The organism is Acinetobacter sp. GG2 (assembly GCF_000292385.1).
GTDB lineage: Bacteria > Pseudomonadota > Gammaproteobacteria > Pseudomonadales > Moraxellaceae > Acinetobacter > Acinetobacter seifertii.
On sequence record NZ_ALOW01000036.1, the window covers coordinates 115343 to 173013 of the forward strand.

The following is a 57671-nucleotide window of genomic DNA, read 5'->3' on the forward strand; positions in this document are numbered from 1 at the left end:
TACCAATAATCTTTGCTTTTAAAATTAACTTCATCACCATCTCTTGTATAATGTCTATCATGAATAGGATTTAATATATCTATAGAATAATTATTAGTTTTACAAAAATTATAATAATTATCGTATGAATCAACAAAATCCCATTTTCTACTTAATAGTTTGTTTTTAACATCATTATAATCATTAATCGAAAAATTTTCTTTATTTATTTTTATCACAATTAATTGAGTAGATCTTTTATTTCTATCAGTATCAACTTCATATGGATATTCACTGAACAACTCCTTAGAAAGCACTTGTAAGCTAGTTGCGTTAGTACTACATGCTATTAGGGAGCAATAGAGACCTAAAATTAATAAAGAAAATATGAATTTTCTCACAATCATAATAAATTATCCAAATCAACTATTCATATTACATACATAACGTTTATGCCTAGAATGGATAAAACTTATATTCCAATAATCTACTAACTGATTCAATGACTGTCCATCTCCAGATTGCATAACTGTACCTATCTTTATAGGAGGAACTAGCTCAAGTTGATTCATATCTCTATCACAATAAATGTAAGCTTCTTTGTATTTTTCTTTATAGTTCCAACCCCTCTTATTCAACAGACCATCTATTTTATCTATAAAATTATCACTATTTTTCTCTAGATCTTTCACTTGAAATATTAATCGTTCTGCATTATAGGAAGAAAATATTTTTTTACCTAAAATTTGATTACCAAAAATATATTCAGCATCACTTTCAAATTTTTTAATTATTATATTCTTATTTTCAACAATAGTTACTTCGCTTTTCTTTATGTGATCACATGAAACACAGAAAGCTCCAATTAAAATAATAGTCATAAATTTTAAAAAGATTTTATTCAATATTTCCATTACTTAAACTCTCTAATCTATTATTTTTAATAGCTTTCTCAGCATCTAGAATTTTAAAAAATCTAGTAGTACCTTTCAGATCATATATTTCTATAATTAACTAAGAATCTCACCTATTTTTTACAGCATTGCTTTCACGTATTAGCAGCAAGTATTTCACTTCGCATTTATTCACACAAATCATCTCCCCACTTATAGTATCGATACAAAACCGTATTAACATCATAATTAGTTATTTTCAACTCTCCGCCTTTATAATCTTGAATCTTGCCAAAGGTTGGGTTGACTATATTAATTTTATTATTTGGACCTAAACAATATGTATCAACTCCATGCCCTTGTCCTTTTAACACCCATCCATCTTTGTCTAAATACCTGACTATTTTCTCTAATTTCCTAGAGTCTTTAGTAAATTCAAAATAAGAAACTTGTGCTTCATATTTATTTATAGAATCTATAATTTCAATATTATCGCCTAATAATGCTTTCATCTTCACTTCAAATGGATATTTATACGCAGGCTGTTCATAAACTCCATTAAAATAACCCACCTGTAAAAACAAGAAAAATAATACTATATATCTGAATAAATTACTCACACAAATCCTCACCCCATTTATTATAGCTATAAGATATCGCATCAAAATTGTAATCTGTAATATTTAGTTTTCCGCCTTGATAGTCATAAACACCAATTGCAGTGGGGCTAACAATATTAATACTATTATTAGTCCCTAAACAATATGTGTCTACCCCTTGTCCATGTCCCTTTAATATCCAACCATCTTTTTTTAATTGATTAATTACTTTTTTCAATTTATTGTGATCTTTTTCAAATCTAAAAGAAGAAATTTGAACTTCTGCTTTATGCAATGAGTTTACAATTTTAAGATTATCGCCTAAGAGTGCTTTCATTTTTTCTTCAAATGGATATTTATTAGAAGCTTGCTCATGTACTCCATTAGAACAACCTATTTGTATTAACAAAGAAAATGAAAATATTAATTTTAATAAATTTCTCATATAAATCATTTACATATATCCAAACCCGATTTATTATAACTATAAGAGACTATATCTTTATTATAATCAGTCACATATAAATCGCCACCCTTAAACGTAGTAACAGTTTTATAAGTAGGTCTAACAATATTGATACTATTATTTACGCCTAGACAATAGGATTCAGAACCTATTCCAGCTCCTTTATAAGTCCAACCATCTTTTTTCAATAATTCAACAATTTTAGATGTCTTATCTGAATTTAATGGCAATTCCAAATAAGCTAATTGAGCCTCCGCACGGTTTAACGAATTAACAATTTTTACATCATTACCTACTACTTGTTTCATTTTAATAAAGAACATATATTTGTCAGCATCTTCTTTATGAGTTCGTTTATAACCACCAACTTGCAATATTAAAAAAAGCAGAACTAGCACTGAAAATATTTTTTTCATTAGGAATTTATTCACACATATCTATTCCCCATTTATCATACATGTAAGACACACCATTCATACTATGGTCCGTTATATTTAATTCTCTTCTTTTATAGTCATAAACATTATTTGATATAGGAACAACAATATTTATTTTATTATGTAAACCTAAACAGTAAGTATCTACTCCTTGACCATGTCCTTTTAATACCCAGTCATCCTTTTTTAACTGACTAACTACTTCATCTATCTGATTAGTATTTGTTGGTAAATCAAAAGAAGAAATCTGAACTTCTGCTTTACTCAATGAGTTCACAATTTTAAGATTATCCCCTAATAAAGCTTTCATTTTTACTTCAAATGGATACTTATCTGAAGGTTGTTCATATATTTGATTAGAACAACCCATTTGTATTAATGAAAAAAATATAAATATAAATTTCCACAAATCATTCACACATATCATCTCCCCATTTATCATAGGAATATAAAACAGCATTCACAGAGTAATCTGTTCGTTTTAATTTCCCACCTTTAAAATCATAAAGTCCACCAGAAGTTGGTATAACAACATTAATTCTATTATTTCTCCCTAAGCAATAAGTATAAACGCCCTGCCTTTTTCCTTTCAATACCCATCCATCTTTTTCTAATAAACTTACTATACTTTCAATTTTATTATTATTCTTAGGTAATTCAAAATATGAAATTTGTACCTCAGCCTTTTTCAATGAATTTATAATTTCTATTTGATTACCGAGTAATTCTTTCATTTTATTTTCAAATGCATACTTATCTGAAGGTGGTTCATAAACATTACTACTACATCCGACTAGTAGTAAGATAGTAACAATTCCAAAACTCAATTTATTTAATTTCATATTTACACTAATTTTAAAATACTCTCAGCAGCTTTATTTTTAAATTAAAAACATAAAGCTTAAAACCAAAAAAAAATACCAAAATATAATTATTACCTTCTATAAATATAAAAGGAAAACTTACATATCCTCTTAAAAATTATCTTCAATAATTTAGTTTTTTAAAACAAAAAAACACCTCTTAAATACTTATTTTTCACCTGAAAGCCTACTATAATTCTCATATGCTCCAGAAAATCCGTTATCATAAGCTTTTCTATACCAATACAATGCTTTTTCTTTATTTACCTTAACTCCCCCTTCCCCATTTTCATACATCCAGCCTACATTATTTTGAGCTAAAGGATCATTTCTTAAGGCCGCTTTTTCAAAATATTTAAATGCTTTTGTTAAGTCTTTATTTATAATTTTACCATCATAATACTGTACTCCCAACTCTGTTATAGCAGGAGTAAAATCTGTTTTTTCAGCAAAATCTAAACTCTCTAACATCTTCTCAGGGTTATGTTCTTTTATATAAATCAAACCTAACTGATATGCTGCTAAACTATCACCGAGTTTCTTTGCTGAAAGAAGCCATTTCTTAGAATCTTCTAATTTATTTTCTAAATAGTATAAATATCCTAGAGAATAATGTGCTGGTGAGAAACAATACTTAGCAGAATTTATCAAATGTTTTTCAGCTTCTTTTAAATCAACCAACTTTGTTTTCCCATCTAAAAAACTCACACCTAAAATATACTCTTTATAAAATCCATCAGGTAAGCCATTTATTACCTTATCAATCTTTTTTAGATTTCCTTGTAAACTTAAAATATTGAGATCAAAATTAGAGTTTTTAATTTGATTAGAATATTCAATTTTTTCACAAGCAAAAGTAGATTTAATCAAAGATAAAAAAAATAAAAAACTACATAAAATTAGCTTCATAATAACCGACACTCCATATACTTAAACAAAGAAACAAACCTACCAGCCAATATGTTAATCTTATTAGCTTAGTAATTTTTTGATAATTATTTTTTTTCTTAAAAACAATATCGCTCATTACTTTGTTAAAACTATTATTCTTTGAAAAAAAATTCCAGATATCAGTTGCCATTTTATTACTAATATAATACCTATATAAGAAATATATCATTAGAATAAAATTAGATACGAATAAAAAAACCGCAATCCATCTTAAATAAAATAGTATTTCCATATAATTAGAACCTTGGAAAATTAAATGGTTGAGCCGGAATTACTGGCATCTTTTCCGGTGGAATACTGTAGACTGGTTGTTCAGGTATATAATCTGATGTATTTTGCCATCCATCAGTAATCCCTAAACCAGCTCCTGCTCCACTTCCACCTTTTATGACCGCATAAAATGATTTTCCAGACCAAGAGTACCCACCACAAATTTGTCCAAACCAATTAGCACCGACACCTCCGCAAGCTTCTATATATCTACCATCGGGTTTATTACCTATATTAAGTATATCTCGCGTAGTACTAGCCGAAACACCAAAACCTAACGTTCGTCCAGTAGAATGCACAGCCCGCCCACCTCCTGCATAAGTAGTGCTATGAGTTATACCCAATCCTAGTGCACCACTAATATTAGCACTTGTTCCATTCAATGCTCTATCGGTTGCCTGAACTAATGTTGATCTATCTTTCAATCTTGGATCTCCTTTCATACCAGGAATTGAAATATCAGGAGATAGTCCATACGGATCAACCCACTGAGTTGGATTACTTACATAACTAGAGCTATTCATACCTCCCTCTAGCCCAATCGGATCTTTACTCATATATCTTGCACTATGAGGTTCATAATAACGATAACGGTTATAGTGCAGCTCTGTTTCATGGTCGTAATATTGCCCTTGAAAGCGTAAATTATTTTGTTCAAATGGATTATCTTGATTTACTGCTTTAATTTCTAATGCCGTTCCCCATGTGTCTTGGATAATTTCCCATACACATTCACCGCGGGTATTGGTCATGGTTTGAGGTGTTCCGACCTGATCACAATGGTAAAATGTAATCTGCTCTACATCAGTACGCTTTTTGCGAGTATTACTATTCCATACTGGGTCTTTATAAATAGAATAAGGTTTTGTTTGATATTCCTGATAATCAGGAGTTTCTATCAGTTGAATGAAATCCTTATAACCTGTTTGTAATAGTGGAACAAAGCTATCAGGTTCATAAATATAGTGCTTTGTATAACTAGTCTGTGCCGATTGGACAGACTCCCATATCATTAAATCGCCATCCCAACCAAATAAGGTTAATTCATTAGATGTTTTTTTGTAGAGTCGACGACCAAAGACATCATAACCATATTCTGTAACTAGACCATTATTAATACTACGAATAAGTCTGTTTTGGTTGTCCCAAGTCAGCTTAAGGTTTTTACCAGCCTGAATAATCTCTGTCACATTACCTTGTGCATCGTATTGGTAGTGTTTACCTTTATAACTTTTAATAAGGTTATTTTTAATTTGTGCTGGACTTAATACCGAGTCAGAATCAATTAAGTTACCAGCTGGGTCAAAATTAAAACTTTCTGTTTTATGTAAACTTTGAGCTGTGATTAAGCGCCCAATTGGGTCATATTGATAATTGAGCTTACCCAAACGGCTATCTTCAACTTGACCAAGCAAATAGTTTTGATCGTATTGATAGCGTCTATGTGCTTGATATTGTAAATAGTCTTGAGTTTCTTGCTCAGGTTGAATGAACTGTGAACTCAGTAATCCCACATCATTATATTGTTTAGTTTGAATAAGCCCATTTGCTAGTAATCGTGTTGTTTCTCTATGCAAATCATCACGCTGAAATGAAGCAACTTCTTTGTTATTTAAACCAATTGCATAAATATGCCCTGAACCATAAACAAGATGATTCAGTGTATGTCCATCAGGTCGAATTGTTTTAATTAAATTTCCAAGCTCATCATATTCATAATGTAATACTGCTGTGAGCGGTTTCAGTTCTGGAATTTTATAATGCTGGTGCTCTCTAACCAACTGCCCAAGTGCATTGCGATAGAAATCAATTTGGCTAACCTCATTACTAGCTCGGCTCAGCTGGTTATTCAGGTTATAGTCAAATTGCTCTGTTTGTTTCTGGCCTGTATGTAAATGGGTAAAGCTTTTCGAAGCAATTTGTCCATCTGCATAATAGTCAAATTGAGTCAGTATATTTGGTTGACGGATTTGAAATAACCTTCCGTTCTCATTGTAAATATAGTGCTTTTCCTCTCCATCAAAGGCCTGCTCACGTATCAAATATCCATACGGATTGTATCCAAACAAATATTCAGCTTGATTCTGGTTAATCAGCTTTTGAATGCGACCTTGTTTGTCCCATTGATAAGTTACGCTATGTCGATTGGCATCAATACGCTGCTCTAATAAGCCAACTTGATTGTACTTATATTCCGTTACTAAACCTTTAGTGTCTATATGCTTAAGTAAGCGTCCTTCTTCATCATATTCAAAGTATTCTTTTAACCCATCAGGATAAATAATACTTTGCAGCTGTCCTTTATCTCGGCCTTTGGTACTGTAAAAATACTGTACAACTTTATTATTTGCAGTTTGTTGAACTGTCAGTGCACCATCTTCATCATATTCCCATGTACTGCTCTTACCTGAGCAATCGGTATATGAAATCATCTGCCCCAATTCATTATATTGAATGGTTTTGACACCACCTTTTGCATCAATGACTTCAACCAGTTGATTATCATTGTTATATTTGTACTGTGTGATATGCCCTAATGGATTGATTTCTTTACTAACATTTCTATTTTCATCGTATTCTCGTTTCCAAATACTACCTTCTGGGTCTTTAATTTCAACTAAGTTACCCTGCTCATTATATGCAAAACGAATTATCCCACCGTTTGGCTGAACAATTTTAACAAGTTGATCTTGATCATTATATTCTTGTTGAGTCTCTCGTCCTTCAAAATCAATTTGACGAGTAATCCGCTTTTTCCCATCACGGCTATACCATGACTCACGCCCATCCGCTAAACGAGTTCGATAAGTAAACCCATTGAGGTCAAAGTAATAATAAGTTGGCACATCATAAGCATCATAAACCGCCACTTGACGTAAGTGCGGATGCCATTTTAGTTTGGTATGGAAACTACCATCATCAGCCCATTCTTCTATCGCTTTAGCTTTGGCTTCAGTTGATTCATAGCGAATATTTTGTCCACGCCCTGTACGGTCTGTATAGCGCGTTAGTTGATGAAAGTGGTTATATTCATAAGTTCTTGTATAGCCATTCTGATCAATAGCTTTAATTAAGTTCCCTTGGGTATCGTATTCATAACGTGCTAATGGTTCGGCTTTATCATCTAAAAACACCGCCATAATTTTAACTTGCTCATTAAAAGCAAATTTTAATTGGTGTTTGGCATGCTCTAATTGAAAATCAACATATTGAAGATAAGCAACCTTTTCAAAAATGAGATAACTTAAGTCAATCTTTTCTTGTGTTTTTTCATTGAATTGTTGAATCAATTGATAAGGCTGGCCAACTGAAAACTGATGGAATTGAAAAGACCAATTTCCACCGAAGTTTAGAACCAAATCTCCATTTTTAAGAGGTTGTACTATTATTCCCTCATAAGGTACTTCATAAGTTTCAAATGTAATAGATGCTGGCAGTTGATGCTTTCGCCCTTTACTATCAATAAATAGATAGCCTTGGGCATTTTGTTGAATCATATTGGAAAATGGCATCATCCAACGTGCACCGACCATGCTTTGATCAAACTCATCCATTTGTGAGTTATATTGCCGTATAAAAGAAAAACCTATTTTTGGTAAATAGAAGTCTGCATGTTGAACCCGTTCAGCACCAATTGAATAGCTAATGCTTTTTCCAGATTGGGAATCAGGGCCTTCACATGGAGGAGCATTTAAAGCATCTGCCTGTAAACTTACAAACTCTAAAGTGTCTCCTTTCGTATGGCGTTCATATTCCCCCGTCTGGTTGATTGGCACACTTGCACTGCCTTTGTTTTCTAAAGCTTGTATAGCTTTCAGTGTTTCTTGTAATAGCCATGCCAAAGTATATTTTTGGCCAGCATTTGCTTGTTGTTGCAAAGTTTGACTTAAAGCTGCAATAGCGTGAGTTGCTTCTTGTTGCAAACGACTTGTTATATTTGGTTGTATTTTAGGGGTTAAGTCTGCTTGGCTCGGCTTCCCTAATAAATCAATGAGTGGAACAGCCCAGTTGCTAAATTTGAGTTTCGGATCTCGTTTTTCTGCACTCGCACCTGCCACAGTGGTTATTCCTGCATTTATACCTGTTGCAGGGGTCGCCATGCTTTGTAGGATGGTTACACCCAATGTTGTAGCACTAGTAAGTAAACTGCCTAACTTCGCTTGAGTCTCTTTTAAAAACTTCTCTAAATCTCCAGCGATCATCGCATTGAGATGCAAACCTAAACGCTTAATATCTGTTTCTTTAATTTTTCCATTTTCTTGATATAAGCACTCTGCCATTAAACCAAACATCGGACGTAAAGCCATGCGCGCATGAGCTTCGTTATTCGGTTCTGAAAATAAACCAATTAAATTTGCAGCAAGTAATGCTCCACGTTGTGCAGCAGCTTCACCAGTTTTCTTATCTGTAGCATAGAGCATTAGGTCTAGTACACTACCTGTCAATGCAAAGATATTAGCAACCGTGGTTATGTTGGCCTTACTTTTTATTTGTTCTAATGAGGTATTTCCGCACACTTGTAAATACAACTGAATCTGACTTGCGATCATTTGCAAGTCTGCTACATCCGTCACGCTATTTAAGTTAAAAACAGCAAGTTCAACAGTAGGTTGTTTTTTAATTTCTTTATGTTGTGTATTCTCATTAGCCATTAATATAAAACCTTTAATTCATTAAATTACAACAATATTTTTCTATGTTGGATCGCTCTATTCATCCAATCTACTTTTTTGACCGAATAAAATTATCTAAAGCCCCTTGCTGAATAGGTGAATCTTGATTTATGGACTTAGATAATTTTGCGGTCATTTGATCACTCAAAAAACCTTGGCTTTGCTCTTTTAGCATTTCAAGAGACTGGTTTGGGTTTATCGCCATTTGACCAAGACTTTTCATTTGATCGGCAGATAAATTGAGATTAAGTTGTTTAGAAACAGTATTGAGCGCGGTATTGGTTACTTGATTTTTAATCTGGCCTAGTGCTTGCCCAGCTAAATTATCTAAAGTATTTTTACCCAAGTTTTTGAAACTATTTTTATCAGTTGAAAGAAGATTATTTTGCAACTGAGACATCGTATTTTGCCCAACTGCTTCTAGGGCATCTTTCATCAATCCTTGAACACTTTTGACTGGCTCAGCCCAAGTGTATTTACGATTAAAATCACTGCTTTGTAGCCATGCACTAGTATTGTCCTTCTCAAAAACTACTTTAGCTGGTCCAGGCGCAATCCCTGTTACTTGTGCAAAACCATTCCCATCAAGTTTGCCTGTAATTTGCTTACCTAATGAATCAATGACCTTATAGCTATTTTGCTTAAAGAAGTTATCTCCACCATAACTCCGTAGTAGCTCCAACGCTCCCTGCATAGGTTTAGCTTTAGGTAACTCAGGAGCACTGGCGTTTGCACTCGCTCCTCCCATAAACAAATGCTGTCCTGCATTGACTTGGAATTTCCCGCCAGTTTTCGGAAAAATTCCTGAGCCATTCAGAGTAATTTGAGATGAGCCCCCCGTGATTTTGACTTCTTTCGGGCTACTAATGATGACCTTGTCATCAGTTGATGAAATAGTAATTCCAAGTTTGCTCAACACATCCAGCGCATCTGCCTGAGCTTGTATTTCTACCTTGCCTTGCGCAGCGACTGCTTTTAGTCCACTTTGCGCTGCAAAGAGGCTGATCTTATTTTGAGCATGGGTAATGACATTCTTTTGAGTACTTATGTTGATGCTGTCTCCAGCAACCTGATTGATTTGTGCATCAGCCGAGATATGAATATCTTCAGACGTACTCAAGGCTATGCCATCTGGTGAACTTAAAAGCAGTAAAGCTTTTTCAAATTTAGCGATTTGTTGCTGAATTTGTGAGGCAAAATCTTTTAACTGCTCAATCGATTCTATTTCATCGGTTTTCTGGTTTTTAGCGATGTCACTCAGTGCTTTACTGTTGGTTTGACTACCCTCAAGTTGCTTTTTCGCAACTTCGGCATCAAGGTGTTCACCTTTGGCATTATCCTGTTTATGGGTGGATACCAACAAACCTTGCCCCGCACGCAATGCTCCCCATTGGTCCGTACGCAGTTCAAAACCTTCTCCGCGGTCTTCACTTTCCGCTTTATCTTTAGGATGGCTCAATTTCCCCAGATTTAACTGGCTTGCACCATGACTGCTTTGAAGTTGGGTACTAATTTGTCCCGGTGTATCATCAAATCTGAGTTGTCCAAAACCACCACCCGACACTTCTTTGGAACGGATACCACTTAGCTTTTTAGTATCAGGAAGTTTACCTTTGTTATCAAATTTGGTTGGATGACGCTGAGCCTCATGCACTCGACCCATCACAAACGGTCGATCTATATCGCCATTAAAAAAGTTAATAACAACAATTTCACCAATACGCGGTAAAAAACGTGCACCGTAACCTTCTCCAGCCCACGGTGTTAGAACGTCAATCCAAGCTGAATCGGTGTCATTATTGTTGGTTCCTGCTCCACCATCATGGTTATGGTCATCACTGCGGGTAAATAGGAAGCGGACTTTAATACGCCCCCATTCATCTACATAGATTTCTTCACCTTCAGGACCGACCACTTTCGCACGTTGTGGATGAGTGGCAGGACTATGGGTTTGTGGGTTATACGCTGGAGTAGTTGGAATATGACGACGTTGTAAAATCAACTGATTCGCTTGGCGCTCGTCAGTATTACTCGCTTGCCAATCACTTTGTTGAACTAAAGTCTGGATTTGCTGGTTTAAATCTTTGGGTAAATTATTTTGGTTATAGTAGTTCTTGCCTACAATTAAAAACTCTTTATCTGTGCTTTCATGCTGATCTATTTCAGGGTGCTCATTGAGTTCAAACCAATAGCCGACTTGGGTATCTCGTACTGTGGTTTTAGCAATAAACTGCTTAGACTGAGCATCATAATAAGCACTTAGGTTCTGGTTAAACTTTTCTAGTTGTTGATTGCTTGCGGAGGTTGCCCCATCTTCGCCATTTAAGTCTTGCATCCATGCCGGACTATAGTGCCATGCTTCTTCAAGGCTTAAGCTTTGATTGTCATAGTTTGAACTATGTTGGTGTTTACTTTGTACACTGCCCGCCCCATCAGTTTGTTGCAATACATCTGACTGCCAACGCTGCACAAAAATAGACGTCGGCTGTAAACTACGGTCAGCCATTAGGCCGGTCATGCTATCAGATTGTTCAGTTGCACTGCTGCGGTGGTAACGAATCGCTCTTCTTGTCAGCGCTTGATATTGGTTATTATCATCAATCAAACGTAATTTTTGTGGCTGAATATCATCTGTATTGCTCGCGACAGTAAGCTCAGCTTCGTCAATAAGCCAGCTTATGCCTTCACTACGCCATAAGCGAGTTAAGAAGTCATAATCACTTTCATTGAGCTGCATAACAAAAGGACGAACATCGTAAGTCTGTTTCAATCCGCTCAAATCTAGAGTCAGACTAGAAGCAAATAATGGACTTTTCCCCTGCCATTCCTGAAATAGAATTTCACTAATTTCTTTCACGCTCTTGTTCATAAACACACGACTATTTCTGCGTTTATGCCACAGATAAGTTGGATCACTTACAGCAAGCTTATATAAAGTTAAAGCACCATCACTTTGTCCCTGCGATGCTCCAGTAATAATACCAGTCGTACGGAAAAAATTTCCTCGGTCTGTTACTTGGTCAACAGCGACTTGCACTCCAATAAATGTTTTGAGTGGAATATGGGCATTTGTTGATAAACAAATCAGCTCTGCTGTCATGCCCTGATTAAGATAATGTTGCCCATCTATACGTTGTAAAAAGACCTGACTATTCAGGGATGCATCTGAAAATTGAAGATACACCGAACGATGTTGTGAGAGAAAACCAAAACTCTCTAAGATCTGAAAAGTATTATTAAACATCACTTTATTTATAAATTTGCGTTACAATCGACCATATCTTATAAAAAATAGACAGATTTGTCTATCTTATTCGTGTCAACTTTAGTTTCAGCCCCAGTCTTACAAAGATTTTATAGAAAAAAAATATAATGCTAGAACCTATGTGGATTGTGCAAACACACCATGTTATACGCTTAGAATTCAAAGCATCAACATTGAAACAAGTGCTCATAAATTACCTAAGATTATATGGTGTGTAATTAGCTATCGTTTTCCTTTCTATCCCACAGACATAAAGAACTGTTCTACCACTACATCCCTCTCTTCTAAACTATTTGAGCTTAAAACTTGTAGCAACAAACCATCTATAAGGTTTACCACCATATTGGCATCGAATTTTGGCTCGCGGATTTCTCCGCTAAAAATCAGATCAAAAATTTCATGGCTTAGCCATTTTCGATATTCAACCGCCATACGGTAAGCCTGTGGGTGAAGTAGTTTTATTTCAAAAATGGCTTTAAGTAAAAGGTTATACAGGCTGTTTAAATTGGCATGTAACACAATAATTTCTTTGATTTTATCTTTTGAAGTGTAGTAACGGTTTGAGTAAATGATAGAGAGTACTTCCTCTCGGAGCAGGCTCTTTTGAAAGGCGATGCACATTTCAATTAAGCGTTCTTTTGAGTGGAAATAGTTGTAAAGCGTACCTTTGGCGATTTTAGTTTCTTTAGCAATCAAGTCTACGCCTACATTATGGAATCCATGTGTCGTAATGAGGTGTATAGTAGTTTGAACTACATGTAATTTTTTGGAAGATGTTTCTAAATTTCGCATAGTTTTACCGTTATAAAATTCTTGTTGTTTCTAAAGGAGAAAAAAAGGCACAGCAAAGCCATAAAGACTGTGCTTGGCACATCTCAAGTTTTATAGTTGATGCAAGTTTTTTGAGCCGTAATGACTTAAAGCCTGAAAACCCTAAAGGCCATCAAGTTGTTTAAAGATGATTTAAGTGGTGTCGTTATAGCTTTTGGCAAAGGCTGCCAAGAAATAATGGATGTGCAAAGCCAACTCCTTTTTATTGGGAGTTCTGCCAAAACATTAAAATTATGGTGGCAGAACGAAAGGGGGTTGACGAACTGGTCACACGAGGCCAGCACACCCGTAGGTGTCCCCCTTCCGTCCTACCGCTACGAGAGGGAGACGAGGAGTTGCACAAAACTATCCCTCAGAAGGAATAATTCTGATACTCGTGTGATTGCGGTTCGTCAAAACCGACTGGCAATGTGGCCAGCAGGCAAAGAATAGTTCCCAACCTTCTTACAGTCAAGCACACAAAATGACATTTGTTTTAAATTAGATCATTAAAAAGTAAGGATAAATAATTGACAAGTTATTGTTAATTTGAGGTTTATAAAAATAGAAAAAATCTTAATAACGTGTGCAAGGTGAGATGTTTAGGACTTAAGGGAGAGCAAATGATGTTTTTTAATTTTTAAATAATCAATTCTATTCTGATCAAACGCTAATGATTTAACCATACAAAAAAGGAGTGACTTTACTCACTCCTTTCTTATTAAATATCCGTGAATTACCAACCCCAGCACGTTCCTGTAGCCGGTTTTCCACACAACTTGTAATTTACCGCATACCAAATACTTCCACCTGTACGCGGTGTTTTATCTTTCTTAATTTCGTCACGGGTCAAATCTGCAAGATTAGAAATTGAAGTCGCGGTAACAGAACCTTTAGCAGCATTTTTCACAAGCTGTAATGCCCCCAAATCTGCGGCAGTTGAAGTACCATAAATAATATCAGTCGGTTTGGTACTTCCCATCAATAATGAATAATCAGCAACCGCTGCCTGATAGCCTGTTGCACTACCCGATACAGTTAAATCAGCTTTTATTTCAGTAGTTGCCAATACATCTGCAGCACCATACACACTCGCATCGGTATGATAGAAACTTAAAGGATGTACCAGATTATTAGCGATTTGTTTATTAAACCAATCTTCCCATAAGAACTCAGTATAGTCCGTTGCATTTGCAACTTTGCTATAACCAATATCACGTGTGAAATAGACCAATGAACGATATGGATTATTTTGCATACCATCAGGGTTAGTTGCAGATTTTAGGCCTAAGTTTTTAGGTAATTGTTGATATGAAATCGGTTGATTTTTCCCATCTCTTAACCATGCTTGGCCATTGGCAAGCATTTTCGCCCAAAACTCATCTGCAGTTTTACTATCGCTATAATTCCCAACAACTTTTACCCATACTTTAAGTTGACCACCGCCATCAGGCAGCTCACGGAATTCGGTCATTGTATGATGACCATCGGTCAGATAAAGGCGCCCATCATAACCCACAACAACTGTTTTCAAATCAGCCGTTTCAGTGCCCGGCTGTTCTTGACAGTTAAATGTCTCCAATTGTTTTAAATTGGCCTTTTGTAGGTCTTGCAGACTTGTAAAATCATCACGACCTTTTGCACCAATCGCTTCACAATAATCGCTAAACTTCTTACCAATGGTTTTATTTAAATAAACTAATTGATTGACTGGATCTGCTTGCCAAGTTGGGCGCTGCAAATCACCTTGCCAACGCCCTAATTTATAATAAATTTGATCATAACCAATTGCACCCTGCGTTGGGATCAAATCAGCAATCGTAACTTGAATTACATCATTGGTTTTGACTGTAAGAAAACGCTGGTCACGAGTATCTGTAGGTGTTGGAGAAACTGCCGTAGATTGCTGATCATTACTATCATTGCAAGCAGTTATAGCCATCATGCTCGCAACAAGAAATACCAAACTTAGAACTTTATAAGATTTTTTCTGCATGACTGGAATTTACCCCAATAAATTGCATTATTTTTGTACAGCAGGATTTCATTTATATGACCAATCGATGTCATTTTGATGAATATAGTTATAGATCAATCCATTAGAGTAACGAAAAAATCGTCAATAATATTATAGTCCATATCAAAAATATTCTTGTAATAGGCTATTTTCAAATTATTTACCGATAAAACATCTATCTTACAAACATAGACCAATACTTCATATAGATCAGTTTCTAGACTAATACTATCTAATTTAAAAACTAGAGAGTTAACATCTTCAAATATATCTAAATCATGAGCATTATTTTCATTAAAAAGATTTCTTAAATTTTCTAATGAAATTCTTTCAATTAAAATATTATTCATTTCATATTTCTTTATAAAAATAATTTATTTACTCCAATTTCAACTATCACAATTAATTCTATAAAACATATCATCAAGAGTATTTAGTGTCTTATTTTTAACAATATCTAATAATGCATCACGCAAACAATCAATCGTCATTTCCTCTAAAATTAACATGTTAGATTGCCAAAAATAACGACCAAAATGACAATCACCAGTTGCTCTAAATTTATTCATTAAATATTCAATATTTTTAAGCGTTACTGCTGTTCCAGCATATATAATATTATCTACAGTAACATTAAAGTCTATATTTTGCTCAGCCACATTAAAGTTATCCAATTCATGCATAACCAATATTTTAAATTCAGAACACTCATAAGTAAGCATTTTATAACCCTAAGGTTGTATTATTAAAATAACAATAAAGATCAATTTTCAAGCATAAATAAAATAAATTATATTTACTCTACTATATTTAAATTTAAATCCTTGAATGTTATATCACACTCACTTAGGACAGTAACTGCAGAATTTAAATAGCTATTAATTAATGTTTTAACGTCCATATTATATCCAACACCTTCTATTTAACATTACATAAGTTTTAAAGTAGATTCTTCGTTTAAAATCTCAATCAAGTATTCAAAATCATCAGGAGTATAATAGTTATTAAAAGAATACTTTGTTTCTTCAAAATACTTCCAAGTAATGTTCAAAGGTATAGTTATACAACCAATGCCACCAGTGAGACTATCCGACAAACCACCAAAACTAGAACCAAAGTAGCCCATCAATCCATTCACTTCCTCACCTATACAGCATAAGAAATCATTAAAGGACTTAATATTTCTACCATCTATAACTATTGAACTTACTAAGTTTGTAGGCTTGTACTGTTGAATCCAATACGAAACTCTTATCCACTTCTTTTTCTGTTCTTCGTTTAAATTGCACCAATCTTGTAATTTAAGCTGATTTTTTCGATATTTCTTAATTAAATCAAATTTAAACTCATCAAAATAAGTCTCCTCTTCGCATAAATTTAATATCAATTTATTATCTTTCACTTCAAAAGATTCAATACTAGAACCTAAAACACCGAAATATTCGTTATTTTCTTTTAAGAAGAATAAATTAATGCCATAGATATCATACTTATATTTTTTACTTTTTTTATCTTTATTTATTTCACCCTCACCAAAAAAACCATGAAAAACAACTTGAGTATCAGTGATTACACAATTTTCTGAAAGATATCCGCTCCAAATAGTTACATCATCATCAAACTCACTAAATTCACTTATTTCAATATAAAAAATATACTCTTCTGTAAGTTCAGAACTCATATAATATTTTCCTCTATCTCAGCTTTATTTTCAATTTTGATTGGTTACTAATATGAAATTTCTAATGACGAGTATTTTTTTAATACTTCAATAAAATCATCTAAATGATAAAAATCTTCTTTCGACTCAAAATTATCTTTAGAGTACTGAAAATTTATCCATTTAACTTTTAAAGGCAAATTCCACAGTACATCAGCAAATGCATTAAAGTTATAACCTAAGTATCCTAATACCCCATAAACCTCCTCTCCAAAATAACAATACACATCTTCTTCACACAGTAGGTATTTACCATCAACTGTTATATTTAATGATAAAGGTTCCCCTCTTTCGTTCATTCTAATATAAGCAAAATCTAACCAGCATTTTTTTTCTAGCTTTGTAAAATTTAGCCATCTCTTTTTACCTATAGTTTCATTTGAAAGACGAATCAATAGCTCTTCTTTCTTTTTAAATTTTTCAAAATCTTCTAAGTTGTTTTTTGTTATAAGATCAAAATCTGGATCAAATTCAATAGAGAGTTCTTCACCATTAAAAGTAAAGTTTTCAGAAAGAATTAAACGATTTGCCATATTATTTTCTTTTAATTCTGTAGTGAGCTTATGCCGAGATTCAATCATTATATAACAATAGCAATAATTATTTTTTCCAAGATAACTATTAAAAATCTCCAAAGACTTTTCAACCTGTTGCAAATTATTAAAATTACTTACTACAACTTTATTATTATCAACGCATATTTTTTCAAAATAAATTTCATCAATAATTTCTTTTTTTTCTTCTTCATAAATGTACTTACATAAGTTTAGTTCAAACAATTTTCGATTGTCCCAATTCTCAGATATATTTGTTAAATATCTTATCATATATACCTAATATTGAATGATTTTTATAGATACATGTATGAACTAAATCAGATAGGTATCAACTCCTGTTTTTCTTAATTCATATTGCAACCCAGAAGCCAAAGCAACAATCGTTAAGACAGCAAAAAATGGATCCGTCTTAGATTTTTTCAATGAATGATCGTAAAGCATAAGCTTAATGCCATCTGTATATCCTCTTTCATTGACTATAGCGAACATTGTTCCAATTTCTAATCCTTTTAGACTTGATAAATTATTCGAACATCGCTGTTGAATCGTCTTGTCTGGTAAGCAAGAGTAGACCTTTAATTCAATTTCATCAAAATTATGATTAACAGTAATAGCCCAAAACTTTTTATTAATTTCAAATATTATAGTTTCGACTGAGTCTTCAGAATTAGAATTTTCATATACAACTAAATAAAGATCATCTATTTTCCGAACTTCATCAATATTTTTAATCGCATCAAAAATATCGCTTTGTATCATATTCTTACCTCATGTATCTTATTATCGTTTTTTCAATTATTTTCAACAAAAAATCTATTCATAAATTCAATTAATTAATATTCTCTACTATGCTTAATCAATATTTCATACTAAAATTAAATATTCATATGACTAATAAAAACATCCATGCAAAACACATTAAATTTTTGAATTACAAATATTGATAGATAAGATCTGAAGAATAAGCAAATATTTCCCCTTCACCTACACTCTCCATACTATAATATAAGATTAAATTCCCTAATTTTGAAGAAACTGTACCTGTAGCTTTATCAACAAAACAATCACCTAATGATAAATAAACACGAACTGTGCTATACCCCAATAATACATTATACTGATATACAATTGCTTCAATTTTTAAGGTGATATCACCTAAACCACCCAAAGTATCTAACTCTTTTTCGCCAATATCATCATAAATTAATACTAAATTGTCTGAGCTTTTAACAAAAGACTGTAGGTGCTTTTTTGCATCGTTAAACACAATATCTTCAGTGAAAATTTTCTTTAATTCTTTATCTATTTGCAGCACCAATGTTTGCTCCTGTTCGTAAAATGAATCAAACTATGATCATCAATTATAACAAGAATATCGGCACTATCCTTGGCTTTTGTGCCCCAAATTTTTAATCCATATGGATATATTCTATCTTTCCAATCATAGGCTTAGTATCAACTATCCTACTAAATGTTGCATGTTGTAGAGCTTTGTAAACTCTGCAACAAGCTCACGGTCGTTAAAATTTTTTATTACATTGACACTATTCTCAACAGCCGCTACTTTGCATAGTACAACTGAATCTACATATTATTTGCTACTTGGAAAAGATATATTAAACTCAAAATATCTATTCAAATAATATTTATTCAAATAGAATATATAAATTTGAAAATAAATATTTAAGCTCATTATTATTTAAATTTTATTTTATATAACAAATTTTTTACACTTCTAACAGGAATAATAAGTCATGGAAAAGCAAGATAACTTATCAATTGCTCATAGATATCTTTCTAATACTATTTCAAAAGTAACAAGCTTGCCCACACATGAGCTGAAAAATTACAACACAGCCGAAAATGTAAATTCGTTCTTTTTTACTCATGACTTTGGTACTTATGAGTTAGAGGCTAAATTTAGTTATGGCGAGGGTTCCCCACAGAAAATAGCATTACTTATACATGGGGGTAACTCTGATCTAAGCTCTTTAACCCCTTTAGAAGAGCTTCTTAGAAGTAAAAATATTGCAACACTTTCCTTTAACTTAAGCGGTTTAAATAATACAAGCGAAACAAAGTCATCGTTATCTCAAAACATAAATGAAAGTATGACTTTTTATAGTCTTTTAAAAAAAGTAGATATTGTTATTGGATATAGTTTAGGTGGTTATATTGCAATTCATTTAGCAAAAAAATTTCAAATAGATGAATTAATTTTATTATGCCCAGCCATATATTCAGATCTGGCAATAAATAAAATGTATGGGCCAGATTTTAAAAATGAAATTTCAAAACCTTATAGTTTTTATTATTCATCAATTTGGAACTTCTTAATAAGTTATAGAAAAAATGTATTAATTATTTATGGCGAACTGGATGGAGTAAAAACTAACAATGGTAAGTCAAAAGGATTTTATGAGATTAATGAAGTTACAAAGTACTCTCCTATTCCGTATGAAATAGTTCATACTTTCAAAACAATTTCTATGCGAAAAGCAAACTTCAATTTAATAATTGAGAAAGACAAAGATCATTACTTAATAAAAAATATAATAAAATATAATATTTAAAAAAATATTGATTTTTTAAAAGAGACGCTCTAGTCTTTAGCTGAATTTTAATCACAATAAACTAGCCATGAATCAAATAGTTAAAAACTTAGACACTTATCATCTTTATCTTTCTCCCGAAATTTCTCATTTAATTAGTGAAATGTCATATGAACTGGCTTTACTAGGAGGCCCTGATTCTTTACATGTTCAAGATAAAATTCTAGCTTTTAAAGAAATACTAATTGCAAAGTTAAACTCATATGAAAAAAGTATTATTGAAAAATATATTCGTAGAGAAATACCTTATCTCGTTCTTGAAGGACTCAATATTAAAAAGTTAGATCGTAGTAAAATTGATATTACTCAATCAACACAATTACCGTCACTTGAATTACTTGAAACAGATATAGATATATTAACACTCGCTTCTTCTGAACAAATTATATTGGCACTGCTCGAGGAAGATGCTTTCGCATTTGATATAGATAATTTAGGCAAAATCGTTAGAGTTGTTGCAAACTTAAAAGGTGGTGGAATCACAAAAATTGAAAATGAGAATCCTGACAAGAGTTCACATTCAGGTATAGCACTAACTGCGCACACCGAAGCTCCTTATCATACAGTGACTAAAGTTGTTAATAATCACTCACCAGCTCCCTCTTCTTTAATTTTAACAGCAAGATGGAATCCCCTGAACGAACCTACTAGTTTAATTCCAATCTCAAGAATATTAAGTCAATTAACTCTTGAAGAGACAATGGCTTTAACAACAGAAAGTTTTAACTTTACTAGAAGTGAAACTTTTAATGAGGGCCAAGGATCTGGTGGAGAAAACGTTTCTATTTTAGAAGTAGATAAGCATGGTTATATAGCCATGAAATATAATTCTTATAGATTCACTCCAAACGAAAATGCTTCTTTAAAAATTAAAAATGCTTTTTATAAATTTGAATCAATTGTTCGACAAGCTCATATTGTTGATTCAATTAATTTAAATCCTAATACAGTTTTAATTATTAATAATAGTTTATGCTTACATTGCCGAGATATTATTAAAGATAACCGAAGAACATTAGTTCGATTATTTGGTTATAGAAAAAACCTTGATTATATTGTGCTGCAAAAAAATCCACTTATTGTGAAAGGCTAATAAATTGAATTTTGAACTACTCCTTATCTTAGGCTTAGTAGCTATGGTAGCTGGATTTATTGACGCTATTGCAGGTGGAGGAGGTTTAATCACTCTACCTGCATTGCTCTTATCAGGTGTCCCTCCCGTATCTGCAATAGCAACCAATAAATTACAAGCAGCCTCTGCAACACTTTCAGCAACTATTAGTTTTGCAAGAAAAGGGCTCATCGAGTGGCGTAAAGCAATCCCTATCGCTTGTATGTCTTTTTTAGGGGGAACATTAGGGGCACTTTCAGTTACCCTGATGCCTAAAAATGTCCTTTTAACTATCGTACCAATACTTTTAATTTTAGTTGCTTTATATTTTATTTTTTCACCAAAGCTCAGTGATGTAGATAAAAAACCTCTTATTCCTTATTTTTTATTTGCACTTCTAGTGGCGCCGTTACTAGGGTTCTATGATGGCGTTTTTGGTCCCGGGGTTGGTTCATTTTTCATCGTTGCATTTGTACTGTTATTAGGATTTAAGTTAGTAAGCGCTTTATCTTATACCAAGTTAGCAAATGTGGCTTGCAACCTAGGTTCGTTATCTATATTTATCATTAAAGGATACGTCATTTTTCCAATAGCTTTTGTGATGGCTGGTGGAGCTTTTATTGGTGCCTCGATAGGCGCAAAATTTGCAGTAAGATTTGGCTCAAGAGTGATCAAGCCCTTACTCATAATCATCAGCTTATGTATGGCTTTAAAGTTACTTTTAGACCCTAAAAACCCAATTTTTATATATTTAAGCCATTTCTTTTAGTCTATTTATTAATTTGTCTGCATCTCAATAGTTTGTTTTCTAACAGCTCTTATATTTGTTAAAAGCTTACCACTCTCAAAAATACATATTATAAAAAAAGCTAAGCCCCGATTAGCGGGGCTTAGCTTTTATAAAGTAGTTCTAATTAAAAAATTACTTATTTGATGTCTGCAAATTCAGAAACAGGTTTGTTCACTTCAACTTTTGTGCCACCGAATTTTTCACTTACGAATTTTTGCACTTTCGGTAAGTGGTAAAGTTCACCAAGTTTGGTATAGATCGGGTCATTTTTGTTTGCTTCAGCTACGCCCAATAAATTGACATAAAGCTTAGTAGACTGGTCAACAGGCTCACGGAAGATAGCGTCTTTCATTACATTAAGACCACCCTCAAGTGCCAATGTATTACCAAGTACAATTGCATCTACATCGTTTTTAACACGAACTGCTGTAGTCATTTGAATTGGTTTTAATTGTAAATTTTTAGGGTTTTCAGCAATGTCGTTCGTAGTCCCTTTTATAGGATCAAAGTTTGGTTTAAGTTTAATCAGTTTAGCAGATTGTAATAATGTTAATGCACGAGCTTCGTTAGCAGTATCGTTTGGAATTGCAATCGTCGCGCCTTGTGGGAACTCTTCAACAGTTTTAATTTTATCTGCATAAATACCCATTGGTTCCAAGTAAGTTGTCGCAATAGCTGCAACTTTCGCTGTATTTGAAGCATTGTAAGCTGCCAAATAGTTAAATGACTGGAATGCATTTACATCTTGCTCACCATTTGCGACAGATGTATTGAGCACAACATAGTCAGTCAAATTGGTAACTTGAAGTTTAATACCCGCTTCTTTAGTCTCAGGAAGCGTTGCAACATATTTCCATACATCCGTATCTGAACCTGTTGAAACCAGTTTAATTGTTCGAACAGACTCAGTTTTGTCTTTGGTTGTTGCAGTATTTTCAGTTTGTGCAGGTTGTTTATTACATGCAGTCAGTGTTAGCACAGATGCGCTGAACAATACACTAAATAATTTTTTCATAGGTACATCCTAAAATAGGAAACGCCTACCCTACAAAAGAGTGAGACATTTCCAACCATTGGGTCGAAATGCAATATTTGGCCGGAAATAATTTCCAGATATAGGGTTTAGAAGCCTGAATTCAGCACTATTCATTCCTTGAACTTGCTCGCTAAACAATAGAATTATGTTTTGAAACAGCCTCTAAATATGGGATCATCATATATCAACAAGTGAATATTCTACAAATAACTTGTTCAATTCTGATATATAGTCATGCTCACAGCAACATATTGAAAACATAAACATTTTTTAAATACCACATACATATTTGATTTATATGAAATTTTCAGGATTTGTTATCAATATTTAAGCTAAATATAGATTTAATTTGTACTTTAATCATGTGCTTAAGATAGACAACGCATCTCATAAACTTTCATTTGAGCAATATGCGATTTTAATTAATGCAAAACAGATAAGTTTTCATTTCTTACATTTATCACCAGATGTAAAGCCACATCTGAGGTATCAGCAATATTTTTATATATTACAAATATTTTAATCATATTTATCGAATAATTTTTGATCATACCACTTTTCAAATTCAAAACTGGTTACAGGCAATTTTTTGATCATGTCCTCACTTTCCTTAAACATTTTTTCGACTTCATCTTTAAAATCAATATTAAATCCTTCTAAATCTTCTAGCTCAGTCCCTCTATGAATTATATTAATTAAGTCCATAGAACAATTATTTTCTTTCAAAAGTCTAAGCATATATGGTGTATACAAAAAATGTTCAGCTTCATTTATATCTATATAATTATTTTTTAAAGAATGCAAAAGCCCGAGATTAACTAGTAAAATTAACTTTTCCAAATCAGTTTTTCCTGATTTATTCATTTTTCCCTCCAAAAATCCTATCTTAGCTTCAAAAACCTAAACAAAAGTTCTTTAGTAATAATGGATATATTCACTTCACATCCAAGCAACTATATTAAATTTTTCTTTTTTGAACTATTTAAAATTTTACAAAATAGTTAGGTACTTTTTGAGTCTGTTATATGTATTTATACAACTACGGAATAAGTATGATAGCCACTGACATCAAGGCCATATGTTGTTTCAACTGAATCAATTTATGTTATAGAAATAAAAAAGCCCCTGCTTGTAACAGAGGCTTTCAAGATTTGATGGATACGATGAAATCCAAGTTCAGTAAAATACTTCAATAGATTTTATTAAAGTTTATTCCTTTGATGAGCAATTAACTCAAACTAAGTATTGATGAAATTGCGCTGAATAACTCATCATCTGCCGATTCAATTTTGTTGCTTTGCCAAGCAATATAGCCATCTGGTCTAATCAGTAAGCATTCATTTTCATCATTAGTCCAAGAGCGTGAAAGCTCTCCATAAGAGTCTTCGACCTCTCTTTTGGGGCCTACCTGTATAACTTTAATATCCAAGTTAAGCTGTCTATTCAGGTTATCTACAGCAAGTTTCCATTTATCGCCTTGCAACCAACAGAACAGCGTAAATTTTCCATTGCCAATTAGATCTAAGGTTGAGATTTTTCTATGATTTTTGACTAACCATGTATGAGAGAGTTTATGGCCAGCATTAAATGAAGGATAGTAATAAAGATCTTCATCTCGACAAGAATCTAATTCATTTTCAATATTATATTTTGCTCCAATAATTGCAGATGAATGATATCGCACATTAGTTTCTACACCTAAAGCAGCAAACTCATAAGCTTTATATTCAATTGCAGACCTTAAATCACGGCGTTTAAGAGCACCTTTTTCATGACTCTCACTTAAAGCATTAATGCTTTTTTGCATTGTCTCTGTACTGTACTTTCCATCTAACTCTAAAGCAGAAAATATGGTAGAGAACTCTCGGACACTTTGGTTTGCACGCTTAACAATTCGCTCACCAACAGGTGCTCTTTCATCATTAAAACTGTCTAATAAACCACTACCCGCTTTGCCATTTAATACAAATGCTAATTTCCAACATAAGTTATAAGCATCTTGTATAGATGAGTTTGAACCGAGTCCATTAGAAGGTGGATGGCGATGGACAGCATCACCAATACAGAAAACTCGACCTTTCGAATATTGCTCTGCATACATTTCATTGACTGTCCACAATGATTTACTACTTATATTTATTTCAATGTCGTTATCGCCAATAAGCTGTTTGCAAATCGCAATCGCCTCATTATCGGTAAGAGATGGCTCTTCCTTTTCAATGTCGTAACCCCAAACAATCTGCCATTCATTCCAAGGTCTGACCATTCTCAGTAAGCCTAACCCAATCCCTCCAATGTTTGCTCCGGGTTGTATAATCCACCAGAGGTATCCAGGTCGATGCGAAACATATTTTGTTAAATCGGCTTTAAAAATAATGCTGATACTGCCACTTTTCCCCATTTTACCAGCCATAGGTAAATCTAAATCTTTTACGACTTGGCTGCTTGCACCATCAGCTCCGATTAAATACTTACATCGGATTAAGTATGTTTGTTTAGTTAATCTATCTAAAACAGTGACTGTTACACCATCTTCATCTTGCACATGAGATAGGTATTCCGTATCAAATCTTGGATGGCTTCCTCGTGATGCAGCATTTGAAAGCAAAATAGGTTCAAATAGTTGTTGAGGAAGATCGCACTGTTCACAAGGGCTCGCTTTAGCATACTCAGACATTCTTTCTGGATGATTCATTCCATAAGGAAAACGTCCAATTTCATCACCTGTTAAAGATGTGCAATAAACAACATCTCCCATAACTTCTTTTGGTGCAGCTTTTGCGATTACTTCATCTGAGATGCCTAAGTCTCGTACAACTTCCATTGTTCTTTGACTGATATAATGGGCACGCGGACTGTTTGCTAGCCATCTATATTTAGTTATTATGATATTTCTAATTCCATAAGTACTTAACATAAGTGCAGCCGAAGAACCAGCAGGACCACTTCCAACAATTAAAACATCAGTCTCTAACATTTTTATCCTATTACTTACATATTTTTAGCATCTAAATAGTTATTACACATATTTAAAGCAAATAACTATCTTAAACATAATATTGCTTCAAAAACTCTTTAAAACCAATTGGAGATAAAAGCTTCACTATATTAATTTTCCAATAGATCTATAAAATAGATAAAATAAATTTCCACATATTTATAGATCTATTATTTCCACAAATATAACATTTGAGGTTTATTGGTTACATTGGCAAATCCCTACACAATATATCTTTTAGATACACCTAACTCTCCGATTAAATTTATATTTTTTAAGCAGGATTTTTTATTTATTAAAACTATATGAGCCATACCTTTAAAAATAAAATTACAAAACAAATATTTTTATACCATCAATAGAAATATGAGCCATAAAAAAGAAAACAATATTGTCGATTTTAGATAGATATTTTACAATACTATTTCCAATCCAAAAGATTTCTCAATGTATAAACTAAAAAATAATAAATCTATTGAAAATTAAAATTATTTTTACACACAACCTTGGTACTTATGAAGTAAATTAGCAAAATAAAAAAACTATTTTATTTTAAAAAGACCTATCAATTATACAGTACAAAATAAAGCCTTTTAAACTTTTTAGTTTAAAAGGCTTTTAACATTTATTTAAATAAGAAATACTTTTAATTTATAGGAACTAATTCAAAATCTGGAACAATACTGCAAAAAGTAGAATATTTGCGATCACTATGGCCCAACCACCATATAGCATGTATTTCAGTTGACTTGAACGTGCTAAGCCCATTTGACCAAACATATCAGAAGATGGGAAAGGACCAAACCAGTCTACTTGGGAACTTGATAATAGAACTGCTGTAACCGCAACAGGTGGAACACCATTTGCCAGTAAAATTGGTCCAAAAATTTTATTGGTAAAGGTCATTTGTGCAACAGCTGCTCCTGGAATATGCCCCACAATATTAAATAAGAAAATACCAAAACAGAGCATCGCAGGACTTAAGTCGACCAAATACGGTGTCGCATTATCCAACAGTGTTTGGTAAGCATTGAGTTTTTCAACAAGAACTAAAATTGGATTGTATAACCAGTAAAGAATAAACATCCAGACTAATTTACCGCATCCCTCGTAGAGTGCTTCCAAAATCTGTTTAGGACTAAACCCCGCAACTAACCCAGTCAAAGTGGCAACAGTAAGCATCACAATAATTGCAAAACTAAAACCTGCTTTAAAAATAATTCCAAGAATTGCCATTACGATAATTGTTCCAATGAATACAATCGCCGCACGTTTACTTCTTTTCAATTCGGAGGCACTTTCTATTTTTTCAGAAGGTTCTAAGAAGTCTTCATTATAGGTATATTTTCCAAAAGTCCACTTTTGTATATAGCCAGACATAAACCAACCTGTAAGAAGTGTGACAACACTCATAGGAATGGCACAAGCACTTAAGTATTGCGGGTAAGTCAAGCCTCCCAACTCTAAAATAGTCACTGTACTTGGTGTAAATGGTCCTATAAAAAGACCGACCGAACCGGCTGTCATCAACAGTAATGCAACGGTGGGTGGCGTTAAACCAACAGCTGCTGCAATGGGAATAATGACAGCAACAATAATGGCATTACCACCTGCCATAGTCCCCAATGAACCACAAATAACAACTGATGAAATCATGATGCCAAGTTTCACGCGAGGAATACTTGAAAGCCCAACTTTATTGACAATAAATTTGACCAACTCTTTCGCTGCACCTGTTCGGTTGGCGACTTCACCAACCCCAGCACCCAACATAATAATAAGACCGACAGTTGCAATAAATGAACCTGTAGACTTTGCAAGTATTCCACCCAATTCAAATACACTGGTGGATGTCATTATCACACTGATAATAATCGCAATAATCACTGCAAGCACAATATCTAGACCGATAACAGTTAAGAGTGCTAAGGCAAAAATAGGCAATAACCCAATTAAACCGACCTCCTCTATGGGTAAGCCTTTTGCATAAAATGCTAAAACCAAGCTAAGAATAATAATTGCAATAAGGGCAATATTTTTAGGTGTCCTGATATTAGGTATTGTTATAGAAGATTGCTCAACTGACATATGTATCACTCCTTGATCATTGGCATTGAATTTCACACCAATTTACAAGGGTTTATTGACATTAAATAATGAATTCTAATAGATTACCTATAACTATTAGTTATGTGCTCATTTATGAATCTTCGACACCTAGAAATCTTCTATTTAGTCATGCTTTTTGGTTCACTCACAGAGGCGGCATCATCGTTATGTATTTCACAGCCTGCGGCAAGTAAACTACTCAAACATGCGGAACAACGACTTGGTTTTTCTCTATTTAAGCGAGTCAAAGGTAAATTACAGCCAACAAAAGAGGCCTATATCTTATATGATGAAATTAAGCCAATTTATGAAAAAATAAATGAATTAAATAAATTAACAGATAACTTAGCAAGAAGTACTCAAGGTCAAATCACACTCGGGTGTTTGCCCAGTTTAGGTTTGAGTCTCATCCCCAAATTAACTGCAAAATTTCTAAAAAAATACCCTGATGTTTTTGTCAATATTGGTACAGATCATACTCAAACATTAGAGCAGAAATTATTAAGACGTGAAATTGATATTGCGGTGACATTCCAACCTCATACTCAGCATGGCATTATTGCTACGCCTGTTCTTGATATTCCTTTGGTTTACATCGATTCTCAGCCTATTGATTCAAATCAAGATATTCATTCAATTGATGAAAATAGATGGATTCAACCCTACTCAGACTCCCTGATGCAAGTTGTAAAAAAGTACAGAACATTTAATAAAAGTATAGTGAATGTACAAACCTATTATATGGCGAGTGAACTTGTGCGCGAAGGTTTGGGATGTAGCATTACCGATATTTATACTGCTGCACACTCCTTACCAAATCATATGATTCATGAAATAAAACCAAGTTTATCTACCACAATTTATATTTTAAAAAATGCTAATGTGAGCACAACCAAAGCGACTGAAGATTTTATTGAATTAATTAAAAGAGAAGTGGCTTTCATGACACCATCAATTAACCAAAAGTTATGAGTAGTATCTAAAAACTCATTTGTTTAACGTTTTATCTTCTTCTTTAATGCAAATGTGTGTTGCAGATATAGCATGGAAGAATGAAAAAACATGTCGTTGTCATTGGTGGTGGAGTCATTGGTTTAAGTACAGCCTATGCACTTATTCAAGCAGGCCATAAAGTTACAATAGTCGAAGAAAAAGACCAGATTGGCTGTCAAACAAGTTTTGCAAATGGTGGACAACTCAGTTATCGCTATGTTGCACCTTTAGCGGATGCAGGTGTCCCATTTCAGGCGTTGCAATGGTTAGGAAAAGCCCACTCGCCTTTAAACTTTAAATTGAATTTTTCACCTCTTCAATGGTCTTGGTTATTCCAATTCCTCATGGCATGTAATCGCAAAGATAACATTGTGAATGGAAATCATATTTTACGGTTGTCCCTATATAGTCAAAGTATTATGTCTAAATGGCGTGATGAAATTGATAATTTTGACTGGGTAAAATCGGGAAAAATGATTATTCATCGCAATGAAAAAGCATTTAAAAAAGCAGCATTAGCGATAGATCCAACTGTACAAAAAGTGCTGTCACCAGAAGAAACCGTTCAACTTGAACCCGCATTAAGAGGTGTTGAATCTACATTAGTGGGTTCAATTTATACACCTGATGATGAAACAGCAGATTGCTACAAATTTTGTTTAGCACTGTATAAAGCACTAAAAGAGAGTAACAACTTCAGATGTTTATATGCACATGAAGTGACAGATTTTTTTGCGGAAAATAATCAAATTACTGCAATTGAAACAAATCAAGGACGTATAGAAGCAGATGAATTTGTCGTTGCAGCGGGCAATGGTAGTACTGCAATTTTTAAAATGGTGGGTATTTCAGTCCCAGTTTATCCATTAAAAGGATATAGCCTGACTTTACCATTCCCAGAAAAAGCCAACATTGTACCCAATATAAGCGTGACCGATTATGCGAATAAAATTGTATATGCAAAATTGGGGAATCAGCTTCGTATTGCCGCAATGGTCGACATTGGCTATCAAGATATCTACATTCGAAAAGAACGTATAAATGCATTGAAAGATACGGTACGAAAAACATTTCCTGATTTACTGGGTGTAAATACAGCACAAGAATGGAGTGGTTTACGTCCATCCACCCCTACAGGTTTACCCATTTTGGGTCGTACGAAATATTTAAATTTATGGGCAAATATTGGCCAAGGTAGTTTAGGTTTCACATTGGCCGCTGGTTGTGCCATGGTCATTAGTCAATTAATTAGCCAAACAACATCACCAATTACATTAGATGGTTTATCTCTGGAGAAATAAAATGAGTCATGACATTCAACGTATTGATACGAATGCACGTTTATCAGGTTGTGTGCTTCATAACGGTTTAGTGTATGTTTCAGGTCAAGTGCCAACAACTTTAGATGCTGATGCCAAGCAACAAACTTTAGAAGTTCTGGCAAAAATTGATGCTTTACTGGAACAATCTGGTAGTGATAAAAGCCGTATTTTAACTGCACAAATTTGGATTAAAAATATTGCCGAAGATTTCGCAGTATTCAATGAATGTTGGGAAGCATGGTTACCAGATGGAGCAGCACCAGCACGCGCAGCTATCCAAGCAGATTTAGCACGCCCGCAAGTATTAGTAGAAGTGATGGTTACGGCGAGTGTTAAGTAAGATTTGCCTTAAATAAAGCCAGTGAATTTACTGGTTTTATTAATTTCATGTTCAAATATAGCTACTCATAAACATCTACTATTCTTCACTAAAAATTTAGTTCACATTGACCTTCTAACAAACGTTAGTTAGATTAATTAAAATTCAATCTCCTAAGAAGCTATAAATGATTTTAGTTCAACAAAAAGATCGCATTTGGACAGAAAGTGGTATTTCTGGGGTTCAAACCTGTCAAACTTGGACCAATAAAGATGGAGTTGGGAGCTATCTGGCAAAATTTCAAGCTGGAGCAAGCTTTCCTAAACACACTCATATTGGATGGGAACAGATTGTCGTTCTAGAGGGTGTAATCCGTTTCAATGATGTCGAAATGCAAGCTGGAGATGTGTTACAAGTTCAGGGCATCGATGAACATGAAGCGTTTGCAGTAGAGAATACTCTCGTGTTCGTTACACATCATGGCGGCATTGAACTAACGGAATAATATTATGGCATCCACTAGAAAAACTCATCAACCGCTCACACGTGAAAAAATATTGGAGGCATCAATCCATCTTTTTCAACGGCATGGATTTAGTGGACTAGGTATGCGACAAATCGCTGATTGCTTACAAATTAAAGCACCTAGCCTTTATTATCATTTTGAGTCTAAAGATGATTTGGCTCGATATGCTCTTCAGCAGTACCGAGAGCAACAATTCTGCCGATTGCTTGAAATTGAAAAGCAGGATGGTCTAAGCGAAAAACTGCATGCATATTCTGAACTTTTTTCCGAGATGTTGAATGATGAAAACCGCCTATGCCTGTACTTGATAATGGTAAGGGAAGCCTCTTTTCAGCAAGAGCCGTGTTTGAATGAACTAAAGCTATTCGCCAAACAAAATATTGATTGGCTAGAAGATACTCTGCTCAAGGCTAAAAACAAAAAGGTATTATCTCAAAACATTGGATCTGAGCGAAATATGGCAGAACTTTTATTCTCTTCTTTAGAAGGCATTATGGCGACTTCGCTAGTTGATGAGAGTCCATGTAAATCTTTCCGATCAAGAGTCAAATCCCTTATCAATATTTGTATGGTCTGTAACGAATAACTCAATGAGAAATCAGACTCTAATTGTTCTCAAATCCGTGTGATGTTCGGATTTTGAGAACAAGAGCTGTAATACACATCTTATTATAACAAACTGTTATTGCCTTCTTATTTTTCAAGACTTTTACAACTCAAGCAAATTTGCAGTATGAAAATCTTATTTCTCATCTTTGCACAAAATAGATCATGATAATTGGACATGCTTTCTCAGAAAGTAGTTACCTATTAATGATGCCAATTAAAATTAAGTATTAAATACCCATATAAAAAAAGCCCCTGCTATTAACAGGGGCTTTTCGAATTTGGCGGAAGCGGTCCCAGTCAAATTAAAGCCTTAAATTTATGATTTATAATGAAATATTCATTTATATTTAATTTTTTACTGTATTAAAATTATTTCAACGACACAATTCATTTTCTGATGTTCGATTCCAATTATACAAAACTAGTTTTGAAATCTATGAACATGTACTAGCACACAAGCTACCAGTAAAGTGAGTTTAATTGGGAAAAATGAAAACCACCCGAGAGTGGTTTTTGAGCTACTAAGATTTAACTTCAGAATCACATAATACTTCTTGATCAGTATTGATCAATTGGCTTTGCATCCAAGAATCTTTTTCTCCCTCATACAATTCCAATTTATAAGTAAGCTTTTCTTTATCAAGTATCGATATTTTATAAAACCTTAATCTCCAATTTTCAATTGGGTATTTATCTACACTTAAATCTTTACATTTACTAATATTCACAAGATATTGAAATGAACAAATAATAGAGCCTTTTGAATATTCCTTACAATAATTCCAATATCCATTTTCACCTTTTGGATAAATATGGTGATTATTTATCCATGGTTGCTTTAGATCAGAAGAGATTTCTTTATTATTTAAATATATGGAACGTTCAACAGAATTTGAATATTTAAACTCCGAAATACAAATAGAACCATTTAAGAAACAGGAAGCATTTGTATTATATACTTTATAAAGAAAGTATATAATACATAATCCAATAATAACTAATACAATACGTTTCATTATTTGGCTCTTGGCGCTGGAGTACATGCGGGACAGTAAACTTTATTAAAAAATGAAAAATCAAATCCTCCTTGCATGTAAACATATTTACCTTTACTCGCAAATACTCCACCTATTCTTGTTTCCATATTTCTTAAAGCATTCTTTCCTAAACCAACTATGCCACCCAGCATACCTGTTTCATTAAAATTCCAATTGTAACCATGTCTTTCAAAATTATAATTATCATTATAAAGACCACCTTTTGCAGACATAGTTAGCTCACCATATACCCAATAACCTCTATCAGATGGTGTCGGAACTGTAAATTTATCAGAAGGCGTCCAATCACCGTAATCATTTCGATAAGCAATAACTTCTACTGGAAGTCTATAAGAATGTGTCTTACTTGAAAAATTCCATTCCCCGTTTGGTTGAACCATCAAACGACTTGCATTAACTATCATATCTTGTCCAAGTCCTCCATTCATTGGCAAATTAGCATTTGCTTGCGCGACAGATGGGAAACTTCCATAAAAATAGTCGCTTGGCAAGCTGCTAAAATTACTTGCTCTATAATTAGAGTAGTATGACCAATCACCAAAAAAACTTGTATTAAAATCATCCAACCCACTTGGGTCCACATTACTTATCGGATTGTTTCCAGCATAAACATAAGGATTAGAACCACCTTCCAAACCAATTGGATCTGGCTCCATATAACGACCAAGCTCAGGGATATAATAACGATTTAAGTTGTAGTGCAAACCGGTAAGCTCATCATAATACTGTCCTGGAAAACGCAAATTAAATTTTACAGAACCTGTTGGCTTACCCACACCAAAGGCTGTACTTTCCCATTGCCACACAGCTGCATTTGTTACGTTATCTACTAACATTCGGGGTGTAGCATTATGATCAGTTACGACTGCATAGGTTTTTCCAGCACCTGTACCATATATCGCAGCGACTGGACGACTACCCATCCACACATATTCAATTATCGGTGTGCCATCAGGAGCATATTCACCAATCAGGTTGCTATTTTCATCATAAACAAATTGGACTGCGCCAGTGTAATAGCTTCCTGAAGCACTACTTGAACGGACAGTACGCTCATTTTTATGGTTATAAGCCATATAATATTGAGCAGTTTCTCCACCAGAGTAACGCATTTGACCATTACCGTCATAACCTGGTAAGGACGAATTGTAATGTACCGCTCCATCACCGGAATAACTTGATATAAATGAGTCAGGGATCATTTCACCTGTGGTTAAATAATTTGCCGTCATCAAAACATCATAATCAAAATTATAAACTAAATGCAGTTGATTGCTGCTCTTATCAGTATAAAATGAATATTTATTCGGACCCTCTATACGATTTCCATTTTTATCATATACATACCATGCACTTTGCTCATTCGTAAAACGACTAGCTTTATCGTAAGTAATTATACGTGAATAATTATTCAATTTATTTAATGTAACTATCCTTCCATCTTGATCAAATCCATATTCTTCAGCATATAAAGCACTACCATTTTTATTGGTAAAGCGAACTGACTTGATGGCACCATTTCGAGCTGGATCATAACCAATAGTATAATTCGCTCCCGTACCTTCAATGTTCCATGATGACAGCTGTCCTAAGCCATCATATGCAATATTACTTATAAATGGATTTCCACCAATATTGATCGAAGAAAGTCGACTTTTGCCTGTCTCATAATTATAGTTAATTACACGGCCTGATGGCATTGTAATCGAAGTGACTTTACCAGCTGCACTATAGCCATAACCCACATTCAGAGAGCCTTTTGAGCCACCCCAGGTTAATATCGATTTATTGGTTTGAGTCTTACCTATTACACGATCAAGGTCATCATAAGTATATGATGTATCTACTCCAAATGAAGTATTTGTAGTAACACGATCTAATCGTCCAAAACGCGATTGATCAAAACTATATTGATAGTTATATGCATAAGCTGGGTCACCATCATTATCACTGCGACAAGAAATACCTCCAGTACGACCGAGTGAGTCAATATTTGAATAAGTACAACTACGACTACCATGTGATTTACTGGTCAATTGATCCGCGGCATTATATGTATAAGATTTGGTTGCATAGTCTTTATTGACTTCATCTTTAACAAGTGTACCATTCACATAGTTAAATGGACTAGAACCTGAACCTACTGCATCAATAGATGATGTAATATTATTGGTTTTATCATAGGTTTTAGTACTCACATTTCCTTCGCCATCAGTAAATGAAGTATTACGATTCAGTGCATCATAACTCCATTTTTCAATGATTCCTAAAGCACTTTTAGTTTGAGTAATATTTCCATTACCATCATAGCTAAATGCTTTCCAATAATAATTCGCATCTGAACCATTACGTGTTTTAGAGATACGTCCATCAGCATTTATTTCATTATATGTTAATGTTGCTCCTTCGACTGCTTGAATAACACCATTATCAAAATAACTTTGAGTGCTTGCACTTCCATCGGGAGCAGTACTACGAACTAAGCGTCCAATGATGTCATAGTCATAATATGTGGTTTCATTATCAGGATTTGTTTCTGTTTTTTTACGTTTTAAATAATCATAAGTATAGCTTGTTGTCGCTCCGGAAATACCACCTGACTCACCGCCATTTCCTGTAACTTTAGCTCTTAAAGTACCATCATTATTATAGATAAATTGGTCGACTAAACCTGATGGATACACGATACGTTCTGGTTGAGCAAAAGTATTATAATTCAAATATTTTGTAATGACCGAACGACCATTAACATACTGAGTCACCGTTGATTTATTACCAAAGTTATCATAGGTAATAGATGTATTATCATCCACATCACCACGTGGACCATCAACAGTACTGATTAAGCCATAATTTGAACTATTTGGATCTGAATAATAACCATAACCAATTGTTTTACTATCACCACCATGTGGATATGAAATAACTTGCTGAGTAATCCATCCATTAGGGCTAATTGCATTTGTTACCTTTTGGCTATCGGTAATTATTTCATTCGGCGTTGGAAAATTATTTGCAGCTCCATTAGCTAAAGTTGTGTAGTTATAAGTCGTCAATTGTGAATCAACATTATCTACAGCAATAGTTTTTGTTTTTAATCGGTTCAAAGTATCATAACTGAACTTAGAAGTATTTCCATTAAAATCTTTTATCGCAACAATTCGATGTGTAAATGGATTAAATGTAACTGATCTAACAGGTGTTGAACCGCTCACTATCGCTGGATAAGTTCCATTAATTGTTAATGTTGCAGTTGCAGCATCCATTAAACTTAAATTTGATTCAGCTTTATAATTACCTAAGCCTGCACGATCCATTGCCAGATCCATAATGACTGACTGGCCATTAACAAGGAAAGCTATTTTAAAACTACCTGTTACCTCATCAATTGCTGATGAACTTTTTAATACTTGTTTGTTATCAACTGTTGAATATGAAAAAATTGAAGTATAATAAATACTGAATCCTGCTGTAGCATCATTCCATCGTATTGTGTTGTCAAAACCCCATTCTTGTAAAATATTATTATTCTCATCAGAAATTTTATTTAAAATTGGATAAGTAGAAGCATCTATTATTTGTTGTTGTGACCTCGTTTGTTTTGCTGTATTAAAATCAAAAAATTCTCTGTATATATAGTAAAATAAAGAACCTCTCATTATATTCGTATAATTGAGAAAAATTTTTCCACAGATGATCGAATCTATAGAACTCACAACATAGCGAGTTTCTTTCATAGCAGGATTAACAATACTTTGAACTTCAGATTCTTGATAGTTAATTGTTGATCTTTGAACATTCGTTCCACTGATTAGCTCAACACCAGTAATCAATTTTCTCTCTAAAGCTGATTGATTAGTTGCTCCAGCCTTTTTATATTCCCTTAAAATATTTAGTGTATTATTACGATTATCTTTGACTTGAACTAAATTAATACCATTATCATAAGACAAAGTAAGTTGCCTGCCATCTTGATATATGATCTTTGTAAATTTCATCAGAGTATCTGACTTTGTTAAAACATTGTAAGTAGTTGAAATATTAGCAATATAGGTTACACCATCTTTTACAATAGTTACAACAGAGCCTGTTGTTAATAATTTTACATCTCGAGTATCATCAGATAAGAATGTTTGAGCAGAACTAAAGCCTCCTATACTGTAATAAATACGTTTCCATTTCCCTTGATCGTAAACAAAATAAATTTTTTCACTATTTCCAGGTAGTTGAATGATATAAACACTTCCCTGATTGCCTGCATTGCCATCAGTCATAATGTAATTGGAATATTCATTGGTCCAATTTGCAACTGCACCTTCTTGTAAGTTTTGATAATAATCTACTGCTGTATCAGAAGAATATCTTAGGGTAGTCTCATAGTTCATACTGAAAGGAATATTACCTTTGATTAAAGGAATACTTTTGATTAATTTTCCACTAAGAGCATCTTGGCCTTGAGTAGTAGACTGAATACCAGGTATTTCAGCTAAATTATTTGCTAAACCAGTAACTTCTCCAATGGTATTAGCTGCAAAAGTTGTTATTGTTAGTATCCATAAACATATCAATGTCACTGTTTTATTAAACAAATTTTTCATTTATTCTTCATTTTTAAATGTTATTGTGCTATAAAATAACGAATTATTAAGAAAAATGAAATAAGATTATGAAGAAAAATTATTTTTTAATTAGTAGTGCTGTATTGTTACTTGTATTGAGTACCATCACTTATCAACTGTATAGAACTGATGATAATCAAAGAAATATAAAATTCAGAACTGATATCCAACAAGATACTCAGGTAAAAAACAATCAAATTATGGCTGCAAATGAAATAGAAATTATTAAAGAAAAACTTAAAAATGATAAATTAAAAAAATCAAATGATAATGATGAAAAATTACTTGATTCAAAATCTATACAACCGAAATAAATAAAAAGACATATTTATTTACATTTTTAATAAATGGTAAAATTATTATTAATCCCCCTGTTTTTCGACCAAAGCTGGTGCTGCTGAAATTACAATTAATTACCCTATCATTCTCAAAAATCTATGTTAAATGAAATAACCTTACCCATATTCAGCAAGTAGCGAGAAGATCAAATGGTCACAAAAATGAAATTACCGAGTAAAAATATAGTCTTATATTCGGCACGGTATTAGCAACCCAAGATGATTTTAATAGTGAGAATCATCATGACTTTGAAAAATAACAATAAAGGCAAAAAATTAATCAGTGTATTTACAGAATAGTTTGCTCTGCAAGAGACGACTTAAACTCAATTTATCGATTATCCAACGCCATCTGAATTGTTCTTATTTTGGCTATTCTAATCCAAGTTTTAATGTGGGGTAGGATGAGGGGTAAAATAACATGAAAAAAATAAGCCCTTGTAAAAACAAGGGCTTATTCAGAATTTTGGCGGAAGCGGTGAGATTCGAACTCACGGAGGACTCACACCCTCGTCGGTTTTCAAGACCGGTGCATTAAACCGCTCTGCCACGCTTCCATGTGCGTAAGAATACAAAGCTTATTCATTTTATTCAAGAAAAATATCATCGCTTTGTGTTCAAGTGCATATTGTTTCATCAATTTTACAGTTGAGCAGCTAATTCTGCTCCTTCTTTGATCGCACGCTTCGCATCTAGCTCTGCTGCAAGCTTTGCACCACCAATAATATAGTAGTTTGCTATAGTCGACTCGCCTTCTTTTGGCATCAAGTCTTTTACCGATTCTTGACCTGCACACACCACAACAGTGTCTACGCGTAAAAGCTGGTCTTGACCATTATGCTCAATCCACAGTCCTTCATCGGTAACAGCTTTATATTGCACACCACGCAGCATGCGTACACCATGCTTTTTAAGTTGTGCACGATGCACCCAGCCCGAAGTCTTGCCAAGACCAACACCGAGCGGTGTTGTTTTACGTTGCAGTAAATAAATCTCGCGGATTGCTGGTTCAACTACTGGTGGTTGCATACCACCTTCAGAAATATAATTTGGATCTGGGTCTACTCCCCATTCACGTTGCCACTCAGCCAAAGGTTGAGGCTGTGGCTGATGTGGTGGTTTAAGTAAGAACTCTGATACATCAAAACCAATACCACCGGCCCCAATCACTGCAACTTTTTGTCCAACTTCTGCACCTTGTAAAACTTGAGCATAGGAAAGAACTTGTGGTGCATTACTTCCTTCAATTTTTAAAGCACGTGGTATTACACCCGTTGCCACAATAACTTCGTCAAAACCTTCACGCTCAAGTTGCTCACGATTTACACGAGTGTTTAAACGTACATCTACACCTGTTTTTTGAAGCTGTACTTTAAAGTAGCGAATCGTCTCGTGGAATTCCTCTTTACCTGGTACAACCTTGGCAAAGTTAAACTGACCACCTACATCTTTATTAGCTTCAAACAAAGTCACTGCATGACCACGGCTTGCGGCAACAGTTGCAGCAGACATACCTGCCACACCGCCACCAACAACTGCAATACGCTTAGGCTGTTTAGTTTTTAAATAGACCAGTTCTGTTTCATGGCCTGCACGTGGGTTGACTAAACAAGACACACGTTTATTTTTAAATGCATGATCTAAACACGCTTGGTTACAGGCAATACAAGTATTAATTTCATCTACACGGTTGGTCGCAGTTTTATTTACCCAAAAAGCATCGGCCAATAAAGGACGAGCCATTTGAATCATATCTGCCTTGCCTTTTGCCAAAATCCCTTCGGCAGTTTCAGGCATGTTAATACGGTTAGATGCAATGACTGGAATTGAAATATGTTGTTTTACATGGGCTGTATAATCGACAAACGCTGCGCGAGGCACAGAGGTTACAATAGTTGGTACACGTGCTTCATGCCAACCAATACCCGTATTTAATAAAGTTACACCCGCTTTTTCTAAAGCTTTGGCAACAGTCACTACTTCTTGCATGGTATTACCGTCATGCACAAGGTCGAGTAGCGATAAACGGAAGCAAATAATAAATTTTTCGCCCACTTTCGCACGGATTGCTTTTACAATTTCAACCGGAAAGCGCATACGGTTTTCAATTTCACCGCCCCAACGGTCAGTACGCTGGTTTACATGGCGACTTAAAAATTGGTTAATCAGATATCCTTCCGACCCCATAATTTCAACGCCGTCGTAGCCTGCTTTTTTAGCAATGTCAGCGCACTTTGCGTAGTCTTCAATGGTGCTGAGAATATTTTTTTCAGAAAGTTGACGCGGTTTAAATGGTGAAATTGGCGATTTAATTGCTGTTGAAGACACAACAAATGGCTGATAACCGTAACGTCCTGCATGCAAAATTTGCATTAAAATTTTTGAACCATGTTTATGGACAGCGTGAGTCACTAAGCGATGCTGAGGAATATCAAATAAGCTATTCATAGTACCGCCAGCTGGAGCTAACCAGCCTTGACGGTTCGGAGAAATACCACCTGTCACAATCAGGCCAACCCCACCTTTTGCACGCTCTTCAAAATAAGCTGCGAGTTTTGGATAATTATAAAAACGATCTTCAAGTCCCGTATGCATGGAACCCATCACCACACGGTTTTTAATAGTGGTAAAGCCTAAATGTAATGGTTTTAATAAATTGGCGTAACTTGTCATGCTGCGTCCCAATAGTTTTTTGCAACTTGTTGCATAGTACTTTAATACTTTTTTAATAATTTTGGATGACCAAGAATTATTTTTTATTTGAGATTATGGTCAATCTACCTATATAGATGACAATCCCATATTTTATTAAATAATAAATACCAATCATAACAAGTGAATTAATGCTTTTTTTGCCAAAAAAGCACCATGAATAGTGCTACAATAGCCGCCATTCAGAATTCTCGAGACCACCTCAACGGGGTCTTTTTCATAAATGTTAGGATTAGCAATGACTGATAATGCAACTATCTTGCAGCATGTACCAGTAGGCAAAAAAGTTGGGATTGCCTTCTCCGGTGGTCTAGACACTTCAGCTGCTTTATTGTGGATGAAACAAAAAGGCGCTGAGCCTTATGCATATACTGCAAACTTAGGCCAGCCAGATGAAGATGACTACGATGCAATTCCAAAGAAAGCAGAACAATATGGCGCTGTAAAAGCTCGCTTAATTGACTGCCGCTTACAATTGGCGCTTGAAGGTATTGCTGCAATTCAGTGTGGTGCATTCCATATCAGTACAGGTGGCGTTCCTTATTTCAATACGACTCCACTCGGTCGTGCAGTAACAGGTACTATGCTCGTTACTGCAATGAAAGAAGATGACGTAAACATCTGGGGTGACGGTTCAACTTATAAAGGTAACGATATTGAACGTTTCTATCGTTATGGTTTGTTGACTAACCCAAATCTTAAAATTTATAAGCCTTGGTTAGATCAAAACTTTATTGATGAGCTTGGTGGCCGTGCAGAAATGTCACAGTTCCTCATCGACAACGGTTTTGACTACAAAATGTCAAAAGAAAAAGCGTACTCAACTGACTCAAACATGTTGGGCGCGACTCATGAAGCAAAAGATCTTGAATACCTAAATGCTGGTATCAAAATCGTTGACCCAATTATGGGCGTTGCTTTCTGGAAAGAAGAAGTTGAAATCAAACCAGAAGAAGTCACTGTACGTTTTGAAGAAGGTGTACCAGTTGCATTAAACGGCCAGACTTTTAACAATCCGGTTGAACTTATTCTTGAAGCAAACCGTATTGGTGGTCGCCATGGTTTAGGTATGTCTGACCAAATCGAAAACCGTATTATCGAAGCGAAATCTCGTGGTATTTATGAAGCACCGGGTATGGCCCTTCTTCATATTGCTTATGAGCGTTTGGTTACAGGTATTCATAACGAAGATACGATCGAACAATACCGCATTAATGGTTTACGTTTAGGTCGTTTACTTTACCAAGGTCGTTGGTTCGACTCTCAAGCACTTATGTTGCGTGAAACTGCACAACGTTGGGTTGCTAAAGCGATTACTGGTGAAGTGACTCTTGAACTTCGTCGTGGTAATGACTACACCATCATGAACACTGAATCTCCAAACTTAACGTACGAAGCTGAACGTTTAACAATGGAAAAAGGTGATTCAATGTTTACGCCAATGGACCGTATTGGTCAGTTGACTATGCGTAACCTCGACATTACCGATACACGTGCAAAACTTGGTATCTATACAGATGCTGGTTTACTTTCAATCGGTCAAGGTTCTGCTATTCCTCAATTAGACAGTAAGAAAAAATAATTTTCTTATGACGTCAAAAAAGCCACCTCTATAGGTGGCTTTTTTATATTTAAAATTAAATCAGGCAGTTTCTACGATTTGTAAAGGTTGATAATAAATTTGGTTACGACCAAGCTGCTTTGCTCGATATAAAGCCTGATCTGCGGCATGAATTAATTCATCTTGCCCCATTTTTAGCCCACCTGTATATACAGTAAAACCTAGACTGATGGTGACATATTTCGAAACTAAGGAAGCAGCATGTGGAATAGCTTGGCGTTCTATCGCTTTATAAATATTTGCTGCCACTGAATAAGCACCCTGTGCCGGTGTTTCAGGTAAAAGTACGACAAACTCTTCACCTCCATAGCGTGCAACAAAGTCGACATGGCGAATTGAGTTTTTAATTGCAGAAGCAATAGATGAAATAACCTTATCCCCCATCTGATGCCCATAAAAATCGTTATAGTTTTTAAAAAAATCAATATCAATAAATAAGACAGCTAAAGGACGTTTTTCTTGATTCGCACGGTAATAGTAAAAATCAAACATTTCGTCAAAAGTACGACGGTTTGAAATTTGAGTCAGCGCATCTTGCTGGCTCAATTGAAGCAATTCAGATGCTTCAATACGTAAAATTTGTTCATTAATTTCAGCAAGCTGATTACTTAAAAAAAGACTGCGCTCTCTTGAAATAAGCATAGTGCTTATAGAAAAACCCAAAATACAACTACCAAACAAAGCACGCCCAAGTGCAATATAGTCACAGTTCACATTTAATAAAATGAGTAACACAAAAACCAATATTGCCGCCGATAAGCCAACATAAAGCATATGCAAAGGTTTTATGCCACTCAAAATAAATCCAAGCATATATAAAAATGAAAGAAGCAACATCGACTGATTTTTAAGAGCCATATTTCCAACACTGAGCAACAGCATGGCACTTGTAATAATTGATAAAAAAACAATGCTACAGGCAGCAAAATAAAAATGCTTAGAGAGTTTTTTAAACCTAGCAAATACCCAAAATACTAAAAGTGCAAATGCAATATTCATTGCACTTAACAAACAGTAGACGAAATCTAAAGTTATATAAGGCACCCCGATTACAAAGTAGTCTGTCGGCAACACCAGTAAAATAAAAATGATATAAGTGAGTACACCACTTGCTAAAAATTTTGAGATGTTTTGCCGAGTTCGATCGAGGTTTAAAAGCCAGAATTTTTTTTCAAGTTGTTTTGGCAAAGGCATATTGGCGTAACGATGGGTATGTAGAGTGACCAAGTACTCGATTTCTTCTTTAGATTTGAGTAATTGATGGACATTTCCCCTATTCGCCACTAGTCGATTCCTACATATTTCGCGTTAACAAAATATAACATTAATTTTTAAAGCTCCCTGCGCTTTATTTTGCCATTTGTCCGTAATTCTCGTTACCATTTTCACACTTTATCGATTATCATTTGTTTTATTTCGAAGTTTGAACTGCCTTGAACTCTATTACCCTGCTCCAGCCAGATGATTGGCATGCACATTTACGTGATGGTTTAGCATTAAAACGTACTGTTCCAGATTTGGCTAAACAATTCGCTCGCGCGATCTGTATGCCTAACCTTGTGCCGCCTGTAAAAACAGTAGAAGAAGCTTTAGCTTATCGCGAACGCATTCTTGCTCATGTTCCAGAAGGCAATAATTTTGACCCTCGTATGGTGCTTTATTTTACTGATCACACTTCACCAGATGAAGTTCGTAAAATTAAAGAATCAGAACATGTAAATGCAATTAAACTTTACCCTGCGGGTGCGACCACAAACTCTGACAATGGTGTGAGTGATATTCGCAAAGTTTATGCAGTCATTGAGCAATTAGAAGAGCATCAAGTGCCGTTATTGCTTCATGGTGAAGTGACTCACAATCATGTAGATATTTTTGATCGTGAAAAACGCTTCCTAGATGAGGTATTATCACCATTATTGAAACAGTTCCCGAAACTTAAAGTTGTGCTTGAACACATCACAACAAGTGATGCTGCGCACTTTGTTTTAGAACAAGACCGTAATGTTGCGGCAACAATCACTCCTCAGCATTTATTATTTAACCGTAATGATATGTTGGTTGGTGGTATTAAACCGCACTTCTACTGTTTGCCAATTTTAAAACGTCAAACGCACCAAACGACTTTACTTGAAGTGGCGACTAGCGGTAATCCTAAGTTTTTCTTAGGTACAGACAGCGCCCCTCATGCACAAAATGCAAAAGAGAATGCTTGTGGCTGTGCAGGCTGCTATAGTGCACCTAATGCAATTGAGCTTTATGCACAAGCATTTGACCAAGTCGGTAAATTAGAGCGCCTAGAAGGTTTTGCTAGCCACTTTGGTGCGGACTTCTACGGTCTACCACGTAATACTTCTACCATTACTTTGGTTAAAGAAGACACCCTCGTTCCCGAATCTTTTGATTATTTAGATGATCAAAAAATTATCCCGCTGCATGCCGGGAAAACGCTGCAATGGAGAAAAGTGTGACACAAGAAAATTCTGTCCCGGTCATTGGCCAACGTTTTCGTGGCTTCTTACCTGTTGTTGTCGATGTTGAAACGGCAGGTTTTAATGCCCAGACAGATGCATTGCTAGAAATCGCGTGCATTCCAATTGTGTATGATGCTCAGGGACAATTTGTCCCTGGTCCTGCATTTCATGCACATATTAACCCGTTTGAAGGGGCAAACCTCGATCGCCGTTCGCTCGACTTTATTGGTATTGATCCATTCAACCCAATGCGTATAGCAATGGCTGAAGACGAGAGAACTGCGCTACGTCGTATTTTTAAATCGGTCAATGAAGTTCGTAAACAACAACATTGTACTCATGCAGTACTTGTAGGTCACAACGCGCATTTTGACCTTGGTTTTTTACAAGCAGCAATTGCACGTACAAGCACGAAAAACCAAAACCCATTTCATAGTTTCTCAGTCATGGATACGGTTACTTTAAGTGCTGTTATGTTTGGACAAACCGTGCTTGCTAAAGCATGTATTCAAGCTGGAATTGAGTTCGATGGTAAAGAAGCACACTCTGCTTTATACGATACTCAGAAGACTGCTGAACTGTTTTGCTATATTTTGAACAAACTGTCTCCTTACCTACTTGACAGTTTAGTGGCGGCTTCTTAAGATACCGCCATCCTCAACGTCCCTATCGTCTAGAGGCCTAGGACATCGCCCTTTCACGGCGGTAACCGGGGTTCGAATCCCCGTAGGGACGCCATATTCTTTCTATAAAGAATCATCGCTTCAAATTATTTTATCTCACTTCAAATTCCATTCATGAGATAAATTTTTTATTTCCAAAATCAAGACTTCAACTTTACTTCATCAATATGTTGAGTGGGTTGTATATTTGGATCATCTCTCTCGATGATTATTGCATCAGCTACTAACTTTGTTTTTGTTAAATCTGGTTCTATTAAAACTTGAGCTAATGAACTTAATGTAATATTAAAATCACGATGTATTTGTACTAGTTCTGGTGTTCGTTTATAACGTATGACTTTAAAACCTGCTTCGTGAATTAAAGCATCTCGCTCTGCATCAAACTTTTCTTTCCCTTTGTGGCTAGAATCATCTAACTCAACAATAGCAACGATATTAAATGCTTTATCCAAGACAACAAAATCAGCAACTTTTCGATTAAATAAATTACGCGTCGCGTATCCTTGCGCTGTCATAAAAGCACTGAAAGCGACTTGCGCTAAAATAATATGTTCAGGCAAAGCTTCCTTTAATTTCATAAAAGTGGGTTGTTCATTCATAGTAATGATAGGTTTTCCCTTGATTGGGTTGCGTTTTGCATTTCTATTTTTGCTTTCCCCTTTCTTTAAAACACTTAAAATCGCTAATACCATTATGACTATTAAAAATATGCCAACTATCGAAAACATCGAATTTCCCCTAAATAAGTATAAAAACTATTTTGATTTTAAAAATACAATTAAAAACGGCTAGTTATATCATCTGCTGTGAAACGATTTTATTCTTTTAGCAGGCTAAAACATAATTGTACATATTTGAGCCAGCAGTATAACGCATGTTAGCAACTTCGGTGATCAAGATCTAATCGGTTTTAAGACCCATAACTTTACCAGCAGTAATTTCTATGCCAATCCTCTCAAAAACATTATAAATTTATGATTTATAAATATTTTATTATACTTAAACTCTTTTCTACCCTATACTAAAATTAAATCAAAACTATAATTTGAACATGACATGCAAATTCGATTATTTCATTTACAAAATTCACGCTCTCAACGCATTATTTGGTTTTTAGAAGAATTAGGACTCAACTATGAGCTCATCACTAAATATCATTCGGACGAAGACAAAAATAATAACTCGCCGCATCAGTTATCAAAATTTCCAACCCTCGAAATTATTGAACACGAGCAATCTTCAATTTTGGCCGAAACCTCAGCAATCCTAGATTATTTCTCTCATTTACACCCACAACTGGGACAAAACAATTTATTAAGTCAACAACTACGAGATTTTTATTATTGGAAAAATTATTGTGAGGCAACATTCATTCCCGATCTGGTACTCAAACAAATCTTTCAACAAATTGCTGAGCGTACGCCTTTTCCAGTGCGTTTCATTCCAAAGCTTTTAAAATATGGATTCGATCAAGGTTATCTCAATCAATCATTACAACAACACATGAACATGATCGATAAACATTTAAAGCACCACTTATGGTTCGCTGGAGATCAGTTTACTACTGCTGATATTTTGATGTGGTTTCCGTTACTGGCTTGCTCACCAAATTACAGCCAGTTTAAACATATACAGCGTTATCTTGCCCAAATAGAAAACAGACCTGCCTTTAAAAATGCTTTAATTAAAGGTCAATGGTCTGCTTCTACTTTTCAGACTTACTGGGCTATTGCTTGGTAATTTATTTATGCAGATTTACGTGAATTCACGCGCCCTTGAACAACGGCCTTAATATTGCCCTTCGCGTAATTTAAAAACACAATTAAAGGCGATAGTTTTGGATTTGGCTTTTTACCCTGCCCAATTGCTTTAAATTGTGCTGCGTACCAAATAATTTCCATAATCGCCATTTTGTCAACAAAAGGTAAACCTGTTTTAATTGGTTTTACGGCATAGCGAACATCTTGGCCTGCGATTAAACGGTCAGTCAAATCTGTTTCAACAGCAAGTGGACGAGCAATACCAATAAAGTCACATGCCCCACTTGCCAGAGCAGCATTCATGCCTTCTACAGTACGGAAGCCACCTGTCACCATAAGTTTACATTTTACATGCTGACGGATTTTTTCAGCGAAGTCTAAGAAGTATGCTTCACGTGCAATGGTACTTGCTTTACGTTTATCGGCTTTAGCACCAGCCATTGCTGGTGCTTCGTAAGTACCACCTGAAATTTCAATTAAGTCGATCCCTGCGTCATCAACGGCTTTAAATACTGAAATCACATCTTCTTCGCTAATACCACCACGTTGGAAGTCGGCAGAGTTGAGCTTCACTGAAATAATAAAATTCTCTGAAGTTGCTTCACGTACCGCTTTATAAACTTCTAGTAAAAAGCGAGTACGGTTTTCAACTGAACCACCCCACTGATCTGTACGTTTATTGGTTAATGGCGATAAAAACTGGCTAATTAAATAGCCATGTGCACCATGTAACTGTACCCCTTCAAAACCTGCCTTTTCACAAATACGAGCAGCGTTCGCAAAACGTTTAATAATATCCAAAATTTCTTCATGCGTAAGCGCACGTGGCGTACCAAACATAGTCGCTAAAGCTGGGCTAAAAGGAACTGCCGAAGGTGCAACTGTTTCTTTATTTAAGCCTTTAGGGCACTGACGGCCTGGATGAGACAATTGAATAAGCTGTACCATTCCATATTGTTTACCAACCGCTGCCCATTCTTTTAAACGCTCTAGATCACGCTCAGTTTCAATCACCACTACCCCGGGTTCGTTTTTGGCCTCTACATTGACCATAACATTCCCAGTAATCGCACAGCCCAAACCACCTTTGGCCCATGCACCGTATAGGCCTAAATGTAAGTCATTCGGCTGGCCTTCATAGTTTGCAAGTGCCTCACTCATTGCACCTTTAATAATTCGGTTTTTAAATATGGTATTTCGAATCGTGATTGGTTGTGCAATCTGGCTCATGGTTAACCTCTTTTAATATTTTAGAGCAATTACTCTAATTTAGATGAGTTATAGGTCATGTCAAGGGAAAATCGATAACTGACAATAGCACATGTCAAATTTAAAAAGTATAGAGAAATGCAACTTTTTGCATTAAAAATTTAAATAATATTTATGCTTATAAAACAAAATCTTATTTAAATAAATTAAAGACTCGCCCTAATTAATTGCTTGGTATATTCAGTTTGAGGATCATTAAATAACTGTTCAGTCGGCTGATATTCCACAACTTTTGCATGTCGCAATACCATCACTTTATGACACAGTGCTTTGACCACATTTAAATCATGACTAATAAAAATATAGCTTAGGTGCTCTGTTTGTTGTAAACGTCGCAATAATTGAATCATCGCTTTTTGAGTCGTTCCATCTAAGGCAGATGTTGGCTCATCTAAAATTAAAAGTTTAGGTTGAACCACTAAAGCTCTCGCTAAAGCAACGCGCTGACGTTGTCCACCCGAAAGCTCGTGCGGATAGCGATGTTGAAAGTCTTCAGACAACTCAACTTTTACCAAAGCAGATTTAACTTGCTGTTTGATCTCGCTATCAGCTACAGCTTTCACTTTTAAGCCTTCAGCAATAATCTGCCCTACCGTCATACGCGGGTTTAAACTACCAAATGGGTCTTGGAAAACAATTTGTAAGTCTGACCTAATCTTACGCAAAGCTTTTTGTTCTAAGTGGTTTATGTCTTGCCCTAAAAAGATAATTTGCCCATCACTTTTGAGTAATCGAACCAGCGCTAAAGCCAATGAGGTTTTACCTGAACCACTTTCACCTACAACACCTAACGCTTCGCCTTGAGTAAGCTCAAAAGTTATATTTTCAATAGCAGTGGTATAACTTTGAATTCGGTTAAAGATACCACTCCGAATTGGGTATTTAACATTGAGTTGTTGAATAGATAAAATTTTATGACTGGAGAAAAGTGGCTGAGCAAAACCAAGATCATGATCTAACAATTGCTCAGTATAAATTGATGCAGGATTTTTAAAGATCTGTTCAAGCTGACCTTGCTCTACAACCTGCCCCTTGTGTAATACAATGAGTTCATTGGCATAACGGCGCACCAAATTTAAATCATGGCTAATTAAAATTAGCGCCATGCCATATTTATTCTGTAAAAACTTTAATAACTCTAAAATCTGTGACTGTAAAATCACATCAAGCGCGGTGGTTGGTTCATCTGCAATTAAAATTTTAGGTTGAAGTGCTAGCGCAGTCGCAATCATGACCCTTTGCTTTTGTCCACCAGAGAGCTCATGCGGATAACGTTTTAACATGTGCTCACAATTAGCAATTCCTACATCTTTTAATAGTTGAATAACCTGTTGCTGTACTTTGTTTTTTGACCAACCTTGTAGAATAAAATGTTCACCGACAATTTTTTCAACCCGATGCAATGGGTTTAAAGCCGTAGAGGGCTCCTGAAAAATCATGGCAATATGATGGCCACGTAAATAAGTTCTAGTCTTTTCGTCTGCGTCTAAAATATTTTTTGAATCAATAATAATACGTCCAGATGTTTTTAATTTTTCTGGTAATAAGCCCATCATCGCCAAACAGCTTATTGTTTTACCTGAACCACTTTCACCTACAATTGCAAGCGTATCACCAGCTTGTAAGTGTAAATTGAGACCCACCAATAAAGTCTGATCTTGCGTAGAGATTGAAAGATTTTCTATTTTTAGCAAGGTAGTATCTGAGTTCAATTTATTTTCTTGGGTCAAATGCATCGCGTGCCGCCTCCCCAATATAAATTAATAATGACAACACAAGAGCTAAGCTAAAAAACCCAGATAAAGCTAACCACGGTGCATCTAAGTTATTTTTACCTTGCAACAACAATTCACCTAAAGAGGCCGCATCTGGCGGTAATCCATAGCCCAAGAAATCGAGTGCGGTTAAAGCAATAATATTGGTGGTCAGAATAAAAGGTAATTGCGATAGGCTAGAACTTATGGCATTTGGCAAAATGTGCTTAAAAATAATTGTTCTATCATTTACACCCAAAGCCTGAGCTGCACGGACATAGTCAAGTTGACGCGCTTTTAGAAATTCAGCACGGATAATTCCCACAAGCACAGTCCAGCTAAAGAACAACATAATAAAAAATAGCCAATATACATTTGGGGTAAACATACTGACCAAAATCATGACCATAAACAGCATAGGTAAACCATTCCAGACTTCTACTAGTCGTTGTCCTAGCAAATCGACCCAACCACCATAGTAGCCTTGTATAGCCCCCACAAAAATGCCTAGTAGTGTTGCACAACTTGTTAAAGCCAAACCAAAAAGTAATGAAACTCTAAGTCCATAAAGAATACGTGCCAGTACGTCTCGCCCTTGGTCATCTGTTCCTAACCAATTCTGTTTAGAAGGTGGCGATGGCACAGGTACAGCTAAGTCTAAATTAGGTGTCTGATAAGAAAATTGAATGAGCGGCCAAATCGCCCAACCTTTATGATTAATAAGCTCTTGTACAGCAGGGTCTTTATAATCTGCTTCTGTTTCAAATACGCCACCAAAAGTGGTTTCGGGATATACCTTAAAAACAGGCAAATAATAAGCGTCCTCATATTTCACTAGCAATGGTTTATCGTTAGCAATGAGTTCAGCAGCCAATGAAATCACTAAAATGAGGCTAAACAAGATAAAGCTTGCCCACCCTAATTTATGTTGCCTAAAATTTTGCAGTCGTGATCGCACAATAAAAGACACTATTTGCCTCCTTGTGCATCAAAGTGAATACGCGGATCAATCCATTGATACAGCACATCGCAAATAAGTCGTAAAAGCAGACTAAACAGCGTGAAGAAAAACAATACGCCAAAAATAACTGGATAGTCTCGCTGAACAATGGCTTCAAAGCCTAATAAACCGACACCATCTAGATGAAAAATAATTTCAATAAAAAGATTTCCCACAAAGAAAATGCCTGCTAAAGCCTCTGGCAATCCAGCAAGAACCACTAAAATGGCATTACGAAATACATGTTTATATAAAACTTGCTGGCTATTTAAACCTTTTGCATAAGCTGCCAAGACATAAGGTTTATTAAGCTCTTCTAAAAATGAATATTTGGTTAAATAGGTTAGACTCGCAAAACCACCTAACACCATGGTAATAAGCGGCAAAGTCATGTGCCATAAGTAGTCTGTAATTTTTTCAAAAAAACTTAATTGATGAAAATTATCCGACACAAGATTTTGCAATGGAAACCAGTGAAAATATGACCCACCTGCGAAGAAAACAATAAGTAAGATAGCAAAAATAAAACTTGGCACCGCATAACCCACTACCAGTAACAGTGAAGTAGAACGGTCAAACCAAGAACCTTGTTGTTTGGCTTTTTTAATACCCAGCGGAATTGAAATAAGATAAATCAGCAAAGTGCTCCATAGCCCAATCGAGATCGACACAGGCATTTTTTCCCAAAGCAACTCAACTACTGGTTTATCTTTAAAAAAGCTTTGTCCAAAGTCTAGAGCTAAATAACCTTTTAACATCAACAAGAAACGTTCTACTGGAGGATGGTCAAAACCGTATTGTGCTTTAATTTGCTCTACCATTTCGGGGCTTAATCCTTTAGCACCTTGATAGTACATTTCAGTACCTAATATCCGCCCTGCTCCTACACCACTTTCTACTTCATGGATTGCTTGTTCAACGGGCCCACCTGGGGCAATTTGCACAACCACAAAGTTGATCAATAAAATAATGAACAACGTTGGAATGATTAAAAGAAGTCGCTTCAGAATATATGAACCCATATAACAGGATTTCCTTTAGATACGTGCTTTTATTGTTGATGTAAATATTGAGCAACTTTTTTGGCTTGGTTTGGATTAATCCACCAATACTCTATACCGGCTGAGAGCACAGGTTTCACTTTAGGTTGCTGATACATATTCCAGTACGCATACCAATAATCACCTTTTCCATAAGTCGGAATCTGGTAATAGCCTGCGCGAAGTAATCGATCAAGAACATGAGTATAAATAATTTGCTGTTCACGGTCTTTGGCAGTGACCAGTTTTGAAATAACCTCATCAATGACTGGATTACGAATACCAGCATAGTTATAGTTGCCATCTTGAATGGCTGCTGCGCTGCCCCAAAACTGAGCCTGTTCATTGCCCGGATTTAAAGATTGCGGCAAGTTCATGGTGGTCATGTCAAAATCATAACGGCGTGTACGCTCTAAATATTGCGGTGCATCGACTTGCCGTAAAGTAATATTAATTCCTAATTTTTTTAAATTTCTTACAAATGGCATGAGTGTTCTTTGTTTGCCATCTTGCTGAATAAGAAACTCAATGTGTACAGGCTTGCCTTCAGGCGTATATAACTGCCCTTCTTTAATTTTATAACCGGCCTGAATGAGTAATTGTCTTGCGATTAATAAATTTTGACGGTTAAAACCACTGGCGTCCGAAACTGGATATTTCCAGTCTGTCAAAACAGCTTTTTGCATAACTGGAGAAAGCTTTAGTAAAAGTGGCTTTAATATCGTGAGCTCACTCTTTGAAGGGAGACCAGTTGCGGCCAACTCACTATTTTCAAAATAACTTTGCAGTCTTTGATATTGTCCATAAAATAAAGCTTTGTTCTGCCATTCAAAATCATAGGCATAGGTTAAAGCTTGTCTAAAGCGAATATCGTTTAAAGGTTTTCGTCGTGTATTAAACACATAACTTTCAGTTGCAATCGGGTTATGGTGTCTAAATTTATATAGAGTGACTAAACCTGCTTTTACCGCTGGAAACTTGTAATCAGTGACCCATTTTTTAGGATTAGTTTCTTCATGCAAGGTATATTGCCCAGATTTAAAACCTTCGAATGCAATATCCCAATTGCGGTAATAAACATATTTTAAATGGTCGAAGTTATAGCGCCCTCTATTAATAGGCAAATCTTTTGCCCAATAATTCGGATTTCGTTTATAGCTAATACTACGTCCAGCATCAATTTTTTCAACAACATACGGCCCTGAACCTACAATCGGTTGCAAGGTAATACGGGTAAAATCACGGTTCTGCCAATCTGCTTTTGAGTAAATTGGTAAGCTCGCCACAACAAATGGCATTTTGGGATTATGACTAGACTTAAAAGTGAATTTAACTTGATGTGGGTTGATCACTTCTGTTTTTGCCAAGTCAGCAAGATACATTTGTAGGCCAAAATTAGATTTGGTCTGATACGTATCAAAGCTAAATTTTACGTCTGCTGCTGTTAAAGGCTGTCCATTACTAAAACGAGCTTTAGGATTTAAATAAAAAGTAACGGATTGGGTTCTTTCTGGGTTATACGAAACTTTCTCGGCTAAAAGTGGATATAAAACCCCAACTTCATCGAGTGACTGAGTCATTAAAGTATCAAAAAGATAATTTACCCCTTCTGTCGCGTTCCCCTTCCCATTCATGCTATTTAAATTATCAAATGTCCCTTGCGCGGCTTGACTCAACGCTCCACCCTTAGGTGCGTTTGGGTTGGCATAAGGCATAGCAGCGATTGCAAGGTATTTAGGCTTAGAATGAATTGCAATATAAGGCGTGGTTTGCTGTGCGGAGAATACAACTTGCGAAAAGACACTGAGCCCGACTAGCAGACTCAGTTGACAATATAACTTTTGCATAAAGTTCTAATTATTCTATAAATTAGGCACTTTTATGATATCGCCAATACGCAATTGCGTCGACGGTGTTAGGTTATTGAGTTCCGCGAGTAAACTGGTTTCTAGACCATATTTACTTGCAAGACCAATTAAAGTGTCGCCACGTTTAACTTTGTATTCCACTACAGTTTTTGGAATCACAATATTTTGACCGCGCTGTAGACTAGCATTTGCTTTTAATGCATTCATTTCAGCAAGTTCACGAACTGAAATACCTGCACGACTCGCAATCGCATTTAACGACTCGCCAGCTTTAACCGTATACTTTTCAGTATTTTTACCTGCTGCAACAGGTTTAGCAGATGATTTTGCGGTATCAGCTTTCGCTGTTTCTACAGGCACATCACCTGTTAGTTTTAAATGCTGACCAACACGTACAGTGCTGTTACGAGACAAGCCATTTAATGCAGTTAGATAATCTAACTGTAAATGATAACGGCTAGCGATGCTTCGTAAGTTATCACCAGACTTAACGGTGTAAGTATCTGGTGTTTCATCTTTAGCATTTTTAGTAGCAGCCTTGCTCGGTGTTTCAACCTCACCTGTCAATTTTAAACGCTGACCAGCACGAACACCTGCTGTACGTGATAATCCGTTTAAATCGGCCAAATAACTGGTTTGTAAGTTATATTTAGCTGCAATCGCATGTAAGCTATCACCAGACTGCACAACATAGTGTTCTGGAACACTTACACCCGCAGGTACTTTCAAGTTTTGGCCAAACTGGACATGGCTACTCGCTTTTAAGTTATTCAGTTCTGCAAGTTCAGCTAAGCTAATTTTAGACTTGGTGGCAATGCTTGATAATGTATCACCGCGTTGCACTTTATAGCTTTCAGTCTTATACGACGGCCCTGCTGCAAGTTTTTCATACTTGCCAGAAGCTTTGTTGTCATCAGATTCATCAACAGCAACTTCTTTTGCAGGTACATTAATTTTCTGGCCAGCCATTAAATTACTACCAGCTGATAACCCTGGTGTTAACTCTGCCAATTCCTGATTAGATAATGCATAACGATCTGCAATTAACTTTAAGTATTCGCCACGTTTAACCGTATAGCTCTTTGTTGCAATACGACGTGTACTTGCCTGAATAGCTTTAGGCTCTGCCTTAGCAGAATTACGGTTACCTTTAGGCTCTTTCAAATGCAACTTCTGACCAACAAATAGACCATCACTGACAGATAAATCGTTATATTCAGCAAGCTGTTTCACAGACAAATTAAATTGATTTGCAACGCCTGTTAAACTGTCATTTGCCTGAACAACGTAAACATCAGGTTTAACTGTTGATTTAGCCGTAGACTCAACGTCTTGTGGTTTAGCATCGTATAAATACAGGCTAGTTCCTACAAACAGCGTCTTTTCTGGATCAATCTGGTTCCACTTGGCAACATCACGCCAGTTGACCCCATTTTTCATCGCAATAATTGCTAATGTATCGCCCGGCTGTACAGTATAGGTACTACGCTTGCCTTTAGGTTGTACAACGACAACATCAGTATCGGTTTTAATGTAAGGCTTATCTTTATTGCGCTGTGCTTCTTCAGAGTTTGCAACACTTGCATCTTCAGTTAACGTTTTTGGATAAGCAAAGCCCTTACTTAACTCTTTACCTTGCTGTTCAGCAACGGATTGACTTGTCTGAATCGCAGTTAACTTAATTTTGCCATCGTAAGGATCAACAATTTCGGTACCTTGCGGTGCAATTGCCTTTAACTCAGCAACCACTTGGTCTTTTTCAGCTTGAGTGGCTTGTGGTTGTAAAGCTTGCTCAACTGTTTCTTTCTCACCTTCAGCACGAACAGCCGCTAAAATTTTCTCACGTTCATGTGCTGAAATTGGCGGTTCTGTTCTTACTGGCTTAACATTGGTCGCAGGTGTCACTGCAACTGGAATACGAGGTGCACTTGGCACATCAGCTGAGGCTGCAAAAGCAGCTAAAGCATCAGAACCACGTGGTGTTGAGGTTTTTACCGATACAGAACTGCCCGTTGTTCTTGTAGGAGTTGTAGGTCTTACAGGCTGAACTTGAGTCGCTGGTGATGTTTTAACAGTGACTGAGGTTGAAGTCGTTGTAGTTGGCTTAGATGGCGATGTGACATTTGCCCACCAACCTGAACCACCACCAGATTTCATTCCTTTTAATTTATTATCCACTGAAGGGCTAATATCAGCAGGAATTAAAATACGCATTGGGCTTGCAGGGTCTACTGTTTCACCACGATAACCTGGGTTTAATGCATATAACTCGGCACGGCTAAGACCACTAACCGATGCAATTTCATTTAAAGACAACGGCGCAGACAATGTCACTTCACGGAAGTGGGGTCTGTTCGCAATTGGTGGTAATGAAACCCCGTAAGCACGTGGATTTTTAATAATTTGAGCAACTGCCAAGAAACGTGGAACATAGTTCATAGTTTCTTGTGGAAGTTTTAGTGACCAATAGTCAGTTGGCAAACCAGCAGCTTGGTTACGGTTAATCGCCTGTTGGATACGACCCGGACCAGCATTATAGGCTGCCAAAGCCAATTCCCATGAACCAAACTGGTTATATAAGCTGCCTAAGAACTCATATGCAGCACGTGTAGATTCAACAACATCACGACGGCCATCATACATACCCGTTTGTTGTAAACCATAAATACGGCCAGTACTTGGAATAAACTGCCATAAACCTGCTGCTGCCGCACTACTTGTTGCAGCAGGGTCATATGAACTTTCAATTACCGGTAATAACGCAAGTTCAGTTGGAAGACCACGGCGTTCTGCTTCTTTAACAGTATGATATAAATAACGACTTGCGCGAGCACTTAAACGGTCAAGGTAGGGCTGACGTGAAATAAACCAACTACGCTGTGCTTCAATACGCGGATCCCAATGATCGAGGTCCATTTTGAAGCCCACAGCCATACGCTTCCAAACGTCACCGTGTTTTAAAATAAGTAAACGATCACCCTCTACAGCACGCATATCTGTTGCTGAAAGTAAATCTTCTAACGAGTCTAGACTGCTTGCATCAAGATAGCCTGCTCCACTGACCTGTTTTGTTTTCGAGGTTTTTGCAGATTGCGGAGTCGAAGAACAGCCTGTTGTAATACCCAACGCAGCTAAAGCAGAGCTAAGGACTGTAATTTTGAATAATGATGCTGCAGATGGCTGCCACACAAATGTGGTTGGTTTATACATAAAAACTTCCAAACAACTCGCGTAATATTTCTTGGGGTCTGCCCACAAACCCTAGGTCTTCGATGCCATTGTAGTAAAGCATGCAAGATAGACAAGGCAATAATTTAATGTCATTTGCATGGAAATGTTACAAGAAATTAAAAAAAGCTTGCTTTGTAACGATGGAACCGAACTTTTTGCGTATACAATACACCATATTCAGCTCTTTTTCTTTCAGTTTAGGTTTCGATTTATGTCTCAAACAATCACACTGTATGTTGATGGTGCATGTCGTGGCAATCCCGGTTTAGGCGGTTGGGGTGCATATGTCATTACCGAACAGGGTGAACATAAATTATTTGGC

At 35.4% G+C, this 57671-nt stretch carries 47 protein-coding genes and 2 tRNA genes (2 of these 49 running past the window's edge); 15 read left to right on the plus strand and 34 right to left on the minus strand.

Features of this window, described 5'->3' with window-relative positions:
- The 18 genes from B554_RS0111865 to B554_RS0111965 all read right to left on the minus strand — a co-directional run.
- Positions 1-386, minus strand: the 5' portion of a protein-coding gene (locus tag B554_RS0111865; protein WP_019458212.1) for a hypothetical protein. Its footprint begins 61 nt before the window's first position; the window shows 386 of its 447 coding nt (coding positions 1-386); the start codon lies at positions 384-386; its stop codon lies beyond the left edge, outside the window.
- Between the two features lie 15 nt (positions 387-401).
- Positions 402-893, minus strand: a complete 492-nt coding sequence (locus B554_RS0111870) for a hypothetical protein (protein ID WP_019458213.1) — start codon at positions 891-893, stop codon at positions 402-404.
- A gap of 167 nt (positions 894-1060) precedes the next feature.
- Positions 1061-1492 (minus strand): hypothetical protein, encoded by a 432-nt coding sequence (locus B554_RS0111875; protein ID WP_019458214.1) that lies wholly within the window; start codon positions 1490-1492, stop codon positions 1061-1063.
- On the minus strand, positions 1485-1925 hold the full coding sequence (locus tag B554_RS0111880) for a hypothetical protein (RefSeq protein WP_019458215.1): 441 nt from the start codon (positions 1923-1925) through the stop codon (positions 1485-1487). The genes B554_RS0111875 and B554_RS0111880 overlap by 8 nt, the downstream gene beginning before the upstream one ends.
- Entirely contained in the window at positions 1922-2368 is a 447-nt protein-coding gene (locus B554_RS0111885; protein ID WP_017393627.1) for a hypothetical protein, read from the minus strand. The genes B554_RS0111880 and B554_RS0111885 overlap by 4 nt, the downstream gene beginning before the upstream one ends.
- Positions 2361-2801 (minus strand): hypothetical protein, encoded by a 441-nt coding sequence (locus tag B554_RS0111890; protein WP_019458216.1) that lies wholly within the window; start codon positions 2799-2801, stop codon positions 2361-2363. Before B554_RS0111890 ends, B554_RS0111885 begins: the two co-directional genes overlap by 8 nt.
- Positions 2785-3216 (minus strand): hypothetical protein, encoded by a 432-nt coding sequence (locus tag B554_RS0111895; RefSeq protein ID WP_019458217.1) that lies wholly within the window; start codon positions 3214-3216, stop codon positions 2785-2787. Before B554_RS0111895 ends, B554_RS0111890 begins: the two co-directional genes overlap by 17 nt.
- 189 nt (positions 3217-3405) lie before the next feature.
- Complete coding sequence (locus tag B554_RS0111900) at positions 3406-4146, minus strand: tetratricopeptide repeat protein (protein ID WP_017393624.1); 741 nt, start codon at positions 4144-4146, stop codon at positions 3406-3408.
- A 278-nt stretch (positions 4147-4424) separates the two neighbouring features.
- On the minus strand, positions 4425-9110 hold the full coding sequence (locus B554_RS0111910) for an RHS repeat-associated core domain-containing protein (RefSeq protein WP_019458218.1): 4686 nt from the start codon (positions 9108-9110) through the stop codon (positions 4425-4427).
- A 70-nt stretch (positions 9111-9180) separates the two neighbouring features.
- A complete protein-coding gene (locus tag B554_RS0111915; RefSeq protein WP_019458219.1) occupies positions 9181-12375 on the minus strand; it encodes a type VI secretion system Vgr family protein in 3195 nt (1064 codons plus the stop codon).
- 258 nt (positions 12376-12633) lie between these two features.
- Positions 12634-13188 (minus strand): TetR/AcrR family transcriptional regulator, encoded by a 555-nt coding sequence (locus B554_RS0111920; protein ID WP_019458220.1) that lies wholly within the window; start codon positions 13186-13188, stop codon positions 12634-12636.
- A gap of 754 nt (positions 13189-13942) precedes the next feature.
- Positions 13943-15202, minus strand: a complete 1260-nt coding sequence (locus B554_RS0111935; RefSeq protein WP_019458221.1) for a ParB/Srx family N-terminal domain-containing protein — start codon at positions 15200-15202, stop codon at positions 13943-13945.
- Positions 15203-15297: 95 nt separating this feature from the next.
- Positions 15298-15573, minus strand: coding sequence for a hypothetical protein (locus B554_RS0111940; RefSeq protein ID WP_019458222.1), 276 nt, complete (start codon positions 15571-15573; stop codon positions 15298-15300).
- 39 nt (positions 15574-15612) lie between these two features.
- Positions 15613-15945, minus strand: a complete 333-nt coding sequence (locus B554_RS0111945; protein WP_019458223.1) for a hypothetical protein — start codon at positions 15943-15945, stop codon at positions 15613-15615.
- A 206-nt stretch (positions 15946-16151) separates the two neighbouring features.
- A complete protein-coding gene (locus B554_RS0111950; RefSeq protein ID WP_019458224.1) occupies positions 16152-16904 on the minus strand; it encodes a barstar family protein in 753 nt (250 codons plus the stop codon).
- A 47-nt stretch (positions 16905-16951) separates the two neighbouring features.
- Positions 16952-17722, minus strand: coding sequence for a hypothetical protein (locus B554_RS0111955; protein ID WP_025465203.1), 771 nt, complete (start codon positions 17720-17722; stop codon positions 16952-16954).
- A gap of 90 nt (positions 17723-17812) precedes the next feature.
- The gene (locus tag B554_RS0111960) at positions 17813-18259 is read right to left on the minus strand and encodes a DUF6334 family protein (protein WP_019458226.1); all 447 of its coding nucleotides are present in this window, start codon (positions 18257-18259) and stop codon (positions 17813-17815) included.
- 172 nt (positions 18260-18431) lie between these two features.
- Complete coding sequence (locus B554_RS0111965) at positions 18432-18815, minus strand: hypothetical protein (RefSeq protein ID WP_019458227.1); 384 nt, start codon at positions 18813-18815, stop codon at positions 18432-18434.
- Positions 18816-19254: 439 nt separating this feature from the next.
- Here B554_RS0111965 and B554_RS0111970 point away from each other — a divergent pair, with 439 nt between their 5' ends.
- From B554_RS0111970 to B554_RS0111980, 3 genes are all read left to right on the plus strand, one after another.
- Positions 19255-20073 (plus strand): alpha/beta fold hydrolase, encoded by an 819-nt coding sequence (locus B554_RS0111970; RefSeq protein WP_019458228.1) that lies wholly within the window; start codon positions 19255-19257, stop codon positions 20071-20073.
- A gap of 67 nt (positions 20074-20140) precedes the next feature.
- On the plus strand, positions 20141-21205 hold the full coding sequence (locus tag B554_RS0111975; protein ID WP_019458229.1) for a hypothetical protein: 1065 nt from the start codon (positions 20141-20143) through the stop codon (positions 21203-21205).
- Positions 21206-21248: 43 nt separating this feature from the next.
- Positions 21249-21992 carry a TSUP family transporter gene (locus tag B554_RS0111980; protein ID WP_019458230.1) on the plus strand — a complete coding sequence of 248 codons (744 nt, stop codon included), beginning with the start codon at positions 21249-21251 and terminating at the stop codon, positions 21990-21992.
- Between the two features lie 157 nt (positions 21993-22149).
- On the opposite strand, the gene B554_RS0111985 is transcribed toward B554_RS0111980, so the two are convergent.
- The 4 genes from B554_RS0111985 to B554_RS0112000 all read right to left on the minus strand — a co-directional run bounded on the left by B554_RS0111985 (position 22150) and on the right by B554_RS0112000 (position 28135).
- The gene (locus B554_RS0111985) at positions 22150-23028 is read right to left on the minus strand and encodes a MetQ/NlpA family ABC transporter substrate-binding protein (protein ID WP_004702956.1); all 879 of its coding nucleotides are present in this window, start codon (positions 23026-23028) and stop codon (positions 22150-22152) included.
- 540 nt (positions 23029-23568) lie between these two features.
- Complete coding sequence (locus B554_RS0111990) at positions 23569-23913, minus strand: DUF3969 family protein (RefSeq protein WP_019458231.1); 345 nt, start codon at positions 23911-23913, stop codon at positions 23569-23571.
- Positions 23914-24277: 364 nt separating this feature from the next.
- A complete protein-coding gene (locus B554_RS0111995; RefSeq protein WP_019458232.1) occupies positions 24278-26026 on the minus strand; it encodes an FAD-dependent oxidoreductase in 1749 nt (582 codons plus the stop codon).
- Positions 26027-26707: 681 nt separating this feature from the next.
- Positions 26708-28135: a Na+/H+ antiporter NhaC family protein gene (locus B554_RS0112000; RefSeq protein WP_019458233.1), complete on the minus strand. Its 1428-nt coding sequence runs from the start codon at positions 28133-28135 to the stop codon at positions 26708-26710.
- 114 nt (positions 28136-28249) lie between these two features.
- Between B554_RS0112000 and B554_RS0112005 the strand changes: the two genes are divergently transcribed.
- From B554_RS0112005 to B554_RS0112025, 5 genes are all read left to right on the plus strand, one after another.
- Complete coding sequence (locus B554_RS0112005) at positions 28250-29128, plus strand: LysR family transcriptional regulator (RefSeq protein ID WP_019458234.1); 879 nt, start codon at positions 28250-28252, stop codon at positions 29126-29128.
- Between the two features lie 80 nt (positions 29129-29208).
- The gene (locus tag B554_RS0112010; protein ID WP_019458235.1) at positions 29209-30450 is read left to right on the plus strand and encodes a D-amino acid dehydrogenase; all 1242 of its coding nucleotides are present in this window, start codon (positions 29209-29211) and stop codon (positions 30448-30450) included.
- Between the two features lies 1 nt (position 30451).
- Positions 30452-30811 (plus strand): RidA family protein, encoded by a 360-nt coding sequence (locus tag B554_RS0112015; protein ID WP_019458236.1) that lies wholly within the window; start codon positions 30452-30454, stop codon positions 30809-30811.
- Positions 30812-30977: 166 nt separating this feature from the next.
- Positions 30978-31295, plus strand: a complete 318-nt coding sequence (locus B554_RS0112020; protein ID WP_019458237.1) for a cupin domain-containing protein — start codon at positions 30978-30980, stop codon at positions 31293-31295.
- Between the two features lie 4 nt (positions 31296-31299).
- The gene (locus tag B554_RS0112025) at positions 31300-31902 is read left to right on the plus strand and encodes a TetR/AcrR family transcriptional regulator (protein ID WP_019458238.1); all 603 of its coding nucleotides are present in this window, start codon (positions 31300-31302) and stop codon (positions 31900-31902) included.
- Between the two features lie 544 nt (positions 31903-32446).
- On the opposite strand, the gene B554_RS0112030 is transcribed toward B554_RS0112025, so the two are convergent.
- Complete coding sequence (locus tag B554_RS0112030) at positions 32447-32941, minus strand: hypothetical protein (protein ID WP_019458239.1); 495 nt, start codon at positions 32939-32941, stop codon at positions 32447-32449.
- Positions 32941-37581: an RHS repeat-associated core domain-containing protein gene (locus tag B554_RS0112035; RefSeq protein ID WP_019458240.1), complete on the minus strand. Its 4641-nt coding sequence runs from the start codon at positions 37579-37581 to the stop codon at positions 32941-32943. The genes B554_RS0112030 and B554_RS0112035 overlap by 1 nt, the downstream gene beginning before the upstream one ends.
- Before the next feature lie 68 nt (positions 37582-37649).
- Between B554_RS0112035 and B554_RS0112040 the strand changes: the two genes are divergently transcribed.
- Positions 37650-37916 (plus strand): hypothetical protein, encoded by a 267-nt coding sequence (locus tag B554_RS0112040; RefSeq protein ID WP_019458241.1) that lies wholly within the window; start codon positions 37650-37652, stop codon positions 37914-37916.
- A 491-nt stretch (positions 37917-38407) separates the two neighbouring features.
- Here the strand turns inward: B554_RS0112040 and B554_RS0112045 are convergent.
- Both B554_RS0112045 and B554_RS0112050 read right to left on the minus strand, forming a co-directional pair.
- Positions 38408-38497: transfer RNA gene (locus B554_RS0112045), tRNA-Ser, on the minus strand.
- 85 nt (positions 38498-38582) lie between these two features.
- Positions 38583-40613, minus strand: coding sequence for an NADPH-dependent 2,4-dienoyl-CoA reductase (locus B554_RS0112050; RefSeq protein ID WP_019458242.1), 2031 nt, complete (start codon positions 40611-40613; stop codon positions 38583-38585).
- 262 nt (positions 40614-40875) lie between these two features.
- Here B554_RS0112050 and argG point away from each other — a divergent pair, with 262 nt between their 5' ends.
- A complete protein-coding gene (argG, locus tag B554_RS0112055) occupies positions 40876-42234 on the plus strand; it encodes an argininosuccinate synthase (protein ID WP_086496291.1) in 1359 nt (452 codons plus the stop codon).
- A gap of 60 nt (positions 42235-42294) precedes the next feature.
- Here argG and B554_RS0112060 read toward each other — a convergent pair whose 3' ends face one another.
- Positions 42295-43557 carry a diguanylate cyclase gene (locus B554_RS0112060; RefSeq protein WP_019458244.1) on the minus strand — a complete coding sequence of 421 codons (1263 nt, stop codon included), beginning with the start codon at positions 43555-43557 and terminating at the stop codon, positions 42295-42297.
- Between the two features lie 149 nt (positions 43558-43706).
- Between B554_RS0112060 and pyrC the strand changes: the two genes are divergently transcribed.
- The 3 genes from pyrC (at position 43707) to B554_RS0112075 (ending at position 45482) form a co-directional block, all read left to right on the plus strand.
- On the plus strand, positions 43707-44741 hold the full coding sequence (gene pyrC / locus B554_RS0112065; RefSeq protein ID WP_019458245.1) for a dihydroorotase: 1035 nt from the start codon (positions 43707-43709) through the stop codon (positions 44739-44741).
- Positions 44726-45388, plus strand: coding sequence for a ribonuclease T (rnt, locus tag B554_RS0112070; protein WP_004702976.1), 663 nt, complete (start codon positions 44726-44728; stop codon positions 45386-45388). Before pyrC ends, rnt begins: the two co-directional genes overlap by 16 nt.
- 18 nt (positions 45389-45406) lie before the next feature.
- Positions 45407-45482: transfer RNA gene (locus tag B554_RS0112075), tRNA-Glu, on the plus strand.
- 85 nt (positions 45483-45567) lie between these two features.
- Here B554_RS0112075 and B554_RS0112080 read toward each other — a convergent pair.
- On the minus strand, positions 45568-46155 hold the full coding sequence (locus B554_RS0112080) for a DUF2726 domain-containing protein (RefSeq protein ID WP_019458246.1): 588 nt from the start codon (positions 46153-46155) through the stop codon (positions 45568-45570).
- A gap of 328 nt (positions 46156-46483) precedes the next feature.
- Between B554_RS0112080 and B554_RS0112085 the strand changes: the two genes are divergently transcribed.
- The gene (locus B554_RS0112085; protein WP_019458247.1) at positions 46484-47167 is read left to right on the plus strand and encodes a glutathione S-transferase N-terminal domain-containing protein; all 684 of its coding nucleotides are present in this window, start codon (positions 46484-46486) and stop codon (positions 47165-47167) included.
- Between the two features lie 5 nt (positions 47168-47172).
- Here the strand turns inward: B554_RS0112085 and B554_RS0112090 are convergent, their stop codons facing one another.
- The 6 genes from B554_RS0112090 to B554_RS0112115 all read right to left on the minus strand — a co-directional run bounded on the left by B554_RS0112090 (position 47173) and on the right by B554_RS0112115 (position 57328).
- Positions 47173-48417, minus strand: a complete 1245-nt coding sequence (locus B554_RS0112090) for an NADH:flavin oxidoreductase/NADH oxidase family protein (protein ID WP_019458248.1) — start codon at positions 48415-48417, stop codon at positions 47173-47175.
- 185 nt (positions 48418-48602) lie between these two features.
- Complete coding sequence (locus tag B554_RS0112095) at positions 48603-50192, minus strand: ABC transporter ATP-binding protein (RefSeq protein WP_019458249.1); 1590 nt, start codon at positions 50190-50192, stop codon at positions 48603-48605.
- Complete coding sequence (locus B554_RS0112100) at positions 50170-51180, minus strand: ABC transporter permease (RefSeq protein ID WP_019458250.1); 1011 nt, start codon at positions 51178-51180, stop codon at positions 50170-50172. The genes B554_RS0112095 and B554_RS0112100 overlap by 23 nt, the downstream gene beginning before the upstream one ends.
- A complete protein-coding gene (gene yejB / locus B554_RS0112105) occupies positions 51180-52232 on the minus strand; it encodes a microcin C ABC transporter permease YejB (protein ID WP_019458251.1) in 1053 nt (350 codons plus the stop codon). Before yejB ends, B554_RS0112100 begins: the two co-directional genes overlap by 1 nt.
- 29 nt (positions 52233-52261) lie before the next feature.
- Positions 52262-54097: an extracellular solute-binding protein gene (locus B554_RS0112110; RefSeq protein WP_019458252.1), complete on the minus strand. Its 1836-nt coding sequence runs from the start codon at positions 54095-54097 to the stop codon at positions 52262-52264.
- A 15-nt stretch (positions 54098-54112) separates the two neighbouring features.
- The gene (locus tag B554_RS0112115; RefSeq protein WP_019458253.1) at positions 54113-57328 is read right to left on the minus strand and encodes a lytic transglycosylase; all 3216 of its coding nucleotides are present in this window, start codon (positions 57326-57328) and stop codon (positions 54113-54115) included.
- A 232-nt stretch (positions 57329-57560) separates the two neighbouring features.
- Between B554_RS0112115 and dnaQ the strand changes: the two genes are divergently transcribed.
- Positions 57561-57671: the beginning of a DNA polymerase III subunit epsilon gene (gene dnaQ / locus B554_RS0112120; protein WP_025465205.1), read on the plus strand. 1269 nt of this gene lie beyond the right edge of the window; only the first 111 of its 1380 coding nucleotides appear in the window; it begins with the start codon at positions 57561-57563; its stop codon lies beyond the right edge, outside the window.

Coding starts and splice junctions, on each gene's coding strand:
- B554_RS0111995 (WP_019458232.1), bottom strand. CDS start 26,026: ATGTTAGAGACTGATGTTTTAATTGTTGGAAGTGGTCCTGCTGGTTCT.
- B554_RS0111975 (WP_019458229.1), top strand. CDS start 20,141: ATGAATCAAATAGTTAAAAACTTAGACACTTATCATCTTTATCTTTCT.
- B554_RS0112085 (WP_019458247.1), top strand. CDS start 46,484: ATGCAAATTCGATTATTTCATTTACAAAATTCACGCTCTCAACGCATT.
- rnt (WP_004702976.1), top strand. CDS start 44,726: ATGGAGAAAAGTGTGACACAAGAAAATTCTGTCCCGGTCATTGGCCAA.
- B554_RS0112025 (WP_019458238.1), top strand. CDS start 31,300: ATGGCATCCACTAGAAAAACTCATCAACCGCTCACACGTGAAAAAATA.
- B554_RS0111900 (WP_017393624.1), bottom strand. CDS start 4,146: ATGAAGCTAATTTTATGTAGTTTTTTATTTTTTTTATCTTTGATTAAA.
- B554_RS0111950 (WP_019458224.1), bottom strand. CDS start 16,904: ATGAGTTCTGAACTTACAGAAGAGTATATTTTTTATATTGAAATAAGT.
- B554_RS0112090 (WP_019458248.1), bottom strand. CDS start 48,417: ATGAGCCAGATTGCACAACCAATCACGATTCGAAATACCATATTTAAA.
- B554_RS0111915 (WP_019458219.1), bottom strand. CDS start 12,375: ATGTTTAATAATACTTTTCAGATCTTAGAGAGTTTTGGTTTTCTCTCA.
- B554_RS0112015 (WP_019458236.1), top strand. CDS start 30,452: ATGAGTCATGACATTCAACGTATTGATACGAATGCACGTTTATCAGGT.
- B554_RS0112050 (WP_019458242.1), bottom strand. CDS start 40,613: ATGACAAGTTACGCCAATTTATTAAAACCATTACATTTAGGCTTTACC.
- B554_RS0111960 (WP_019458226.1), bottom strand. CDS start 18,259: ATGATACAAAGCGATATTTTTGATGCGATTAAAAATATTGATGAAGTT.
- B554_RS0111890 (WP_019458216.1), bottom strand. CDS start 2,801: ATGATATGTGTGAATGATTTGTGGAAATTTATATTTATATTTTTTTCA.
- B554_RS0111940 (WP_019458222.1), bottom strand. CDS start 15,573: ATGAATAATATTTTAATTGAAAGAATTTCATTAGAAAATTTAAGAAAT.
- B554_RS0112115 (WP_019458253.1), bottom strand. CDS start 57,328: ATGTATAAACCAACCACATTTGTGTGGCAGCCATCTGCAGCATCATTA.
- B554_RS0111870 (WP_019458213.1), bottom strand. CDS start 893: ATGGAAATATTGAATAAAATCTTTTTAAAATTTATGACTATTATTTTA.
- B554_RS0112080 (WP_019458246.1), bottom strand. CDS start 46,155: ATGTTTTCGATAGTTGGCATATTTTTAATAGTCATAATGGTATTAGCG.
- B554_RS0112000 (WP_019458233.1), bottom strand. CDS start 28,135: ATGTCAGTTGAGCAATCTTCTATAACAATACCTAATATCAGGACACCT.
- B554_RS0112005 (WP_019458234.1), top strand. CDS start 28,250: ATGAATCTTCGACACCTAGAAATCTTCTATTTAGTCATGCTTTTTGGT.
- B554_RS0111985 (WP_004702956.1), bottom strand. CDS start 23,028: ATGAAAAAATTATTTAGTGTATTGTTCAGCGCATCTGTGCTAACACTG.
- B554_RS0112035 (WP_019458240.1), bottom strand. CDS start 37,581: ATGAAAAATTTGTTTAATAAAACAGTGACATTGATATGTTTATGGATA.
- B554_RS0111990 (WP_019458231.1), bottom strand. CDS start 23,913: ATGAATAAATCAGGAAAAACTGATTTGGAAAAGTTAATTTTACTAGTT.
- B554_RS0112030 (WP_019458239.1), bottom strand. CDS start 32,941: ATGAAACGTATTGTATTAGTTATTATTGGATTATGTATTATATACTTT.
- B554_RS0112110 (WP_019458252.1), bottom strand. CDS start 54,097: ATGCAAAAGTTATATTGTCAACTGAGTCTGCTAGTCGGGCTCAGTGTC.
- B554_RS0112010 (WP_019458235.1), top strand. CDS start 29,209: ATGAAAAAACATGTCGTTGTCATTGGTGGTGGAGTCATTGGTTTAAGT.
- argG (WP_086496291.1), top strand. CDS start 40,876: ATGTTAGGATTAGCAATGACTGATAATGCAACTATCTTGCAGCATGTA.
- B554_RS0111980 (WP_019458230.1), top strand. CDS start 21,249: ATGGTAGCTGGATTTATTGACGCTATTGCAGGTGGAGGAGGTTTAATC.
- B554_RS0111935 (WP_019458221.1), bottom strand. CDS start 15,202: ATGCAGAAAAAATCTTATAAAGTTCTAAGTTTGGTATTTCTTGTTGCG.
- B554_RS0111920 (WP_019458220.1), bottom strand. CDS start 13,188: ATGCGAAATTTAGAAACATCTTCCAAAAAATTACATGTAGTTCAAACT.
- B554_RS0112095 (WP_019458249.1), bottom strand. CDS start 50,192: ATGCATTTGACCCAAGAAAATAAATTGAACTCAGATACTACCTTGCTA.
- B554_RS0111895 (WP_019458217.1), bottom strand. CDS start 3,216: ATGAAATTAAATAAATTGAGTTTTGGAATTGTTACTATCTTACTACTA.
- B554_RS0111910 (WP_019458218.1), bottom strand. CDS start 9,110: ATGGCTAATGAGAATACACAACATAAAGAAATTAAAAAACAACCTACT.
- B554_RS0111970 (WP_019458228.1), top strand. CDS start 19,255: ATGGAAAAGCAAGATAACTTATCAATTGCTCATAGATATCTTTCTAAT.
- yejB (WP_019458251.1), bottom strand. CDS start 52,232: ATGGGTTCATATATTCTGAAGCGACTTCTTTTAATCATTCCAACGTTG.
- B554_RS0112040 (WP_019458241.1), top strand. CDS start 37,650: ATGAAGAAAAATTATTTTTTAATTAGTAGTGCTGTATTGTTACTTGTA.
- B554_RS0111945 (WP_019458223.1), bottom strand. CDS start 15,945: ATGCTTACTTATGAGTGTTCTGAATTTAAAATATTGGTTATGCATGAA.
- B554_RS0112020 (WP_019458237.1), top strand. CDS start 30,978: ATGATTTTAGTTCAACAAAAAGATCGCATTTGGACAGAAAGTGGTATT.
- B554_RS0111880 (WP_019458215.1), bottom strand. CDS start 1,925: ATGATTTATATGAGAAATTTATTAAAATTAATATTTTCATTTTCTTTG.